48 protein-coding genes and 1 tRNA gene (2 of these 49 running past the window's edge) are annotated in these 57,671 nt (G+C 31.0%); 36 read left to right on the forward strand and 13 right to left on the reverse strand.

The features are described 5' to 3' along the window. The 3 genes from yccS to ACFQ5N_RS00500 all read left to right on the forward strand — a co-directional run. Window positions 1–116: the final stretch of a YccS family putative transporter gene (gene yccS, locus ACFQ5N_RS00490; RefSeq protein WP_386806822.1), read on the forward strand. The gene continues 2,023 nt to the left of window position 1, outside the view; the window shows 116 of its 2,139 coding nt (coding positions 2,024–2,139); the start codon falls outside the window, past its left edge; the stop codon is at window positions 114–116. A 198-nt stretch (window positions 117–314) separates the two neighbouring features. Then, window positions 315–1,214 carry a DnaJ C-terminal domain-containing protein gene (locus tag ACFQ5N_RS00495; protein WP_386806824.1) on the forward strand — a complete coding sequence of 300 codons (900 nt, stop codon included), beginning with the start codon at window positions 315–317 and terminating at the stop codon, window positions 1,212–1,214. A 2-nt stretch (window positions 1,215–1,216) separates the two neighbouring features. Then, entirely contained in the window at window positions 1,217–1,516 is a 300-nt protein-coding gene (locus ACFQ5N_RS00500) for a chaperone modulator CbpM (protein ID WP_386806825.1), read from the forward strand. Between the two features lie 29 nt (window positions 1,517–1,545). Here the strand turns inward: ACFQ5N_RS00500 and ACFQ5N_RS00505 are convergent, their stop codons facing one another. The 4 genes from ACFQ5N_RS00505 to ACFQ5N_RS00520 all read right to left on the reverse strand — a co-directional run bounded on the left by ACFQ5N_RS00505 (window position 1,546) and on the right by ACFQ5N_RS00520 (window position 5,923). Next, window positions 1,546–2,649 (reverse strand): acyltransferase family protein, encoded by a 1,104-nt coding sequence (locus ACFQ5N_RS00505; protein WP_386806827.1) that lies wholly within the window; start codon window positions 2,647–2,649, stop codon window positions 1,546–1,548. A gap of 20 nt (window positions 2,650–2,669) precedes the next feature. Continuing rightward, a complete protein-coding gene (locus ACFQ5N_RS00510) occupies window positions 2,670–3,980 on the reverse strand; it encodes a sugar MFS transporter (RefSeq protein WP_386806829.1) in 1,311 nt (436 codons plus the stop codon). Window positions 3,981–4,148: 168 nt separating this feature from the next. After that, window positions 4,149–4,868: a LytR/AlgR family response regulator transcription factor gene (locus ACFQ5N_RS00515; protein WP_386806831.1), complete on the reverse strand. Its 720-nt coding sequence runs from the start codon at window positions 4,866–4,868 to the stop codon at window positions 4,149–4,151. Then, a complete protein-coding gene (locus ACFQ5N_RS00520) occupies window positions 4,865–5,923 on the reverse strand; it encodes a sensor histidine kinase (RefSeq protein ID WP_386806832.1) in 1,059 nt (352 codons plus the stop codon). Before ACFQ5N_RS00520 ends, ACFQ5N_RS00515 begins: the two co-directional genes overlap by 4 nt. A 233-nt stretch (window positions 5,924–6,156) precedes the next feature. Here ACFQ5N_RS00520 and ACFQ5N_RS00525 point away from each other — a divergent pair, with 233 nt between their 5' ends. From ACFQ5N_RS00525 to ACFQ5N_RS00550, 6 genes are all read left to right on the forward strand, one after another. Beyond that, a complete protein-coding gene (locus tag ACFQ5N_RS00525; RefSeq protein ID WP_386806833.1) occupies window positions 6,157–9,249 on the forward strand; it encodes a SusC/RagA family TonB-linked outer membrane protein in 3,093 nt (1,030 codons plus the stop codon). 4 nt (window positions 9,250–9,253) lie between these two features. After that, window positions 9,254–10,831, forward strand: coding sequence for a RagB/SusD family nutrient uptake outer membrane protein (locus tag ACFQ5N_RS00530; RefSeq protein ID WP_386806834.1), 1,578 nt, complete (start codon window positions 9,254–9,256; stop codon window positions 10,829–10,831). 172 nt (window positions 10,832–11,003) lie between these two features. Further along, entirely contained in the window at window positions 11,004–12,917 is a 1,914-nt protein-coding gene (nagB, locus tag ACFQ5N_RS00535) for a glucosamine-6-phosphate deaminase (RefSeq protein ID WP_386806835.1), read from the forward strand. Window positions 12,918–12,926: 9 nt separating this feature from the next. Next, window positions 12,927–15,002 carry a beta-N-acetylhexosaminidase gene (locus ACFQ5N_RS00540; protein ID WP_386806837.1) on the forward strand — a complete coding sequence of 692 codons (2,076 nt, stop codon included), beginning with the start codon at window positions 12,927–12,929 and terminating at the stop codon, window positions 15,000–15,002. Window positions 15,003–15,023: 21 nt separating this feature from the next. Continuing rightward, the gene (locus ACFQ5N_RS00545; protein ID WP_386806839.1) at window positions 15,024–15,881 is read left to right on the forward strand and encodes a BadF/BadG/BcrA/BcrD ATPase family protein; all 858 of its coding nucleotides are present in this window, start codon (window positions 15,024–15,026) and stop codon (window positions 15,879–15,881) included. 22 nt (window positions 15,882–15,903) lie between these two features. Beyond that, on the forward strand, window positions 15,904–19,197 hold the full coding sequence (locus ACFQ5N_RS00550; RefSeq protein WP_386806840.1) for a VCBS repeat-containing protein: 3,294 nt from the start codon (window positions 15,904–15,906) through the stop codon (window positions 19,195–19,197). 39 nt (window positions 19,198–19,236) lie between these two features. Here the strand turns inward: ACFQ5N_RS00550 and ACFQ5N_RS00555 are convergent, their stop codons facing one another. Further along, window positions 19,237–19,689, reverse strand: coding sequence for a hypothetical protein (locus tag ACFQ5N_RS00555; protein ID WP_386806842.1), 453 nt, complete (start codon window positions 19,687–19,689; stop codon window positions 19,237–19,239). A gap of 240 nt (window positions 19,690–19,929) precedes the next feature. Between ACFQ5N_RS00555 and ACFQ5N_RS00560 the strand changes: the two genes are divergently transcribed. From ACFQ5N_RS00560 to ACFQ5N_RS00590, 7 genes are all read left to right on the forward strand, one after another. After that, window positions 19,930–22,296: a TonB-dependent receptor gene (locus tag ACFQ5N_RS00560; RefSeq protein WP_386806843.1), complete on the forward strand. Its 2,367-nt coding sequence runs from the start codon at window positions 19,930–19,932 to the stop codon at window positions 22,294–22,296. 4 nt (window positions 22,297–22,300) lie between these two features. After that, window positions 22,301–23,122, forward strand: coding sequence for a DUF4249 domain-containing protein (locus ACFQ5N_RS00565; protein WP_386806845.1), 822 nt, complete (start codon window positions 22,301–22,303; stop codon window positions 23,120–23,122). Window positions 23,123–23,206: 84 nt separating this feature from the next. Then, window positions 23,207–24,145, forward strand: a complete 939-nt coding sequence (gene rsgA / locus ACFQ5N_RS00570; protein WP_386806846.1) for a ribosome small subunit-dependent GTPase A — start codon at window positions 23,207–23,209, stop codon at window positions 24,143–24,145. A gap of 3 nt (window positions 24,146–24,148) precedes the next feature. After that, a complete protein-coding gene (gene dtd / locus ACFQ5N_RS00575; protein WP_386806848.1) occupies window positions 24,149–24,601 on the forward strand; it encodes a D-aminoacyl-tRNA deacylase in 453 nt (150 codons plus the stop codon). 50 nt (window positions 24,602–24,651) lie between these two features. Continuing rightward, the gene (locus tag ACFQ5N_RS00580; protein ID WP_386806849.1) at window positions 24,652–26,565 is read left to right on the forward strand and encodes a DUF3857 domain-containing protein; all 1,914 of its coding nucleotides are present in this window, start codon (window positions 24,652–24,654) and stop codon (window positions 26,563–26,565) included. Window positions 26,566–26,570: 5 nt separating this feature from the next. Further along, window positions 26,571–28,586, forward strand: coding sequence for a transglutaminase (locus ACFQ5N_RS00585; protein WP_386806851.1), 2,016 nt, complete (start codon window positions 26,571–26,573; stop codon window positions 28,584–28,586). Window positions 28,587–28,684: 98 nt separating this feature from the next. Beyond that, window positions 28,685–29,323, forward strand: a complete 639-nt coding sequence (locus ACFQ5N_RS00590) for a YceI family protein (RefSeq protein ID WP_386806852.1) — start codon at window positions 28,685–28,687, stop codon at window positions 29,321–29,323. Between the two features lie 70 nt (window positions 29,324–29,393). Here ACFQ5N_RS00590 and ACFQ5N_RS00595 read toward each other — a convergent pair whose 3' ends face one another. Continuing rightward, a complete protein-coding gene (locus ACFQ5N_RS00595; RefSeq protein ID WP_386806854.1) occupies window positions 29,394–29,858 on the reverse strand; it encodes an Lrp/AsnC family transcriptional regulator in 465 nt (154 codons plus the stop codon). Window positions 29,859–30,012: 154 nt separating this feature from the next. On the opposite strand from ACFQ5N_RS00595, the gene ACFQ5N_RS00600 reads away from it, so the two are divergent. Beyond that, on the forward strand, window positions 30,013–31,212 hold the full coding sequence (locus ACFQ5N_RS00600; protein WP_386806856.1) for an aminotransferase class I/II-fold pyridoxal phosphate-dependent enzyme: 1,200 nt from the start codon (window positions 30,013–30,015) through the stop codon (window positions 31,210–31,212). 107 nt (window positions 31,213–31,319) lie between these two features. After that, window positions 31,320–32,786, forward strand: coding sequence for a Na+/H+ antiporter NhaC (gene nhaC / locus ACFQ5N_RS00605; RefSeq protein WP_386806857.1), 1,467 nt, complete (start codon window positions 31,320–31,322; stop codon window positions 32,784–32,786). An 11-nt stretch (window positions 32,787–32,797) separates the two neighbouring features. Here the strand turns inward: nhaC and ACFQ5N_RS00610 are convergent, their stop codons facing one another. After that, on the reverse strand, window positions 32,798–34,933 hold the full coding sequence (locus ACFQ5N_RS00610) for a putative porin (RefSeq protein ID WP_386806859.1): 2,136 nt from the start codon (window positions 34,931–34,933) through the stop codon (window positions 32,798–32,800). Window positions 34,934–35,086: 153 nt separating this feature from the next. Here ACFQ5N_RS00610 and ACFQ5N_RS00615 point away from each other — a divergent pair, with 153 nt between their 5' ends. Further along, window positions 35,087–35,689: a ribonuclease HII gene (locus ACFQ5N_RS00615; protein WP_386806861.1), complete on the forward strand. Its 603-nt coding sequence runs from the start codon at window positions 35,087–35,089 to the stop codon at window positions 35,687–35,689. A 52-nt stretch (window positions 35,690–35,741) separates the two neighbouring features. Further along, a complete protein-coding gene (locus tag ACFQ5N_RS00620; RefSeq protein ID WP_386806863.1) occupies window positions 35,742–36,794 on the forward strand; it encodes a nucleoid-associated protein in 1,053 nt (350 codons plus the stop codon). A gap of 113 nt (window positions 36,795–36,907) precedes the next feature. Here ACFQ5N_RS00620 and lipB read toward each other — a convergent pair whose 3' ends face one another. Then, the gene (gene lipB / locus ACFQ5N_RS00625) at window positions 36,908–37,606 is read right to left on the reverse strand and encodes a lipoyl(octanoyl) transferase LipB (RefSeq protein WP_386806865.1); all 699 of its coding nucleotides are present in this window, start codon (window positions 37,604–37,606) and stop codon (window positions 36,908–36,910) included. After that, window positions 37,606–37,764, reverse strand: a complete 159-nt coding sequence (locus tag ACFQ5N_RS00630) for a YqaE/Pmp3 family membrane protein (RefSeq protein WP_386806867.1) — start codon at window positions 37,762–37,764, stop codon at window positions 37,606–37,608. Before ACFQ5N_RS00630 ends, lipB begins: the two co-directional genes overlap by 1 nt. Window positions 37,765–37,852: 88 nt before the next feature. Here ACFQ5N_RS00630 and gldA point away from each other — a divergent pair, with 88 nt between their 5' ends. Further along, the gene (gene gldA, locus ACFQ5N_RS00635; protein WP_386806869.1) at window positions 37,853–38,746 is read left to right on the forward strand and encodes a gliding motility-associated ABC transporter ATP-binding subunit GldA; all 894 of its coding nucleotides are present in this window, start codon (window positions 37,853–37,855) and stop codon (window positions 38,744–38,746) included. On the opposite strand, the gene ACFQ5N_RS00640 is transcribed toward gldA, so the two are convergent. Genes ACFQ5N_RS00640 through dnaE form a run of 4 tightly spaced genes read right to left on the reverse strand, consistent with a single transcriptional unit; the run spans window position 38,739 to window position 46,060 of the window. Further along, on the reverse strand, window positions 38,739–39,488 hold the full coding sequence (locus ACFQ5N_RS00640; RefSeq protein ID WP_386806870.1) for a head GIN domain-containing protein: 750 nt from the start codon (window positions 39,486–39,488) through the stop codon (window positions 38,739–38,741). The genes gldA and ACFQ5N_RS00640 overlap by 8 nt on opposite strands. A gap of 9 nt (window positions 39,489–39,497) precedes the next feature. Further along, window positions 39,498–40,592: an acyloxyacyl hydrolase gene (locus ACFQ5N_RS00645; RefSeq protein ID WP_386806871.1), complete on the reverse strand. Its 1,095-nt coding sequence runs from the start codon at window positions 40,590–40,592 to the stop codon at window positions 39,498–39,500. Between the two features lie 4 nt (window positions 40,593–40,596). Then, on the reverse strand, window positions 40,597–41,697 hold the full coding sequence (locus ACFQ5N_RS00650) for an acyloxyacyl hydrolase (RefSeq protein ID WP_386806873.1): 1,101 nt from the start codon (window positions 41,695–41,697) through the stop codon (window positions 40,597–40,599). A gap of 7 nt (window positions 41,698–41,704) precedes the next feature. Next, window positions 41,705–46,060, reverse strand: a complete 4,356-nt coding sequence (gene dnaE / locus ACFQ5N_RS00655) for a DNA polymerase III subunit alpha (protein ID WP_386806875.1) — start codon at window positions 46,058–46,060, stop codon at window positions 41,705–41,707. A gap of 263 nt (window positions 46,061–46,323) precedes the next feature. Between dnaE and ACFQ5N_RS00660 the strand changes: the two genes are divergently transcribed. The 15 genes from ACFQ5N_RS00660 to ACFQ5N_RS00730 form a co-directional block, all read left to right on the forward strand. After that, a complete protein-coding gene (locus tag ACFQ5N_RS00660) occupies window positions 46,324–46,770 on the forward strand; it encodes a SoxR reducing system RseC family protein (RefSeq protein ID WP_386806877.1) in 447 nt (148 codons plus the stop codon). A gap of 6 nt (window positions 46,771–46,776) precedes the next feature. Then, window positions 46,777–47,772 carry a Fe-S cluster domain-containing protein gene (locus ACFQ5N_RS00665; protein ID WP_386806879.1) on the forward strand — a complete coding sequence of 332 codons (996 nt, stop codon included), beginning with the start codon at window positions 46,777–46,779 and terminating at the stop codon, window positions 47,770–47,772. Then, complete coding sequence (gene rsxC, locus ACFQ5N_RS00670) at window positions 47,765–49,093, forward strand: electron transport complex subunit RsxC (protein WP_386806881.1); 1,329 nt, start codon at window positions 47,765–47,767, stop codon at window positions 49,091–49,093. Before ACFQ5N_RS00665 ends, rsxC begins: the two co-directional genes overlap by 8 nt. Window position 49,094: 1 nt before the next feature. Beyond that, on the forward strand, window positions 49,095–50,102 hold the full coding sequence (locus tag ACFQ5N_RS00675; protein WP_386806883.1) for an RnfABCDGE type electron transport complex subunit D: 1,008 nt from the start codon (window positions 49,095–49,097) through the stop codon (window positions 50,100–50,102). Between the two features lie 2 nt (window positions 50,103–50,104). Next, on the forward strand, window positions 50,105–50,701 hold the full coding sequence (locus ACFQ5N_RS00680; RefSeq protein WP_386806885.1) for an RnfABCDGE type electron transport complex subunit G: 597 nt from the start codon (window positions 50,105–50,107) through the stop codon (window positions 50,699–50,701). 5 nt (window positions 50,702–50,706) lie between these two features. Next, entirely contained in the window at window positions 50,707–51,312 is a 606-nt protein-coding gene (locus ACFQ5N_RS00685) for an RnfABCDGE type electron transport complex subunit E (RefSeq protein WP_386806887.1), read from the forward strand. A 1-nt stretch (window position 51,313) separates the two neighbouring features. Beyond that, the gene (locus tag ACFQ5N_RS00690) at window positions 51,314–51,889 is read left to right on the forward strand and encodes an electron transport complex protein RnfA (protein WP_386806889.1); all 576 of its coding nucleotides are present in this window, start codon (window positions 51,314–51,316) and stop codon (window positions 51,887–51,889) included. Between the two features lie 190 nt (window positions 51,890–52,079). Continuing rightward, window positions 52,080–52,649: a 30S ribosomal protein S16 gene (locus ACFQ5N_RS00695; RefSeq protein ID WP_386806890.1), complete on the forward strand. Its 570-nt coding sequence runs from the start codon at window positions 52,080–52,082 to the stop codon at window positions 52,647–52,649. Between the two features lie 27 nt (window positions 52,650–52,676). After that, entirely contained in the window at window positions 52,677–53,210 is a 534-nt protein-coding gene (gene rimM, locus ACFQ5N_RS00700; protein WP_386806892.1) for a ribosome maturation factor RimM, read from the forward strand. Window positions 53,211–53,220: 10 nt separating this feature from the next. Next, a tRNA-Ser gene (locus tag ACFQ5N_RS00705) sits at window positions 53,221–53,305 on the forward strand. A gap of 249 nt (window positions 53,306–53,554) precedes the next feature. Then, complete coding sequence (locus ACFQ5N_RS00710; RefSeq protein ID WP_386806893.1) at window positions 53,555–54,808, forward strand: site-specific integrase; 1,254 nt, start codon at window positions 53,555–53,557, stop codon at window positions 54,806–54,808. Between the two features lie 201 nt (window positions 54,809–55,009). Next, window positions 55,010–55,852, forward strand: coding sequence for an RteC domain-containing protein (locus ACFQ5N_RS00715; RefSeq protein WP_386806895.1), 843 nt, complete (start codon window positions 55,010–55,012; stop codon window positions 55,850–55,852). A 231-nt stretch (window positions 55,853–56,083) separates the two neighbouring features. Continuing rightward, the gene (locus ACFQ5N_RS00720; protein WP_386806897.1) at window positions 56,084–56,362 is read left to right on the forward strand and encodes a helix-turn-helix domain-containing protein; all 279 of its coding nucleotides are present in this window, start codon (window positions 56,084–56,086) and stop codon (window positions 56,360–56,362) included. Between the two features lie 272 nt (window positions 56,363–56,634). Beyond that, window positions 56,635–57,165 (forward strand): hypothetical protein, encoded by a 531-nt coding sequence (locus tag ACFQ5N_RS00725; protein ID WP_386806898.1) that lies wholly within the window; start codon window positions 56,635–56,637, stop codon window positions 57,163–57,165. 239 nt (window positions 57,166–57,404) lie between these two features. Next, window positions 57,405–57,671 carry the 5' end (the start) of an ATPase gene (locus ACFQ5N_RS00730; protein WP_386806900.1) on the forward strand. 474 nt of this gene lie beyond the right edge of the window, so the window shows 267 of its 741 coding nt (coding positions 1–267); the start codon lies at window positions 57,405–57,407; its stop codon lies off the right edge, out of view.

Raw genomic sequence — 57,671 nt, forward strand, 5'->3', positions numbered from 1 at the left:
TGTCTAAAAAAGAAGAGGCTACTCAAATACAATATGTTTTACTGTACAATATTACTGAAGTGACCTTGCAAATTTTGGAGCAAGCAAAACTGTTTAAGCAAACAAAAAATAGTTAAAAATTTTATTAGTTTTGTGTTTTTGCATTTGTTTCAAATGTTTGTTTTTAAGAAGATTAACAGTTAATTTTTTTTTTAAGCTACTTTTCATTGAAAAAATGAGTATATTTATATAAATGAAGAATGAGCAGAAAATGCTTATGGTTTTCTGCTATTTTTTTATAAACTTATTTATACATTTCAAAAATTGTGATTAAAATGAAATATGTAGATTATTATAAAATATTAGGAATTGCCAAAACTGCTTCAGAGAGCGACATTAAAAAAGCCTATCGGAAATTAGCTCGTAAATACCACCCAGATTTAAACCCTAACGACAAGAAAGCTGAGGCTAAATTCAAAGAAATTAACGAAGCCAATGAAGTGCTAAGTAACCCTGAGAACCGAAAAAAGTATGATAAATACGGTGAAAATTGGGAACATGCTGAGGCTTATGAAAAAGCGAATCAACAACAAAAATCTAGAAGTTCACACCAAGGGCATTCTCAGCATTATTCTGAAGAAGATTTTTCAGATTTTTTTAGTTCAATGTTTGGTGGTGGAGGCTCACCTTTTGGAAGTTCAAGATCATCTGGTAGAAATGCAACATACAAGGGACAAGATTTTAATGCAGAATTACATTTGAATTTAGAAGATGTGTACAAAACACATAAACGAACTTTAACTGTTAATGGTAAAAATATTAGGTTAACCATTCCTGCAGGTGTTGAAAACGGACAAGTAATTAGAATTAAAGGGCACGGAGGTAAAGGTGTTAACAATGGCCCAAATGGAGATTTGTTAATTAAATTTACCATAGCCAATCATTCGCGTTTTAAAAGAGTAAAAAGTAAATTATACTGTACTGTTGACATTGATTTGTATACCGCTATTTTGGGAGGTGAAGTTGTTGTAAATACATTTGATAGTAAAGTAAAGCTTCTTATAAAACCTGGTACACAAAATGGCGCCAAAGCAAAGTTAAAAGGAAAAGGATTTCCGGTGTATAAAAAAGAAGGTGAATTTGGAGATTTATTAATTACATATCAAATTAAAATACCTACAAATTTGAGTCAAAAAGAGAAAGAATTATTTGAAGAATTAGCAAAATTAAAATAAGTATGGAAGGGCAAAATTTTATTTCAATACTGCAATTATGCGATCATTACAACGTTGAGGTTTCTTTTTTTAAACAATTAGAAGAAGAAGGATTGGTAGAAATAACTACCGTTAAACAAACACAATGTTTGCATCAAAATTCAATTAGTGATGTTGAGAAAATGATTAGAATTCATCAAGAATTAAAAGTAAATATAGAAGGAATTGACGTTGTTTTTAATCTATTACAAAAAATGAAAAGTCTTCAAAATGAAATGAATTCATTACAAAACAGGTTGCGCTTGTATGAAAATGACTTTTAAATATGTGTATGATGTTGTTTGTAAGGTGATTATATTTTAATAAATATTTTCTTTATATACAAAACATAGGTAATTAACCAGAAAAAAATGATATGTGTAATTGCAAATAAAAGAGATCCGTTCATATTTCCGGCAATAGGCACAAATACTTCTGAATATAAATAATTATATCCGCTAATAACTTCACCAGAAGCAGTTGTTATTTTAATTAAGTAGCTAATAGTTAGTACATAAATTCCTGAGAACATATAAATAGCCAAAGGGTTTGTTCCAAAATGAATAAAAGGTGTTGACCATTTTTTAAATCCTTTTACATCAATAAACCAAAGTAAGACTGCTAAAAATACCATAGCCAAACCACCGGTATATAAAACATAAGAACTCGTCCATAAAGCTTTGTTAATTGGGAAAACAAAGTTCCAAACCCAACCAATGGAAGTAGCAATTGCTCCAATTGAAAGCAGTTTTTTTATGGCTTTCATGGTGTTTGAAGAGCGTTCAATAAATCTCCCTGTAAAATATCCCATTAATAAAGTTCCTACCGATGGAATTGCAGAGAGTAAACCTTCAGGGTCAAAAGGTAATCCAAAACCGCTGTATATATGCTGTTCTCCCAAAAGCAACAAGTCTATTTTTCTAACCAAATTTGTAGCTAAATCATAAGGTCCTTCAGTAACTGAAAAATATAATAAACCCCAATAGCCAATTAATATAATTCCAAAAGCAACTAAAATTTGTTTGTAGTTAAATTGCATACATAGTAAAGCTCCAATTAAATATGCAATTGCAATACGTTGTAAAACGCCTAAATACCGTAAGTTTTCAAAATCAAATAGAGGAAATCCGTTTAAAAAAACACCTAGTAAAAACATAATTAAAGCTCGTTTTACAACTTTAAATAAGGCGTTTTTTGTAATTCCATTATTAAATTTCTTAAAAGAAAACCACATAGAAACACCAACAATAAATAAGAAAAATGGAAAAACCAAATCGGTTGGTGTACAACCATTCCATTTAGAATGTAATAATGGCGCGTACACATAACTCCAACTTCCGGGAGTGTTAACCATTATCATTAAAGCAATGGTTAGGCCTCTCATAACATCAAGAGCTAATAGTCGTTTGGCAGGCATATGTAATTGTTTTTAGGTGATTATTTTTTTAAACCCAATTTATGTCCGGCAATTGCGTAGTATAAAATAATAATATAGCAAGGTAATAAAATCCAATAGCCTCCAGTAGCGGCTTCAGCAGTAGCTGCAGCTTCACTCATTCCTTGTGCAATTAAATCCGCTTTATTTCCATCTACAAATTTGCCATATAACGGCGGTATAATTGCGCCACCTGAAATAGCCATAATTAATAAGGCTGAAGCTGTTTTTGTAAACTTACCTAGACCTTTAAGTGTTAATGGCCAAACTGCTGGCCAAACCAATGCGTTTGCTATTCCTAAGCCTGCAACAAATAAAATAGATGTAAAACCGGATGTAAATACAATACAAAAAGTGAAAATAATTCCTAATACTGCACTTGCTTTTAACGCTGTAGCTTGGCTAATAAATTTTGGAATTAGCAAAGCACCCAAAGCATATGTTGCAACCATAGCCATTAATGTGAAAGTGGTGAAAAATTTAGCATCATCTGCAGAAAATCCTAATGAAATACCATAAGCAATAATTGTGTCTCCAGCAATAACTTCTGCTCCTACATATACAAATAGTGTTAAAACGCCTAGCCATAAATGTGGAAATTGGAAAATACTTGTTTTTGTAGATGAACCATCTTCAGCTTCTTCAATAGGTGCAGCTTCTACGTGCGGTAGCGGTGCTTTTCTAATTAAAATACCTAACACAAATAAAACAGCCGCCATAACAATGTATGGTGTAACCACACTATCTGCCATAGTATCTAACAATTGATTTTTTTCTTCAACACTAACTGTCGAAAGTTGCTCTTTTATGGTGTCGATTCCAGAAAGTAAAAGTGCACCAAAAATTAACGAACCTAATGCACCTGCCACTTTATTTGCAATTCCCATAATTGCAATACGTTTTGCAGCACTTTCAATAGGGCCTAAAATGGTAATGTAAGGATTTGAAGCCGTTTGTAATAATGTCATTCCCATTCCTTGAATAAAAATACCAGCTAAAAATATCCAATAAGTTCTTGCTTCTGCAGCAGGGATAAATACCAGTGCACCAACAGCCATCACAATTAAACCTAAAGACATTCCTTTTCTGTAACCTATTTTATTGATGATTTTTGAAGCAGGAATTGCCATTACAACAAAAGAAATATAGGATGCGGAAGCTACTAAATATGACTGAGCATCAGTTAATTCATTAATGGTTTTCATAAATGGAATTAACGCTCCGTTAATCCAAGTTACAAAACCAAAAATAAAAAATAGTCCTGCAATTATAAGAATTGGAATAAGTGTGTTTTTTTGAGTTGAGGTTGGCATAGCTATGATTTGCTTTGTATTTGATTAATTTTATTTCTAGTTTTTAATATGTATTAAAAGTAAGTGAATAAAGAATGATTTCTAATTTTTTTCTCTATTCAGCATTAAATAATAGCTGAAAAAGCAAAATTAATAGACGAACATAAAAACCAATACTAAAAGAGGTGTTTATTCTTCTGAATTAATATTTAATATTTTTTGTTTTGCAAATTGCAGGTAATTTCTTCCAATAGGAATTCTTCTATTGGCAATTTCTACAGAGTTTCCTTCAACAGATGTTATTTTATTTATTGCTATTGTAAAGGAACGATGGATTCGTAAAAAATTTTCTTGTGGTAATTCTTCAGAAATACTTGTCATAGATTTATGAACTAAATAGTCGCCTAAAACAGTTATTACCTTTATATAATCTTTTAAACTTTCAATAAATAAAATATCGTTTAGTTTAATTTTCATTAACTTTTTGTCAACTTTTAAAAATATGTAAGGTTCTTCTTGAAATGAAACCTCATTGGTTTTTTCTTTTTCAAGTTCAATTCTGTTGGTAATTTTATTAATTGCTTTTAAAAAGCGTCCAAACGGAATTGGTTTTACTAAATAATCTAAAACATCTAAATCAAAACTTTCAACAGCATATTCTCTGTAAGCTGTAGTAATTACAATGTGTGGTTTTGAAGGTAATGAGCGCAAAAAATCAAGGCCACTCATTTTAGGCATGTTAATATCTAAAAAAATGACATCAATTTCATTTTTTTCAATTGTAGACAAAGCAGCAATTGCTGTGTTAAAAGTTGCTACTAATTCAAGGTTTTCAAAATCTTGTAAGTGATTTTCAATAACCTTTATTGCTAGTGGTTCATCATCAATTATGATACACTTAATTTTCATTGAATAGGTATTTTTAAAAAAACACAATACTTTTGATCAAGTACCGTAATTTTTAAATCAAAATTATTTGGAAATAACAGTTCCAATCTTCGTTTAACATTTTGAAGTCCAATGCCATGCTTTGTATTGGCTTCATTTAATTTATCTAATTTTTTATAGGTGTTTTCGACTTTAAATATAAGCCATTTATTTTCAATATTTTCAAAACTAATTGCAACTTCAATATTATCATTATTTTTTGCACCATGTTTAAAGCAATTTTCTATAAAGGGTAGAAATAAAATTGGTGGAACCTCTATTTCATCAATGTTTCCAATAATATCTGTTGATGCTTGTATGTTGTTGCCATAGCGTAATCGTTCTAAATCTAAATAATTTTGAATGTAATTTATGGCTGTAAATAACGAAATAGTATCACCTTTAGCATCGTATAATACATATTGCATTATTTCAGATAATTTTAAAACAACACTTGGAGCAATAGTTGATTTTTCAAGTGTAAGTGCGTATAAGTTATTTAATGTGTTAAAAAAGAAATGCGGCTGAATTTGAGATCTTAAAAAGTTTAATTCAGTTTGTAGTTGTATTTTTTTTAAATCTTGTACGCGTTTACGTTCATAAACCCAATCTACAGTTAGTTTTATGGCGGTTGCTAGGGCAATTACATAAATTTCACCTAATATAACCGCAATAATATGGTTAAATGTAAATGCTTGTTGCGTAGTTTCAGCTTCAGGCCATATATTTTTGGTGACCAATAAATAGTTTAATTCGGTTCTTAAAAAATAAGCAATAAATAGTACTAAAATTAGTACAATAATATATGTGTAGTATTTCTTTTTTAAAATATACTTTGGAATTAAAAAGTAGATATTAAAATAAACTAATAAAATATGAAGAGGGAATTCTACAAAATTAGACTTTAAGGAATACCAATAATCATCAAAATAGCTTCCCCATCTAATTACATTAAATGTAAAATAGCTAAACCAAAACAAAATATGGTATTTTGTTGGGATAGAGTAACTTGTGTTTTTTAACCACTTTAATTTCAATGTAATAGCTTTTTTATCTGGATAATTCGTTTAATTTCGGCAAAAAGTAGTAGTTTTTTTTATTTCAACAAAATATTTCATCTATTATAAATTTTTTAATGGAATTGAGATTTCGTTAATAATAAAATAATTGTTATTTGTTGTTTTTTTAATGTTGTTTATAGAATTTCTTTTGCGAAAGATAATGCTAATTATAAGTTTATCATATCAAAATTTAACTAATTTAATTATTTATGAAAAAATTAATACTATTATTACTAATGGTTTTTTCGCTTGCTTTTACAGATGATGTAACGGCACAAGTGAGAACAATCACAGGAGTAGTTTCAGCACAGTCTGATGGAATTGCTTTACCAGGAGTAAATGTTCTTATTAAAGGAACAGCAAAAGGAACTCAAACCGATTATGATGGAAATTATTCAATTGAAGCTGTAAAAGGCGATGTATTGGAGTTTTCATTTATGGGAATGAAAACGCAATTGATTACGGTACAAGATTCAAATACAGTGAATGCTGTTTTAGAAGATGATGCTTTAAGTTTAGACGAAGTAATTGTAACGGCTCTTGGAATTAAAAAAGAGAAAAAAGCGTTAACCTATTCTGCTCAAGAAGTAAAAGGTGATGCCTTAACAACGGTAAAACAAACAAATCCTATTAACAGTTTATCTGGTAAATCATCAGGTGTAACTATTACAAAAAGTTCATCAGGAGCTGGAGGATCTTCAAAAGTTGTATTAAGAGGTAACTCTTCAACAACAAATAATGATCCTTTATATGTTGTTGATGGTGTACCTATGTTAAACAGTGGTAATGGTCAAAATGGTGATGGAGGAAATGGAATTTTTGGTAGTGATGCTGGAAATGTTGATGGTGGTGATGCTTTATCATTAATTAATCCAGATGATATTGAAAGCTTAACGGTATTAAAAGGAGCTTCGGCATCTGCTTTATACGGTAGTCAAGGAGCTAATGGTGTAATTTTAATTACAACAAAGTCTGGTAAAGATGGGAAGCTTTCTGTAAACTTCAATTCAAGTTTAACTATTGATAATGTAACGTCATTACCTGAATTACAATCAGAATATCAATCAAATTCTGTAGGAGAAGCGGTTGCAATAAATGGAAACGTTACAGATCCTAAATCTTGGGGAGCTAAAACTAGTGGTTTAAGTAATGATTATGCGAAAGATTTCTTTGAAACTGGATTTACTTCAATCCAATCATTGTCTTTAATGGCTGGTAATGAAAAAGCACAAACGTATATGTCTTATGCAAATACAGCTGTAAACGGTGTTGTACCAAACAATAGGTTGATAAGAAATAATTTTAATGTAAAAGAAACTGCAAGCTTTTTTGATAATAAAATTAATGTAACTGCAAGTGTTAACTTGTCTGATCAACGTATTTGGAACAGACCAGTGAATGGATTGTACTCAAACCCATTAACAGGTTTGTATTTAAATCCTGTTGGTGTTGATTTAGATGCTTATAAAAATTATGAGTATTTAAATACAGATACAAATATGATGGATCAATATGCAACATCATTTGATGAAAATATTCAGCAAAATCCTTATTGGTTAACAGGTAAGAACCAAACAAAAGATATAGCTCAAAGAGTAGTAGCAAATGTTTCTGCCAAATATCAAATCACTGATAATTTTTCTGTGCAGTCAAGAGCTAGTTTAGATAAATCATTCTTTACGTATGATAACAGAGTGTATGGTGGAACAGATTTAACGTTGTCTCCTGCAACAGGAAGATATATGTTAAATAAAACAGAGAATACACAACAATACATTGATTTAATTGCTAATTATAGTACTGATATTACTGAAGATTTCACATTATCAGCAGTTTTAGGAACTAGTTTAACTAAATATAAAATTGGTGATCAAATAAGTTTAGATTCAGGAAATGGAAAAGGATTAACATATCCAAATGTATTTACTATTGCAAATTTTGCTGAAACAAATAACTTAAGCCAATCTGTTGTAAACCGTGAAGTACAGTCTATTTTTGCTTCTGCTAATTTGGGATATAAAAATTTATTATTCTTAGATGTTACGGGTAGAAACGACTGGTCTTCAACATTAGTAAATACAGATAGTCACTCGTTCTTTTATCCTTCTTTTGGATTGACAGGAATTTTAAGTGAAATGTTTGAATTGCCAGAGGCTGTTACATTTGCAAAATTAAGAGCATCTTACGCAATTGTTGGTAAAGATATTCCTGCATATGCAACAATTCCTTTAAATTCAATTCCTACAGGGCAAACTAACTTTGGAAAACCAACATTTGGTGTAATTGAAGGAGAAACTTTAGAGCCTGAAAAACAAAATTCTTTTGAAATAGGAACTGAGTGGAGATTTATAAATAACAGGTTGAGTTTTGATTTAACGTATTACAATACAAAAACAACCAATCAAATATTTTATATAACTGCAGAGCCAAACGTACACGGATATGTTCAAAACATTGTAAATGCAGGTGAAATTGAAAATAGCGGAGTTGAATTAACAGTAGCTGGAAAACCTATTGTGAATGATAACTTTACTTGGGAAAGTACTTTAAATTTTGCAACAAACAACAATAAAGTAATTGAAGTTCACCCTTCTTTACAAGATGGTGAAGCAATTATTACAGCGCCAGGAGTTAATGGGTATGGATATTCATTAATTGAAGGTGAAGATTTTGGTAGTATTCGTGGTCGTTCAGTAGTTAGAAATGAAGATGGTTTAGCTGTTGTTGCTGATGATGGTGCAGGAGGATTTAGCATTCAAGATACAGGTTTTGAAACAATCGCACACGCACAACCAGATTTTACTTTAGGTTGGAGTAACTCTTTTTACTTCGGAAATTTTCAAGTAAACTTCTTAATTGATGGTAAGTTTGGAGGAGACGTTGTAAGTGTTACTGAAGCTGTAAATGATTTTTATGGAGTTTCTCAAGCAACAGCTGATGCAAGAAACACCAATGGAGGAATGATTGATGTTGTTGATGTAAATGGAAACGCACAACAAATGACAGCTCAAGATTATTACTTAAAAACAGGTGGTAGAGCAGGTATGTTAGGTGAATATGTTTATGATGCTACCAATGTAAGTTTAAGAGAATTGTCTGTAGGGTACAATCTAATGTTAGAGAATACTGTAATAGATAACGTTCGTTTTTCACTAATAGCCAACAACTTATTCTTTATTTATAAAGACGCTCCATTTGACCCAAACATTGCTTCAAGTACAGGAATGGGCTTACAAGGTGTTGATATCTACGGTCAACCATCTACAAGAAGTATTGGATTAAATATTAACGTAAATTTCTAAGAAGATGAAAAAAATATTAAAATATACATTAGCATCTTTGATTGCTATAAGTTTAGCAAATTGTACCAGCGATTTTGAAGATATAAATACGGATCCAAATGGTATTTCAAATGAAAGTTTAACACAAATGAACAATCATATTGGAGGTTCTTTTACACCTATGTTTTTAAATGTGTTTAACGTAACTCCAGCTTGGAACTTTCAATTACAACAAAACCTTTTAGGTGATGTGTACTCAGGTTATATGACACCTCCAACACCTTTTGCAGGGAACGTAAATAATATGACCTATTCATTGGTTGATGGATGGAATGGTTTTCCTTGGTCTGATGCTTACGGAAGCGTAATGCCATTTGCTTTAGATATTAAAAATGCAGTTGCTTTAGGTGGTGATGCTTCAGGTGAAAAATTTGTTCATTTGGCAAATATAATTAGAGTAACAGCAATGCATAGAGTGTCTGATATTTATGGACCAATACGTTATACAAAGTTTGATGATTTTGAAACAACTGGAGAGTATGATTCTCAGAGTGAAGCGTACCAAGCATTTTTTACAGAATTAGGAACAGCAATTGACGAATTAAAAGCTTTTGAAGACGATGCACAATTTGCTCCTTTTGATATGTCTTCATTAGGCGGAGATATTGCAATGTGGCGTAAATTTGCAAATTCTTTACGTTTAAGATTGGCAATGCGTGTTGTAAAAGTTGATCCTGCTTTGGCAAGTGCTGAAGGAGAAAAATCATTGTCAAGTGATGCAGGTTTCTTAGAAGCAACCGATATGTATATCAATACAGGATTTGCACACCCTTTAACTGTAATTAGTGGTTCTTGGGGAGATGTTAGAATGGGTGCTGAAATGGAATCTATTTTAGAAGGTTTTGATGATGGTAGAAAAGAAGTGTATTTCAATCCTGCAGAAGATCCTGCATTAGCTGGTGCTTATAAAGGAATTCGTATGGGGATTGAGATTGAAGCAAAAGGACAATACGGAGCACATTCTTCAATAGGAAGTGTTGTAGATAGTGAAACTATGCAATGGATGTCTGCAGCTGAGGTTTATTTCTTAAGAGCTGAAGCAGCTTTAAGAGGATGGAGCAATGCAGGAACAGCTCAAGAACATTATGAAAATGGTGTACGTGCTTCTTTTGGTCAGCACGGAGTTTCTGGAGTAGATGCTTATTTAGCTGATAATGTAAGTACACCTAATGATTTTGTAGATGCTTTAAATGCAACTAATGATATTGCGTATCCAAGTGATGTTACAATTGCATACAACACTTCAGGAACAAATGAAGAGCAATTAGAGCAAATTATAACACAAAAATGGATTGCAATGTTCCCTGACGGTCAAGAAGCTTGGTCAGAGTTTAGACGTACTGGTTACCCAAGAATTTTCCCAGTAGTTGTTAATAATAGTGGTGGAACAATTGATACAGATGTTCAAATTAGAAGAATAAATTTTGTTGAAAATGAAGTAAATACCAATGGAGATAACGTTGCTATTGCAGTAGGTTATTTAAATGGTCCTGATAACGGAGGAACTAGACTTTGGTGGGATATAGATGGTAGTAACTTTTAAATTTGGTAAAATAAATTTAAAAATTGATTAATTAATGTTCGCAAGCGAGAATTAATCCTTCTCGCTTGTTTTATGTAGTTAATTAACTGCTTTTGGTCGAATAATTACAACTATTTGACTATTCCTTAGTAAATTTACTGTAATACAATTATTTATGATGAACACACAAACTATGATTAATACAACTATTGCACACAAACCAGCAGGACAATTTGAAGATACACGTTTTGAAAAAATACATAATGTAGTATTTTCAACTTCTAACGAGGCATCTATTTGTGTTGCGCAAGAAATTGCTTCGTTAATTAGAGAAAAACAAGCAAACAATGCACATTGTGTTTTAGGACTTGCAACCGGATCTTCACCAATTAAAGTTTATGAAGAACTTGTAAGAATGCACAATGAAGAAGGTTTAAGTTTTTCAAATGTAATAACCTTCAATTTAGATGAATATTATCCAATGGATAAAAATAGTATGCATAGTTATTTTTACTTTATGCATCAACATTTATTCAATCATATTGATATAAGCCCAGAGAATATTCATATTCCGTCAGGAACAGTTTCTCCAGAAGAATTACATCAATATTGTATTGATTACGATTTAAAAATTAAAGAATATGGAGGATTAGATTTTCAGTTACTAGGAATTGGTAGAACAGGGCACATTGGTTTTAATGAGCCAGGATCACACTACAATTCAGGAACTAGAAGCATTACCTTAGATCATATTACAAGAGAAGATGCTGCACCTTCATTTTTAGGAATTAACAATGTACCTAAAAAAGCCATAACTATGGGTATTGGTACAGTAAAAAAAGCCAAAAGAATTGTATTATTAGCTTGGGGGCACAATAAAGCATCTGTTGTAAAAGAAACTATTGAAGGAGAAATTACTTCTGAAGTTCCTGCAACGTATTTGCAAAATCACGCAAACACTACATTTATTTTAAATGAAGAAGCGTCACAAGATTTAACGCGTTTAAGTACACCTTGGTTAGTAGGACCTTGTATTTGGGATACGCAATTAGCTAGTAAAGCAATTGTTTGGTTGTGTAAACAAACCGGGAAATCTATATTAAAGTTGACAGACAAAGATTACAATGATCACGGAATGTCAAGTTTATTAGTACAAGAAGGATCTGCTTACGATCTTAATATTAAAATGTTTAATAAAATTCAGCACACCATTACAGGTTGGCCAGGAGGAAAGCCAAATGCTGATGATTCATCAAGGCCTGAAAGAGCTAATCCGGCAAAAAAACGTATTATTATTTTTAGCCCACATCCTGATGATGATGTAATTTCAATGGGTGGTACTTTTGATAGATTGGTAGAGCAAGGTCATGATGTGCACGTTGTGTATCAAACTTCAGGAAATATTGCAGTTTCAGATTCAGAAGCTTTAAAATATGCTGAGGTAATTAAAGATGTAAATCCAACTTTCCCAAAAGTAGATGATATTATTAGAAAAATAGCCAATAAGGTTAGTGATATTGAAGATGAAATTGAAGTTAGAAATTTAAAAGGAATTATAAGACGAAGAGAGTCATTAGCTGCCACTCGTTTTGTGGGAGTTCCAGATGAAAATGTACACTTTTTAAATCTTCCTTTTTATGAAACAGGTCGCGTTAAGAAAAATCCGTTAAGTATTGTTGATGTTGAAATTGTTGCAAATATTATTGCCTCAGTAAAACCACATCAAATTTATGCTGCAGGAGATTTAGCTGACCCGCACGGAACACATAAAGTTTGTTTAGATGCCATTTTTGAAGCGTTAAAAAAATTAAAACACAATGATTATATGGATGATTGTTGGGTTTGGTTATACCGTGGAGCTTGGCACGAATGGGATGTGCATCAAATTGAAATGGCGGTTCCTATGAGTCCAGATCAAGTGTTGAAAAAGAGAAAAGCAATTTTCTTTCACCAATCTCAAAAAGATGATGTAATGTTTCAAGGAAATGATACTCGTGAATTTTGGGTGCGTGCTGAAGAACGTAACAATGATACAGCAAGAAAATATCATAAATTAGGATTAGCAGACTATGCTGCTTTAGAGGCTTTTAAAAGATATCATTTTTAATTAAATAGTATGAAAAAATTTCTGTTAGTGTTTTTAGGTTTGTATGCAATTTCAACTATTGGTCAAACTGAAAAATTAAACTTAATGCCTTGGCCTCAAGAAGTTATTGTGGGTGAAGGTAAGTTTACAATAGCTTCAAACTTTACAATTTCGGTAAACAATAATAATTCTGAAAGAATATCAATTGCGGCTACTAAGTTTTTAAGAAGATTAAGTGGAAGAACGGGTGTATTTATAGAAAATGGATTTCCTGTTATAGCTTCAGAAGCTAAAAATACTGCGTTAGAAATTTCATATGATGGTATTGGCAAGTTAGGAATTAATCAAGATGAATCGTACCAATTAAATGTTTCAGCTACAAAAATAACATTGCACGCTGCTACAGATATTGGTGTGGTTTATGGATTAGAAACGTTGTTGCAGTTACTTAACAATAGCGCTACTTCTTTTTATTTTTCAGAAGCAAAAATTAACGATTTTCCTAGATTCACATGGCGTGGATTAATGATGGATGTTGCTCGTCATTTTCAACCAATTGGGGTTATTAAACGTAATTTAGATGCCATGGCATCAGTTAAAATGAATGTGTTTCACTGGCATTTAACTGATGATCAAGGTTTTAGAATTGAATCTAAAACATATCCAAAATTGCACGAACTTGGTTCAGACGGGTTGTATTATACACAAGAACAAATTAAAGATGTTGTAAAATATGCTTCAGACCGTGGAATTAGAGTTGTTCCTGAAGTAGATGTACCAGGACATGCAACTGCTATTTTAACGGCTTTTCCTGAAATTGCAAGTAAAGATACCGTGTATACAATTGAACGAAATTCTGGGATATTTCACCCAACATTAGATCCAACAAATGAAAAAACCTATGAAATTTTAGGTGCTTTATTTGGTGAAATGGCAACTTTATTTCCAGACAAATATGTACATATTGGCGGCGATGAAAATGAAGGTAAACATTGGGATGAGAATGCGCATATTCAACAATTTAAACAAAAGCATAATTTAAAAACCAATCACGACTTACAAACATTTTTCAATATTCGTTTAGAAGAAATTTTAGCCAAACACGGAAAGTTAGTAATGGGTTGGGAAGAAATTATGACTGATAAAATGCCTACTACTGCATTAATTCATTCTTGGAAAGGTGTTAATGAAGGTGTTGAATTAGGGCAATCTTTAATTACTGCTGCTAAAAGAGGTTACAACACGGTGCTTTCAAATGGTTTTTATATTGATTTAATGCAACCAGTTAGTGAACATTATTTGGTAGATCCACTTCCTAAAAACAACAACTTAACCGCTGAAGAAAGAGCGAGAATTTTAGGTGGAGAAGCCACAATGTGGAGTGAATTGGTAACGCCATTAAATATTGATTCAAGGTTGTGGCCAAGAACTGCTGCTATAGCTGAACGATTTTGGTCTGACGCGTCTGTTAATAACGTTGAAAATATGTACAAACGTTTGGATTATGTAAGCTTTAGATTGGAAGAATTAGGAGTAGATCATATTAGAAATAGAGATGTGATTTTAAGAAACATTACAAACAATCAACCAACAGAATCATTAGAGGTTTTAACAAAGTTATGTGAGCCTATAAAAATTTATTCAAGAAATGCAGGTGGAGTTGAGTATCAAACCTATTCACCGTTTACCTTATTTGCTGATGCTTGTACTGTAGATGCTGCTGATAGTTTTGCGTTTAAAAAGGTTGTTGATAATTATGTTGAAAATCAAAGTGCTCCAAATTTAAATGCTTTAACATCGTTTTTTGACTCTTGGATTTTGAATTATAAAATGTTTAACGCATTGCATAAAAATCCTATTTTAAGTTCAATTTCGCCTATTTACACAAATTTAAATGCAATTTCAGTGTCATTTAATGAAGCTTTAGAACAAGGCAAAGTAAACAAAGAGCAACTTCAAAAAATAGAGGGTTTATTAAAAACTCTTGAAACTCCGGTTGTTGATGTAGAGTTAGCGGTGTTAAATGATTTTCAAAAATTGTATGCATTTTTAGTTCAAAATAACAAGACAATAATTGCACCAAAAACGAACAGTTTGAAGCAATAATAAATTTTAAAAGAAACAATTATGTTATTAATTGCAGATAGTGGTTCAACAAAATGCGACTGGGTTTTATTTAAAGATAAAAAACAAGAACCTATTAAAATTAAAACAAAAGGTTTAAACCCTTCAATTTTAACAGAAAAAAATATTCAAGAGGTTTTAGTTACGTGTGAAGAATTACTGCAATATAAAAATGAAATAACTGCTATTTATTTTTTTGGTGCTGGTTGTAATAACCCTCAAAGTAATAATATGCTTGAAAATTTATTGATAGCCATTTTTCCAAATGCATTTGTAACTGTTAAAGAAGATACCATGGCAGCTGTTTGGGCAACTACAAATAGTGCAGCAGTTGTTTGTATTTTGGGTACTGGTTCAAATTGTTGTTATTATGATGGTGAAAATATTCATTTAAAAGTTCCTTCTATGGGTTATATGCTTATGGATGAAGGTAGTGGTAATTATTTTGGGAAAGAATTATTAAAATGTTACTATTACAATCAAATGCCTGCAGATTTAAAGCAGTTATTTGAAATTGAATTTTCTGTACATGAAAACGAAGTACTTGAAAACCTATATCAAAATACCACACCAAATAAATACTTAGCTGAGTTTGCTTTATTTCTATTTAAAAATAAAGAGCATCCTTTAATGGCATCTATTATTAAAGATGGTTTTAGAACATTTGTTAAAAATCACGTGCTACAATTTAAAGATGAGCTAAAAACAGTACCGTTATATTTTGTAGGTTCTGTTGCTTTTTACGGACAAGATTTTTTAATGGAAATTTTAAAAGAAAACGGAATTAAAGCTTCTAGGTTTGTGAAAAGACCTATTGAAAATGTAATTCACAAAATAAAAGAATCTAACTTTATAGATTAGTTTATTGTAAAAAAGTTCTAAAATGAAAACAACCTCAAGGTGTAATATTTTTTTTTTAGTATTGATGTTGGTTTTAGTTTCGGCTTGTAATTCAACCGAAAAAGATACTGCAATAGAAATTGAGCAACCGCTATTTTCACTTGTTGACAATTCTACAACAACCATTCAATTTACAAATACTGTAAAAGAAAACTTATACTTTAATTTTATCAACTATTCCTATATTTATAATGGTGGAGGTGTTGCTGTTGGAGATATTAATAATGATGGATTACAAGATTTATATTTTACATCAAATCAAGAATCAAATAAATTATACTTAAATAAGGGTAATTTTAAGTTTGAAGATATTACTAAAACTTCCGCAACCGAAGATGCCGAAGGTTGGACTACCGGAGTTACTATGATTGATATAAATAATGATGGTTTTTTAGATATATACGTTTGTAAATCCGGCTCATTAAAAAATCATGAATTACGAAAAAACAAGCTTTTTATCAATCAGCAAGACAACACATTTAAAGAGAGTGCTGCAGCTTATGGTTTAGATCATTTTGGGTTTTCAGTACAAGCTTACTTTTTTGATTTTGATCAGGATAATGATTTAGATATGTATTTGGTTAATCATCGTGAAGATTTTCAAAATAATACTATAATTGATACAAGAATTCAAAACAACTTACAACCATACAATTCAGATCAATTATTTAGAAATGATGGTGCAAAATTTACAAATATTACAAAACAGGCAGGAATAGAAAATAAAGCTTGGGGTTTAAGTGCTGCTATAGGCGATTTTAATAATGATAATTTGCCAGATATTTATGTGGCAAATGACTTTTTAGAACCCGATTTTTTATACCTAAATAAAGGTGATGGTACTTTTGAAAATGAAATTTTAAACTATTTTAATCATATTCCATACAACAGTATGGGATCTGATTTTGCTGATTTGAACAATGATTTACAACCAGATTTAATTGTGTTGGATATGATGGCTGAAGATCATATTAGAGGTAAAGAGAATATGGCTACAATGAGTACTGATAATTTTTGGAGTATTGTAAATGCCGGTTATCATCATCAATATATGTCTAATATGTTCCAGTTAAATAATGGTAATGGAACTTTTAGTGAAATTGGTCAATTGGCTGGTATTGCTAAAACAGATTGGAGTTGGGCGCCGTTAATTGCTGATTTTGATAATGATGGATTTCAAGATTTATTTGTAACCAATGGAATTGAGCATGATTTGTCTAATCAAGATTTTAGAAATCAGATGAAAAAAAATATTCGAAACAGAAAAAAGGTAACCTTAGATGAAGCCATAAATATGATGCCTTCTAATAAATTAAGTAATTACATTTTTCAAAATAATCATGATTTAACATTCTCAAACCAAACAAAAAATTGGGGCTTACAAGAGAAAATAAATTCAAATGGAGCCGTGTATGCCGATTTGGATAATGATGGAGATTTAGACTTAGTTGTGAATAATCAAGGAGCTAAAGCTAGTGTATATAAAAATAATGCCAAACACAATTTTATATCTTTTTCTGTTGAAGGTCCAAAAACAAATACAAACGGAATTGGAGTGAAGGTTACAGTTTTTGCCCAAGAATTACAGCAATCAAAAGAAGTATATGTAAGCAGAGGTTTTCAATCTTCGGTTTCAAATAAATTGATTTTTGGTTTGGGAAATCACGCCGATGTTGATAGTGTTTTAGTAGTTTGGCCAAATGGCAAAAATGAAAAAATAACCGCTGTAAAAGCAAATCAAGAATTATTGTTACATTATAAAAACGCAGCTAATGCTTTCAACATAAAAAGCGAAGACAAAGCATTGTTTGAAAATGTGGTTCCTGCAACTTTGGGGATTCATTATCATCAAAAAGAAAATGAATTTAATGATTTTGATTTGCAGTTGTTGTTACCTCAAAAGCAATCAGAAATAAGTTCGCCAATAGCGGTTGCTGATGTGAATAATGATGGATTAGATGATTTTTTTGTTGGTAACGCAAAAGGTTCAAAGGCATCATTATTTGTTCAAAATAAAAATGGAAATTTTACTAGGACAAATGAACGGTTATTTCAAAAAGAAAAGATTTATGAAGATACTGATGCTATTTTTTTAGATGTTGACAATGATAGCGATTTAGATTTGTATGTTACTTCCGGAGGTTATGAAATTACAAAAGGTAGTGCTTTGTTACAAGATAGATTGTATGTAAATAATGGAAAAGGAAATTATAGTAAATCAACCAATTTACCCAAGTTGTTTTCTAATTCAAAAGTAGTTGCAACTGCCGATTTTGATAATGATGGTGATCTAGATTTGTTTATAGGAAATAGGGTAGTTCATGGAAAATATCCATTGTCTGAACCTTCAACTTTATTAGAAAATAGAAACGGAAATTTTGTAAATGTAACAGCAAATAAAATAAAAGGATTAGAAGATGTAAAAATGGTGAATGATGCTATTTTTTCAGATATTGATAACGACGGCGATTTAGATTTACTTGTAGTAGGTGAATGGATGCCAATAATTGTTTTTGAAAATATCAATTCAGAATTTATTAAAAAAGAGCTACCTATTTTAAACAATACAAACGGATGGTATCAAAGTATTACAGAAACAGATATTGATAATGATGGTTTTAAAGATTATATAATTGGTAATTGGGGAACTAATAATAAGTTTCACCCAACAAGTAAAAAACCATTACATATTTATGCCGATTATTTAGATAGTAATACCACTTTTGATGTTGTGTTAAGTAAGGTTTCAAAAACAGGAGCACTTTTACCGTTAAGAGGTAAAGAGTGTTCATCACAACAAGTTCCTGTTTTAAATAAAAAAGTAAAATCGTTTAAAGAATTTGCATCACTAACATTGCCTGATATTTATGGAAAAGATAAATTAAATAATGCCACGCATTTTATGGCGCATAAAATGGAATCATTTGTATTAAGAAATAAGCAAAATGGAAATTTTGAAATTGAAAATTTACCAATTCAAGCGCAATTTAGTCCAACGTTAACTACAACCGTTTTTGATATAAATAATGATGGTATTGCAGATGTTTTTGGTGTAGGTAATATTCACGAAGCCGAAGTGGAAACAATAAGGTACGATGCTTCAAAAGGGTACGTGTTGTTAGGTAGTAAAACTGGAGGATTTAAGTATTTAAATGATACTAGTTATTTTAATAATGCAGAAGCGAAAGCAGTAAAACATATTGTTATAGGAAACCAAAAGCACGTGCTAATTTTGAATAAAAATAGTGCACTTACAATTTTAAAATTGAAACAATAAAAAAGAGGAAGCTTTAACTTCCTCTTTTTTATTAATCATTTATTTTAATTTTTTAAAAATAAAACGGGTAATAAAAATACCTTTTCCATCTCCTTTTCCGCCATCACTTTCAACTGCGCTGGTAACAAAAGCTAAATCCCAACCTTCACTAATCATGGTGTTTATTTTAGAAGAAATTAAAGCGTCATTTGAAGCCACATTTTGAAAATTAATACCAGCAGCACTGTAAAAGTTCACCAATTTAGTTTCTTCAAAATTGTCAACTTTAGCATCTCCACGTTTTGATTTGTTTTGTTTTTTGCTTTCTTCAGATCTTTCTGTGGTAAAATCTTGATAATTTTTATCTTCATCTTCTGAAATAATTCGAGACCTACCTAATCCCATTGGAACTACAGATTCAATACTTGTTACAATTTTATACTCATAAGTTTGAGCATTCATTTCAGCAACAGCTACAACAAACAATAAAGCAATTAATACTATTTTTTTCATTTTTATTTATTTTAAGTTCTTTCAAATATAATTAGATTTATAAAAAGGTTTTTACTTTTTTAAGAAATTGTGAAGTACGTAGAATTTATCTTTGCTAAAAATAGGAGTAATTTAACAGTTAACATGATTTATTTGAAACCAACTTCTATATTTTTGAAAGTTTAAGTGTAAATACTTGCAATAAATAGTAATTTTAGGTGTTTATAACGCAATTAATCAGGTAAATAAATAACGTTAAGTTTGAAAAAAATTACATTATTACTCATTGTGTTTTCGTCTTTTTTGTATGGGCAAGAACGTCATACAATTAACGGAACCATAAAAGATTTTAGCAACGGAGAAACCCTTTTTGGAGCTTCTATATATTTAAAAAACACAAATGTTGGGGTACTAAGTAATGAATATGGTTTCTATTCGTTATCTGCACCAAAAGGAACCTACACCTTAGTAATTTCGTATTTGGGTTACAAAGAAGTTTCACAAGAAATAGATCTTACTACAGATCAAAAATTAGATGTAGAATTAGAAGTGAATTCAACTCAACTAAACGAAGTTGTTATAAATTCTAGCGATTCTGAAAACGTGAATATAAAAAAGCCACAAATGAGTGTGCTTAAATTAAGCCAAGCAACTATAAAACAAGTGCCAGTTGTTTTAGGCGAAGTTGATATTTTAAAAACAATTATAATGCTTCCAGGAGTAACCAATAATGGCGAAGGCTCAAGTGGTTTTAATGTTCGTGGTGGTGCAGTAGATCAAAATTTGGTATTGTTAGATGAGGCCATAATTTACAATACTTCTCACGTATTTGGATTTTTCTCTGTTTTTAATGCCGATGCTATTAAAGATATAAAATTGTACAAAGGTGGTATTCCTGCAAAGTTTGGAGGTAGAGTTTCTTCGGTTTTAGATGTGCGTCAAAAAGATGGGAATAGTAAACAGTTTAAACTATCTGGTGGAGTTGGATTAATTTCAAGTAGGTTGGCTATTGAAGCTCCTCTTTTTAAAGAAAAAGGTTCATTTATTGTTGCTGGTAGAACATCGTATGCTAATTTATATTTGCCGTTAATGGAAGAAGATATTGGTGTTGGATTTTACGATTTAAACTTGAAAGGGAATTATAGTATCAATCAAAATAATAGGCTGTATGTGTCTGGTTATTTTGGAAGAGATGATATGCAGTTTTCAGATAGTTTTGATAATTCATACGGAAACCTTTCAGGAAATTTAAGGTGGAATCATATTTTTAGCGATAAGTTATTTTCAAATCTGTCATTTATTTATAGTAAATATGATTATGAATTTGCCCTAAAATTGTTTGAGTTCAACTGGAAATCTTCCATTAAAAATTACAATTTGAAGTACGATTTTAATTATTATGCAACTGATGCTTTAAAGTTAAATTTTGGAGCAAGTCTTATTTCGTATGATTTTAATCCGGGAGTTATTAGTCCAACAAGTGCAACATCTTCAATAAATTATTTTGAACTTGATCAAAAAAGAGCGTTTGAAGCCGGGTTTTATGCAAGTGCCGAGCATAAAGTTAGTGAGCGGTTTTCGTTAGAATATGGTTTACGATTTAGTATGTTTAATCGTTTAGGAGGGCAAACAATGGCATTGTATGAAAATGATTTACCTGTTGTTTATAATGAAGAACTAGGTATTTATGAAACAGGAACCATCATAGGTGAAACAGACTATTCAAAAAGTGATAAAATTGCAACATTCAATAATTTTGAACCACGTTTGGCAATGGCTTTTGAATTGAATAATAGATCATCTTTAAAAGCTGGTTTTTCAAGAACAGCACAATACATTCATTTATTGTCAAACACCACAAATGTAACTCCTGTAGATGTTTGGACACCAAGCGGACAATATGTTGATCCGCAATTGTCTAATCAATATTCAGTTGGTTATTATAAAAACTTTAAAGACGATGTATTTTCGGTTGAAGTAGAGACCTATTATAAAACGGTTGATAATAGAATTGATTATATTGATGGAGCCGATTTAATAGGAAATAATAATATTGAAGGTGAAATTTTAAATGGAGAATCTAGAGCTTATGGTTTAGAGTTTTTATTGCGAAAAACTACAGGGAAATTTACAGGTTGGTTTTCGTACACATTATCTAAAAGTGAGCAAAAAACAGTAGGTGGTGCAGCCGGAGGACCAGGAATTAATAACGGAAATTGGTACAACTCAGCGTATGACAGAACACATGATTTTTCAATTACAGCTTCATATAACTTAAATAATAAATGGTCTTTTGGGGCCAATTTTGTGTATCAAACCGGTCGTCCAGTAACCTATCCAAACGGACAATATATGTATGAAGGTTTATCTATTGCAAGTTATTCTAATAGAAATTCAGATAGATTACCTTCTTATAATAGGTTAGATGTTTCTGCAACCTATAAACCTAACAAAAAGCCAAATAGGAAATGGAAAGGAGAATGGGTTTTTGGCGTGTATAACGCTTATAACCGAAAAAATGCAGCAGCAATTTCGTTTGGGCAAAATGCTGAAACTGGCGCTAATGAGGCAACAAGAACAGCAATTTTTGGTATTGTTCCTTCGGCTAGTTATAATTTTAAATTTTAAAACAATGAATACTTTTATAAAACTAGGCTTATTATTTGTTGGAATACTGCTTACTTCGTGTACAGATGTTATTGAAGTTGAAGTGCCAGAAGCAGCCCCAAAATTGGTAATTGAAGCTTCAATTGATTGGGAAAAAGGCACAACTGGTAGTGTGCAAACAATTAATTTAAGTTTATCAACACCTTATTTTGATGAAGACCAACTAAACCCGGTAACCAATGCAACGGTAAAAGTTACAAATAATGCTACGGGTGCTGTTTTTAATTTCACCAATCAAAATAATGGAAGCTATAGAACCTATAATTTTAAACCTGTTGTAAACAATGAATATGATTTGGAAGTTGTGTATAACAATGAAACGTACACCGCAACAGAAACATTAATGCCTGTTGTTGCTATTGATGAGGTATACCAATCAATTGATGAAGGTTTTGATAAAGATGCGTTGGAAGTAAATGTGTTGTTTACGGATCCTGCCGGAATTGAAAACTTTTATTTAATGAAATTTCAGCGAAAAGGAGGTTATTTAGCTGAATTGTTTGATATCTCTGATGAGTTTACGGACGGTAATCAAATGTCAATTTTTTATGAAGATGAAGAGTTTGTTGTTGGGGATATGATTGATATTCAGTTGTTTGGAATATCTAAGCAATATTATAATTATATTCGTTTGTTAATAGAACAAGCATCTGATGGAGGTCCTTTTGCAACTATACCAGCACAATTAAAAGGAAACTGTATCAATACTTCAAATCCTGAAAATAATGCGTACGGATATTTTAGGTTAACACAAGTTGCTAAGGAATCTATTACATTTATAGAATAGTTTATAGGTATATTTTAAATTAAAAGGAAGTAGTTTGTATGAACTTGTTATCTTTGTGAGTATTAGTTCAAAATAAATAAAAATTTGAAAGGAATTGTAACAAAATCTACAGGAAGTTGGTATACTGTTTGTAAAGAAAATGGAGACCGATTAGATTGTAGGTTAAAAGGAAAATTTAGAATTAAGGGAATTAAAAGTACCAATCCGGTTGCTGTAGGCGATGCGGTTAATTTTGACTATGAAGATGGAAAAGATACTGGTGTAATTCACGAAATTTTAGAACGTAAAAATTACATTATTAGAAAATCTGTAAACCTTTCAAAACAAACACATATAATTGCAGCTAATATTGATATTGCATTTTTATTGGTAACTATTGATAATCCACCAACATTTACTGGTTTTATAGATCGGTTTTTAGCTACTGCTGAAGCTTACAACATTACAACAGTAATTTTATTTAATAAATTAGATATATATGCTGATGAAGAGTTAGATAAATTGGCAGAGTTAGATGCTGTTTATACTGATATTGGTTATAAATGCATTGCCATTTCAGCAACCAAAAATATTGGAATTGATGAGGTGAAAGAGTTAATGAAAAATAAAACTACAATGTTTTCTGGACATTCTGGAGTAGGAAAAACCACCTTAATTAATGCCATTGAACCTACATTAGATTTAAAAACCAAAGAGGTTTCAAAACAACACAAACAAGGTATGCATACCACTACTTTTGCAGAAATGTTTGAATTGAGTTTTGGTGGGTTTATAATTGATACACCAGGAATTAAAGGTTTTGGAGTGGTAGATTTTGAACCTGAGCAAATTACCGATTATTTCCCTGAGTTTTTTAAACTTAAATCTTCTTGTAAATTCAATAATTGTATGCATATAAACGAACCTAAATGCGCTATTAAAGACGCCTTAGAAACGGGTGAAATTGCAGCATCTCGCTACAATAGTTATTTGCAAATGGTTGAAGGTGATGAAGAACATTATAGAGTAGACATTTATAGTTAAACAATGAAAGCAGTAATTCAAAGAGTTTCAAAAGCTTCTGTAACAATTGAAGGCGAAAAGGTAAGTGAAATACAAAGTGGACTATTAATTTTGTTAGGTATTCATCCTGCAGATGATACAACAGATATTGAGTGGCTTTCAAAAAAAATTGCAAATCTTCGTATTTTTAATGATGAAAACGGAGTTATGAATAAATCATTAATTGACAATGATGGAAATGCCATTATAGTTAGTCAGTTTACATTACAAGCAAGTACAAAAAAAGGAAATAGACCTTCTTATTTAAATGCTGCAAAACCTGAAATTGCAATTCCGTTGTACCAGCAATTTATTTTAAATTTTGAAACTCAAATTGGTAAAAAAGTGGGTACAGGCAAGTTTGGAGCTGATATGAAAGTTGAACTTTTAAACGATGGTCCGGTTACTATTATAATCGATTCAAAAAACAGAAATTAAACAGGAGTAATTAATCTTTTTTTTATACATTTAGAGTGTAAAAAAATGAAATGAAGAGATTAATAAGTACCCCAATATTTCTTCTGTTATTTTCAACACTTTTATATTCACAAGACTATAATTTTAGTGTTTCAGAAATTCCAGAAAACCTTAAAGAAAATGCCAACGCTGTAATTCGATTTCAAGAACTTTCCGTTCAAATTCTTGCGCAAAACAAAATGACTGTTCGCGTAAAAAAGGCAGTTACCGTTTTAAATAAATTTGGAGATGGACATAAATATGTTTCGGTAAATTTTGATAAAAATCAAAAAATTAAAGAAATTAAAACATATGTCTATGATGCCAGTGGTAAAGAAATTGAAAAAATAAAAATTAAAGAATTTGAAGAGGTTAGTGCTGTTGATGGTAGTACTTTGTACGGAGACAGTAGAGTGTTGTATTATAGATATGTGCCAACTGCATACCCATATACAATTTATTCAGAATACGAAGTAGAAACAATAAATACAGGTTTTGTTCCGGGTTGGAACCCAATAAGTAGCTATGTTACTGCGGTGCAAAGCAGTTCGTACAAGTTAATTTCTAAAGAAGGATTGAACGTTCGTTTTAAGGAGTTTAATTTTGAAGATTTTACTGTTGAAAAGGAAACTTCAGCATATAATTTATCGTATAAAATTGAAAATATTCCGGCCATAAAAAAAGAAGCATACAGCCCAAGACTATCACAAATAACGCCAGTTTTAATTACAGGTTTAAATAAATTTAGTTTAGAAGGTATTAAAGGCGAAGCTTCAAATTGGAGCGAGTTTGGAAAATGGCAATACGATTATTTAAAAGCTGGTAACGATCAAATTTTAGAAACTACTAAAATGGAAGTTACTAATTTAGTGAGCGGTGTAGATGATCCTATTGAAAAAGCAAAAATTATTTATAAATATGTACAAGAGAGAACCCGTTATATTAGTGTGCAAGTTGGAATAGGTGGTTGGATGCCAATTCCTGCAAATACAGTACATAGATTGGGATATGGAGATTGTAAAGGGCTAACAAACTATACAAAAACCTTGTTAGATGCTGTTGATGTTGAATCTTATTATACGGTTATTTGGGCAGGTGATGATAATGAGAATATTGAGAGCGATTTTTTCTCAATGCAAGGAAATCATATTATTTTAAATTTACCAACAGACACTGGTGATATTTGGTTAGAGTGTACCAATCAAAAAGTGCCTTTTGGTTATTTGGGTGATTTTACTGATGATAGAGATGCACTTGTAATAACTCCACAAGGCGGTGTTATTAAGCATACCAAAGTTTATGCACCTGAAGAAAACCATCAACTAACCACTGGAACTTTTGAAATTGATGCTGCCGGAAGCATAAAAGCATCTGTGAAAATTGATTCAAAGGGAACGCAGTATATGGATAATTTAATGCGAAACGATGGTGCAAGTCAAAAAGAACTAGAAACTTTATTCAAAGATTATTTGTCGTATATAAACAATATTCAATTTTCTAAAATTGAAGTTTTTAATAATAGAGAAGCTATGGTTTTTGAAGAAGAAATAGCTTTTTCTGCCACAAATTATGCAACTATTAGCGGAGATGAGATGCTAATTCCAATAAATGCTTTTAATAGAAGTTTATCCATTCCAAATAGAATTAGAAACAGAAAATTACCCTTTGAGATTTCTCAAAGTTATACAGATGTAGATGAAATTAAAATTACACTTCCTTCAACTTTAGAAGTAGTATATGTTCCTGAAAGTAAAGTAATAGCATCTAAATATGGAGAATATTCAATTGAAATTTCAAAAATTGATGCACATAATTATGTGTACAAAAGAACCATTAGAATTGATGAAGGAAAGTACCCAAAAGAAGAATATGATTTGTACAGAACCTTTAGAAAAAGTATTAGAAAATATGATAACTCAAAAATTGTTTTAAAAAATAAAAATTAAAAAAGATGAAAAAGATTTTATACACACTTGCTATTATATGCCTAACAAATACTTTAATTGCCCAAGATTATAAGTTTGGAAAAGTTTCAAAGCAAGAATTGCAAGAACAATTTTATGAGAAGGATTCATCAGCAAATGCTGTTATTTTATTTAAAAAGCGGAGAACACATTTTAATTATGTGCAAGGAATGGGTTTTCAGGTTATTACTGAAATGCACGAGCGTATAAAAATATACAATAGTGAAGGTTACGATTGGGCTACTAAAGAAATCAATTTGTATCAATCAGGATCTAATAATGAAAAAGTTGCTAATTTAAAAGCAGTAACTTATAACTTAGAAGGCGGAAAGATTTCAAAAAGTAATTTAGAGAAAAAAGAGGTTTTTAATGAAGAAATTAACAAGTATTGGGTTGAACAAAAATTTACGATGCCAAACCTAAAGGAAGGTTGTGTTGTAGAATGGAAATACAAAATTAATTCACCTTTTAGAGGTATTGATGATCTACAATTTCAATATGGAATACCTGTGAAAAAGATGCAAATTAATATAGAAACTCCAGAGTATTTTAAATATAAAAAATTATCAAAAGGATATTTTACAATAGTTCCAAAAGTGAGCACAAAAAGTGGTGTAATTACTCTTAATAATACACATAGAATTGAAACTGTTAGTACAACTACAAGAGAGTATTCACAGTCTAAAATTGATTATATTGTAACCATTGAATCTTACGATGAAGAAAATATTCCTGCCATTATTGAAGAGCCATATGTAAACAATATTGATAATTACAGTGCTGCAATGGAATATGAGTTTTCTGAATTGCATTGGCCAAATGAACCAATTGAATATTTCTCAAATACTTGGGATGATGTTACCAAATCAATTTATAAAGACTCAGATTTTAGAAATCAAATTTATAAATCAAACCATTTTGAAGATGATGTTGAAGCTGTTTTAGCTGCAGCTAAAACAGATGCTGAAAAAATAACTGCCATTTTTGAATTGGTAAAACACAAAATAACTTGGAATGATTATGCTGGAATTTCAACTTCTAATGGAACCAAAAAAGCTTATAAAGAAGGTGTTGGAAATGCTGCCGATATCAATTTAAATTTGGTTTCAATGTTAAACTTTGCAGGTTTTAATGCAAACCCAGTAATTTTAAGCACTCGTGCTCACGGAATTCCGTTATACCCAACAATTAATGGTTTTAATTTTGTTATTGCTGCGGTAGAATTAGAAAGTGGTTTGGTGTTATTAGATGCAACAGATCCGTATAGTACACCTAATAATTTGCCTTTAAGAGATTTAAATTGGAATGGACGATTAATTAGAAAAGATGGAACTTCAAAATCAGTGAAGTTAGGAGCCTCAGCTCCTTCAGCTGAAAATACAAATTTGATGGTGTCATTTGATGAAGAAGGAGATGCTACAGGAATGTGCAGAGTATCGTACAATAATTTAAATGCACAAGATTATAGAAATTCAAAAGCAAAGTTAAAAGATGAAGAAATTATTGCTAGAATTGAGGCTAAGCTTAGTGGTATTGAAGTTGGTGATTTTAAAATTCAGCATAAAGAAAACAGCTATAAACCCGTAGTTGAAATGTATAAGTTTACTTCTGAAAGCTTGATAGATAAAATAGGGAATAAAATTTATTTAAACCCACTTTTTTTCAATGCAAAAACTGTAAATCCGTTTAAGTTAGAAAACAGAGAATACCCAATTGATTTTGGAACGCCAATTTTTGAAAAAGATAATGTGGTTATTACAATCCCTGAAGGATATTCAATAGTTTCTGTTCCTGAGAAATTGGCAATTGCATTGCCAAATAATTATGGCGTATATCTGTATAAAATAATTGCAAGTGGAAATAAAATAAACGTACAAACACAATTGAAAATTAATGCCGCAATTTATCCTGCACAAAATTATAAAGAGATTAAAGATTTTTACAATTTAATTGTAAATAAAAATTCAGAAAAAATAGTATTAGAGAAAACAACAGCTCCGTAATTATTCGTTAAAATATTATTAAATCTGCGTATAAAATTGTAGGTTTCTTTTGTAAATATGTACTATTGCATGATTTACTAATTAAAATAATACGAAAAATGAAAAAATTTATTCTAATATTGGTTTTAGGAGTTGGTTTAATTGCTTGTAAAAATGATAAAAAAGCAGAAACAGTTACTGATAAAGTAGTTGAAACAGCACCAGAAACTTCAAAAGTTGAAAACGGTACTTATGTTGCTAACACGGAAACTTCAACATTAAAATGGAAAGGTTATAAACCTACTGGTTCTCATGATGGCGCTGTTGCTATTAAAGAAGGTAGTCTTATTGTTTCTGAAGGAGCTTTAACTGGTGGTAGTTTTACATTTGATATGACAGCTATTACAGTTTTAGATATTCCTGCGGAAGAAGAATCTAATGCTAAATTAGTTGGTCATTTAAAAAATAAAGATTTTTTCGATGTTGAAAATAATCCTACGGCTTCATTCGCAATTACAAGTGTTGAAGGAGCAACTGTAAAAGGAAATTTAACTATTAAAGAAATTACAAAACCTATTGAGTTTGCGGCGGTGTTAGCTGAAACTGAATCAGGAATTGAATTTATTGGTGATACTTTTAAAATTGATAGAACAAAATTTGGAATTGAGTACAAATCAAAATCTATTTTTGATGATTTAAAAGATAAATTTATTGATGATGAATTTGAAATTTCATTCAAAGTTCAAGCATCTAAATAATTAAATAGAAGTTTTAAGAAAAGCTATCTAAAAAGAGTTGAAATTGTTAGACTCTTTTTAGATAGTTTTTTTATGCAATATAAAGTGCTGAATTCTCTTTTACAGTACTCATAACAAAATTACTTTGCACATTTGCAACAGATTCTAAAACAGATAACTTGTTCTTTAGAAAGTATTGGTAGGTTTGTATTGTAGGAGTAACTATTTTTAATAGGTAATCAAAATTACCAGCAATATGATAACAACCAAGTACTTCTGGCATTTTTTCAACAGCAGTTTCAAATTGTGTAATTAGTTTTTTGGAATGTACGTGTAAAGTTACTTGGCAAAAAACCACCAAGTTTAAACCTACTTTTTCTCTATTAATTTCAGCAATATATTTGGTTATAATTCCTGATTTTTCCAAACGTTTTATTCTGTCGTATGTTGGTGATGCGGTTAGTCCAACTTTTAAGGCAATTTCCTTAATATTCATTTTTGAGTTTTGTTGAAGCAGCATTAAAATTTGCTGATCTACAGTATCTAAGTTGTTCATAAAGTAAATTTTTCTAAAATTAAGAAAAAACGAAGTGTAAATCAGTTTTTTATTTTGTTATTTCACTTAATATTGGTTGTTATTGCTGTTTAAAGTTATTTTTACAGCATTGTAGTTTGGTGTTAGTTAATTTTATAAGATAAATTTTATTCTTATGAGCAACAAACCAGCAAATAATATTCAAGATTTACAATATTTTGGAGAATTTGGAGGTGTAAATCCTTCAATATCAGATTCGGCAACTTATACTTTTTTACACGCAAAAACAATGCTCGATACTTTTGAAGGGCACGCTGAAGGTTGTTATTTGTATTCTCGTCATACCAGTCCAAGTAACTTGTTTTTAAGTGAAGCTTTGGCAGCTATGGAATTTACAGAGACAGCAAATGTTACAGCTTCAGGTATGGGAGCAATTACTTCGGTGTTTTTGCAAGTATGTGGTGCTGGTGATCATATTGTATCAAGCAGAACTATTTATGGTGGATCTTATGCCTTTTTAAAAAACTTTGCACCTAAATTAAACATTACAACTTCCTTTGTAGATATTACATCTTTGGAAGCCATTGAAGCAGCTATAAAACCTTCTACAAAAATGATTTATTGCGAAGCAATTAGCAATCCGCTTTTAGAGATTGCAAACATTGCCGAAATGTCAAAAATTGCAAAAAAGCACAATGTATTGCTAGTAGTTGATAATACTTTTTCACCATTGTTAATTTCACCTCAAAAATTAGGTGCAGATGTTACCATTCATAGTTTAACAAAATTTATTAATGGAACCAATGATACCGTTGGTGGAGTTGTTTGTGGTTCTCAAAAATTTATTGATAGTTTACGAAATGTAAATGACGGAGCAGCAATGTTATTGGGCCCGGTAATGGATAGTTTGCGTGCAGCAAGTGTGCTTAAAAATTTAAGAACATTGCATATTCGTATGAAAAAACATAGTGAAAATGCGTTGTATTTGGCACAAAATTTTGAAAATGACGGATTGAAAGTTGTGTATCCAGGATTGAAAAGTCATCCAAATCACCATCTGTTTAAATCTATGTATAATAAAGAATATGGCTTTGGAGGAATTTTAACTATTGATGTTGGGAATTTAGAAAAAGCCAATGAATTAATGGAATTAATGCAAAACCAAAATTTAGGATATTTAGCAGTGAGTTTAGGTTTTTATAAAACGTTATTTAGTGCGCCGGGTACAAGTACATCTTCTGAAATTCCTGCGGAAGAACAACTTAAAATGGGTCTTTCCAACGGAATTATTCGTTTTTCAATAGGATTGGATAATGATATAGAACGAACCTATAGAGCTATGAGAAAATGTATGGCTCAAGTAGGTGTTTTGTAAATAAATGTTACTTTTTTAATATTATGCCCCATTTTTGTAAGGAATGGGGTATTTTTTTGCAATAAGATTGATTTTTCCGTATCATTACATTTCTTAAAAAATTTAGAATGCCAGAAAATAAAAACCTCACAGAAATTGAAATTGAAGAACAAAAAATTATTGAAAATAGTAACCTAAGTATTGGAGAAGCCCTAATTCCTGTAATTATTTTAATGTGCTTATTAGCATATAACATTTTTTTTGCTGATGGAGAGTGGTTTGGAGCCTATTCTAATCAATATATTTTATTAATTGGTGGTGTTATAGCTTCAGTTGTTGGTTTTATGAAGAAAGTGAATGTTAGCACAATGCTGTTTGAGATTTGGGAGAATTTAAAAAGTGTTTTTGTGCCTATTATGATTTTGTTTTTAGTGGGAGCTTTAGCAGGAACTTGGTTGGTGAGTGGAGTAATTCCGGCAATGGTTTATTACGGGTTGCAAGTATTAAGTCCAGCAATATTTTTGCCCGCATCTGTTATTATTTCAGCAATTATTTCTATTGCTACAGGAAGTTCTTGGACAACTTCTGCAACTGTTGGTATTGCATTGGTTGGTATTGGTACAGCATTGGGAATTGCACCTGGTATGATTGCCGGAGCAGTAATTTCAGGAGCTTATTTTGGTGATAAAATGTCACCTTTAAGTGATACTACAAACTTAGCACCAGCAATGGCCGGAACAGATTTGTTTACGCATATACGTTATATGACTTTTACTACAGTACCTACAATTGTAATTACGTTAATTGTATTTTCAATTATTAGTGCCAATATTGATACTACAGGAAGTGCAGACATAAGTGGTTTGTTAACAACCATTGAAACTACATTTTATATTTCACCTTATTTGTTTTTGGTGCCTGCAGCAGTTATTGGGTTAATTTTAGCAAAAACAAAACCACTAATTGCACTAGGAGCAGGAGTGGTGTTAGCCGCAATTTTTGCCCTTATTTTTCAAGGGGAAATATTAGACGGGTTGTCTGATTCAAGAACAAGTGCTATTATAAATGCAATTTTCACAGACACTTCAATTGTAACAGAAAATGTGCAATTGAATGATTTATTTAGTGCAGGAGGAATGCAAGGTATGTTGTGGACAATTGCCTTAATAATTTGCGCAATGTTTTTTGGTGGAATTATGGATGGGATTGGTGCCTTATCTAGAATAACCAATGCGTTGTTAAAAATTGCAACTTCAGTAGTAGGGTTGTTTGCTAGTACAGTAATTAGTTGTTTAGGTTTAAATATTATTGCATCTGATCAATATTTAGCAATTGTGATTCCGGGGAAAATGTTTAAAAAAGCTTATGAAGATAGAAACTTAGCACCAGAGAATTTAAGTAGATCTTTAGAAGATTCAGGAACAGTTACTTCGGTGTTAATTCCTTGGAATACTTGTGGAGCTTACCAATCAAGTGTGTTAGGAGTAGGAGTAGGAGAATATTTTATCTTCGCAATTTTTAACTGGTTAAGTCCTATTATGACTTTACTTTTTGCAGCTTTTAATGTGAAAATTAGACAATTGGTTCAAAAATAAAAACCAATTTTTTAGATAAAGAAATTCCAAACCACACCCAATCTAAACGTTAAATCTCTATACGGATAGGTTGGTGCTGAATAGTAATTTCGGCCGGTAAAACTAGCGCTAAAATTTTCTAATTTAAAAAACATGCGTAATCTGCTCACTTGTAAATTTACAAAGAAATCAAACACCGGATAATCTCCAACATCATAAGTGTTTTGAAGGGTAAATTCACCAATTAAAGGATTGTAAGCATTCATTTTAAATTTACTAAAGTACCTAAATGTTACACCAGTTTGCATATATAATGGTTTTCCTTTAAACATATAAGTTGAATAGTATAAAGTGTTTCTTGTAACCCATTTTGGAACTCTAAAAAAGGAATCACCATCAGTAACATCTTGGTAGGTTACTGTATTGTCTAAAGTAAACTTTCTAAAATTAATGGCTTTTATTAATTTGATTTTAAAATAAGTTAATGTTTCAGTAGTTTGCGCTGGTGTACCGTCTTCATTAAAGTACGTGTAATTATCAATAATGTTATAATCACCTTGTAATGTTACCCATTTTTCAGAATTAAATGCGCCACCAATACTTGTAATAACTTCATTTTTAAAATTATTTTCCCAATTATAATTTTCATAACCACTTTGGAAAAGTTGCTTGTTAAAGTCTGGTGTTTTTGAAGTAAATTCTACATAGCCTTTAACATTAAAAAGAGTATCATTTTTATACATTACTGAACTTTTAATAGTGTTACCTGTAATGTTACCTAAAACAATTGTTGAAGCGTCTGCGTTTAAATGAATATTTCCAAATTTTTTGTACCAATCAGCACCAAAGGAAACAGCATTTCCCTTAATTTTATCACTTACCGTATAATCGTCGTAATATAAAATTCCGTTGTAGTGGTAGTTGTAGTTAAAGTAATTTGCTTTCACTTTAAGGCTTCCAATATATGCTGAATTTAATTGTGCATACAGTTGGCCATTAAATTGTTGAAATGATGAATGGTCACTTATTTCATCTACAAAAGCATCACCAAAATAACTATTATCGTCATCTTGAAAAAAACGATGATGTTTTGTTTCATACATTAAAGTATTTCCTAATTTAAAATCTAAATAGGGTTTTAATTCTTTTGCAATTACTGCTGAATCTTTTTTTATAGCTTGAATGGCTAAAGAATCAACTACGGCAGTGGTAACTGCAGTAATTGAGGTTGAGTCTTTTTGAATGTTTTTTGCAATGTTTATTTGTGAGGCTCTTTGCAAGCTATCCATTTGTATTGAATCTAGCTTTATAGGTTTCACAAGAGGTAATTTGCTTTTTTGTTTTTTAGGAATCCTATTAGAAAAAAGCGCATAATTTTGATCTAAATAATAGCGTTTCCCTTCAAAAACACTTTCTGCATCAGTAAAATTTACTTCAAGTCTAGAACGTTGTATGTAGTTAGAATCATTGGTTTCAAAATATTCAATAGACTCATCAGTTAAACCGCCATTTTCTTGGTTTGAAAAGTAAAAATTATACAAATGTCCTCTAACAAAATAGCGTTTATTTTTAGTGCTATAATTAAAAGTTGTTCTAAAATTACGTTGACTAGAAAGCGCATTTCTATATTCACCAGTAGAGCGTAAACCTTTGTACGAAGTTGAAATATTAAATCGTCTTGAAGTGTTAGCAGTTAAAAGAGCATCAACCACTTGTCCTTGTTCAATTCCTTTGCGGTACATTAACTCAGTAGTTGGTGTAGGAACGTGGTAATATTTTACATCATTTAAAGTGAAATAATTTCGCTGTTTGGCATTAAAACCCATTGCAGGAAATATAGAATTGTCAGTAAAATCATAAACAATTCGGTTAAATGTTTGCCCTTGATTGTGAAAAGCAACATAATCATAATTGTCTTTTCTAATAAAATTGTGTTTATACTCTTTTTTTATACTTAATGTAGTATCAATATAAGTAGTGTCATTTTTTAATGAAATAACTTTATAATCAGTATAAGTTGTTTTTCCTTCAATTTTAACATTAACACTTCTTGTAGTATTTGTACTGTCTAATTGATAAAGTCCGTTGGAGTTACCAGTTCTTGATATTTGAGCATTTAAATTTATAAACACTAGCCCAAACAATACGATAAACAATACTTTTCTCATAAAATAATTTAAGTGGCAAAGGTAAAATATTTGAACGAAATGCACCATAATATATTTTGGAGGTTGTGTTAAAAGTAAAATTAAATTTTTAGAAGTATTGTTTTCAGTTATTTTGTGTGAAATTAACACTATTTTTGTGGGTAAAATTATAAAATGGGACTTCAAAAATATTTTTTAGATAACACAATTGAAGCTGGAACCGATGAGGCAGGAAGAGGTTGTTTGGCGGGGCCTGTTGTTGCAGCTGCGGTAATTTTACCTGCAAATTTTGAACACCCATTATTGAATGATTCCAAGCAATTAAGTGAAAAACAGCGCGAAATTTTACGCCCAGTTATTGAAGAAAAAGCCATAGCTTTTGGAGTTGCTTTTATTACTGAAGAAACTATTGATGAGATAAATATTTTACAAGCATCAATTTTAGGAATGCATCAATCAATAGATAAACTTACTGTTACACCTGAACATATTATTGTTGATGGAAATAAATTTAAAGACTACAAAAATATTCCACATACAACCATTATTAAAGGAGATTCAAAATACATGAGTATAGCTGCCGCATCAGTTTTAGCAAAAACGTATAGAGATGAGTTTATGCAAAAAATTGATGCTGAGTTTCCTAATTACTTTTGGAAGAAAAATAAAGGTTATCCAACAAAACAACACAGAGATGCTATTCGTGAATTTGGCAGTACAAAGTACCATAGAAAATCATTTAAATTGTTACCAGAACAATTAAAATTAAATTTGTAATTGTAAAATGTAGCTTTAAAATGATACATTTGCCAACGTTAAAAATGTAATTATGATTAAAAGAACCCGAGCTGCAATTTCAAAATTTATTATTCATAAAGTTGGAAACAAATTCAACAGTGCTACCAATATTTTTTCTGAAGATGTAATCACATTTGATGAAGAAAGTTATGAGTTAATGAAACCTTTTTTATTAAAATCATTTGGAAATGTTTCTGAAAGTTTCCGATTTAATCATCACGCTAATATTGAGTTGAATGAATTAAATAATTATTCATCGGAGATTTTTACAGACAATAGTAGTTTTGTTGAAATTTCAAAACACATTGTAAATCATTTATTTGAACAATCAAATTCTGCTCAAATTAAAACGGGAGATGTTATTATTGCGTTGTTTGAAGATATTGAATATAAAGATGTGGTTACTCAAGCAATTGGTATTTTTAAAATTGAAAATAAGATCAACTTTTTTCAAACTTTTATGGAGAAAGACAGTTTAGATGTTTTTGTTCAACAAGGAATTAGTACTAAAAAATTAGACAAAGGTTGTTTAATTATTAACTCTTCAGATGCAGAAGGACGCGTAGTTTTAAGTGTTGATAATAATAATTATGATGCACAGTATTGGCTAAATAATTTTTTAAATGTGAAATATGCTGATGATAACAATCAACATACACAAAATTACATTGAAATGTGTAAAGATTTTTCAGAGGAAGTTATAAAAGAAGATTATGGCGTTCAAGAAAAATCAAAGTTTTTAGCAAAAACAGTCGACTTTTTTAAAGAAAATGAAGATGTAAATATTGAAGATTTTAAAGAAGAAGTTTTTGAAGAGAATGAAGACTTTAAACCATTGTTTGATGATTACAAAAAACAGTTTGAAGATTTGAATGATGTTTTGGTGCGCAATCAATTTGCTATTTCAGATATTGTATTAAAAAAACAAAAACAAAAAATTAAAACTGAAATTAAGTTAGATACCAACATTCAAATTAAACTAGATATTGATGCGCCTGATGCTTCAGGTGAATATTTAGAAAAAGGCTATGACGAGGATAAAAAAATGAAGTATTATAAAGTTTATTTTAACGAAGAAAATTAGTTTTTCCCTTCTTGCTTTATCAAGGAATCTTATTGAATTTTTGTAGAAAAAATAAAAGCCTGTTAAATAATAATTTAACAGGCTTTTTTATAATTTAAATAGTTGTTTTAAGCTTATTCTTTTACAAATGTAGCTTCAAAAATTTCTGAAAAATGTTTCAGTATTTTTTCTTTAACTTCTTCCATGGGAATTTTTTTACCTAATTCAGCTTCCATAGAAGTGACGGCTTTTCCTTTAATTCCGCAGGGAATAATATTATCAAAATATCCTAAGTTGGCATTTACATTTAATGCAAATCCGTGCATAGTAACCCAACGACTTGTACGAACTCCCAAAGCACAAATTTTACGAGCAAATGGTGTTCCAACACCTAACCAAACACCAGTTTCACCTTCGCTTCTTTCCGATTCTATACCGTATTCAGCCAATGTTTTAATAATTACTTCTTCTAAAAAACGTAAGTATTTATGAATATCTGTAAAAAAATTGTCTAAATCTATAATAGGATATCCTACTAATTGTCCAGGGCCGTGATACGTAATATCTCCACCACGATTAATTTTGTAAAAAGTTGCACCTTTCTCTTTTAGCTGCGCTTCACTTAATAATAAATTGCTAAGGTCTCCACTTTTTCCAAGTGTATAAACGTGCGGATGCTCAACATAAATAAAATAGTTAGGTGTTTTATGTGTTGTATTGTTTCTTCTATTGTCAATTTTAAGGTCAACAATTCCTTGAAAAAGTTCTTCTTGATAGTTCCAGGTTTCTTTGTAATCTTTTAAACCTAAGTCAATTAACTGTAAATCTCTCATTAGCTATTCGGATTGTTGTTAATAATTAAAGCAGCTATTACGCCTGGTATCCAACCCAAGCAAGTTAAAATAAAAACAATAATAATAGATCCGCATCCTTTATCTATAACAGCTAAAGGAGGGAAAATAATGCAAAATATAACTCTTAAACAGCCCATTCTATAATTTTTCAAAGTTCTAATAATTATATGTAGTATGCAACGTTAAAATGTTACAATTATTTAAATTAAAATGTATTTTTGTTCTATGTCTGTTGAAGTAAAGAATATTACAAAGTTGTATGGAACTCAAAAAGCAGTAGATGCTGTTAGTTTTACCATTCAAAAAGGTGAAATAGTTGGTTTTTTAGGTCCAAATGGTGCAGGAAAATCTACTATTATGAAAATTATTACAGGCTATTTAGATAGTTTTGAAGGAGAAGTTTTTGTAAGTGGAAATTCTATTATTTCAAATAAAATAAAAGCACAGCAAACAATAGGTTATTTGCCAGAACACAACCCGTTGTATGTAGAAATGTATGTAAAAGAGTATTTATATTTTCATGCAGGCATTCATAAAATTTCAAAAGCTGAAGTAGATTTAATGATTGAAAAGGTGGGTTTAACTCCTGAAGTTCATAAAAAAATAAATCAGCTTTCAAAAGGTTATCGTCAACGAATTGGTTTAGCTGCGGCTTTATTACATGAACCAGAAGTTTTAATTTTAGATGAACCAAATACAGGACTTGATCCTAACCAATTATTAGAAATTAGAAATTTAATAAAAAAGGTTGGAGTAAATAAAACAGTGCTGTTTTCAACACATATTATGCAAGAAGTTGAAGCTATTTGCGACCGTGTAATAATTATAAACAAAGGAAAAATAATTGCAGACAAAAGCTTGAAAGAGTTAAAAGAAAACCAAGATCAGGTAATAGAAGTAGAGTTTGATTTTAAAATTGAGCAACAATTTATTCAAAAAATGCCTCATATAAAATTAGCTAAAAATATACATGATACACTTTGGGAACTTACATTTTCAACAAGTAATGATATGCGCGCTGTAGTGTTTGATTTTGCCCATGAAAATGGATTGAAAATCTTAGCGTTGAACACAAAAAATAAAAATTTAGAGAGCTTATTTAGAGAGTTAACTACTTAAAAATAAGTTCAGCATAATCACTTAAATCATCAACATTCACAGTTGTTGGTTTGTTAAATGAAATTACATCGCCCGTTGCATAAATTGCACCACTCAAACTTTCAACAGGGTAAATTAGCATGTCATTTGAGCTAATTTGATTTATTTTTATGTGCTGTGCAATTAGATGTTCACCTTCAAATCTACTATCGCAAAAATCAAATAAGTTGATATTTAAATTAGTTGTTGTTCCTTCAAGATAAAAAATTGCATTCCCATTGCTTGATATTCTAATGTTTTCATTTTGAATATTTAGGTGCCAATCACCTATTGGTAAATAAACATCTTCATCTCCAATTGAAACAAGTTCTAATGAATTGTAGGTTAGTAACCCGTTTGAATAAATATTTTTTTCAGAAGCGTTTCGAATTTTGGTTAAATTAGGAACTGTAATATACACTTTGGTAAGATCATATGCTCGAACAAAGTTACAAGTGTTATTGTTTTTTAAAATAAGTTCATTATTAATAACTTCAGCAGTTATATCATTTAGTAAATTTTCACCTGTCTCAATCAGTACTTTTTGTTCATCTCCTTGCGTAATAATCAATTCAATTCTTGCGTGTACAACTACTTTTTCAAAAGTGGCAACTTCAACTTCTTGCTGAATAATATCACCGGCAGTTTGAAAACAATTATTAGCATTTTGGTCATTGCAACTAACCAATAGTATGGAGCAAACGATAAAAAATATTTTTTTCATAAAATTCTTTTAAAATGTGTAACCTAGGCCAAATTCTAAAGTTTCAGCTCTAAATAAATTTGCTTTTAAGGTAACATCTGCAATTAAATGTTTGCTTAATTTATACCTAAATCCAAAGCGTTCATAAATAGAACTCACATAAAAAACAGGTTGATAAACGTACAACCCAATTTGAGAAATAAATCCGAAATGGTTTTGTGTAAGTTCATGTCCAATAAAAATTCCAGCTCTGTGCGGATTGTTTTCTGGATACTCATGATGCTCTGTTTCATTTATATATTTACTGTAATCTTCAATAAACGGAGAGTTAAAATATTCAGCTCCTCCTGAAATTGTTGAATAATTGTTAAGTACTTTAGTTACGCTAAATGAAACCGTAAAAAACGGATATAAACCACTTCCTATTTCTTTAGATTCATTCACGCCACCTCTTAAAATAACATGGTATTTTAAAGATTTATCAATATCAAAAATAGTGTCTTTTTTAGTGATTTCTATTTCATTTAATTTGTAATTAAAACCAATGTTAAATGCAACTGTATTTAAGCCTAAATTTGGGTTTTTTAATGCAGAATTTGAATAGTGAATTATATTTAGTGATGAGTTTAAACTTAAGTTACGATCTTTAAAAAAGTGAATGTATTGAAGTTTAAAATAAGCCGAAACTAATAATTTAGAACCCAACGCAAAGTTTTGATTATTATCAATAGCATCGTAACTTTTTGTTGCATAAGCCAAACCAAATGCAGTTGTTAATTTTAAATGATTTTTGCTTGAAGGAGTTAAATTATAAGTGTAATGCCTGTAAGCAGCAACGGCTTCACCTAACACCGTTGAGTTGAAATTTTGATAGGAAAATGAATAGCCTCTTTCAGGGTAATTAAATAATTGATTAAATTTTGTGTTCTTATTTTCTATAGTGTTCCAACTAGCTAAAAAACCGTATGTATTTCCTTGAATGGCATTGTCTAAAGAAGTATCGTGTTCAATTAAAAACCCATAAAATAATTCAGCCTGTATATTTGAATAACGAATGCTACTATTTTGTGAGAACAAATAGCAACTAAAAAAAAGCGTTATAAATAAAAGTAAATGTTTTTTCATAAAATTAAAGTCTTATTCCAATACCAAATTCTACCGTTTCAGCATTTGCAGCGTGTACTTTCATACGAACAGAAGCAAACCACTTATCTTTGAAATACCTTTTTAAAGCTAAAGATTCATAAACTCTACCATCAAATTCAACAGGGTATTTTACGTAGTAACCTACTTGTCCTTCAATAGAAAGTTTACTTATAAATAATTCGTATCCAACAAAAGCGCCAATTCTAGAAAATGAATTGGGTTCTTCTAAATTAGAATTAGGAAGGTTTGCATTGAGGTCGTAGTAGTCTTTTAGCATTGGAGAAATATATAAATCTGCACCTAATTGAAATGCCGATTTTCTACTTATTCTTTTGTCAATGTATGCTGAAGCTACAAAAAATGGTTTTAAACCACTGCCAATTATTGGAGATTCATTTACACCACCTCTAACTACTAAATTTAATTTGATAGGCTCTGTAACTTTTAATGTATCTGTTGACGGAATAAAAACAAGAGGTGTGTCTTTTGGTGCTAAATTGTAATTTACCCCAGCACTTAAAGCCCAAATATTTACTCCTGAATTGGGAGATTTTACATTAGCGTTTGATGCATGTACAAATTTTATACCTGCAGTAACCCCAAAATTTCCAAGTAAATATTCCCTTTGATAATATAGTTTAAAATAGGTGCTAGAGTTTAATGCACTACCAAAAGCTGTATTTTTATTGTTTGTTACTTTGTCATACGGGTTGGTACTGTAGGCAAGACCAATTCCTGGTCTAAAAATTAATTGGTTTTTAGATTTTCTATTAAGAAGATAAAAGTTATAGTGAAAATAAACCGCATATAGTTTTCCTAAAATTTCCGAATTATAGTCTTGGTAGCCAAAAGAAACTCCTATGTCTGGATAATTAAATAAACCTTCCCAGCTATTTTCACCTAAAGTTTTTTTGTTGTAACTAGCATAAAATCCGGTGGGGTGTCCTTGTAAAAAAACAGTAGCATCAGGATTTGTTTTAATGGTATTTCCATAAAAATAATTAGCTTGAAAGTAAGTGTTTTTTGTTTGACTAAACCCTAAAAAACAACTAAAAACAAAAAAAATAAATACTCTTTTATTCATAAAAATTTTAACTATTAAGTTTAAAGTTAATTTGATTTTCTTTTAGAGCATCAATAAATTCATTTGAAATATCAACTTTATAACTTCTGCTGGGCAAATTTAGTTTTATTTTTTCTTCTAAATCATAGACTAAGAAATTTAGTGGTTTTTTTCCTTGAAATTGAGTTAAAAGCGTGTTTAATTTTTGAATTTGAGGTTCATTAATATCGTTTAAAGAAATATTTAATGTGATTTTTTTTGAAAACTCTTCTAATACATCTTGTAGCATTTGAATATTTCCAAAGGAAAGACGAACATCACCATCATTCCAACCTTTACGGCCAAAAATTTTCATATATAAAAATGAGTTTGGCACAAAAAAGTGTCTGAATTTTAAGTATTCTTCACCAAAAATTCTAAATTCATTTGACCCGCTATAATCTTCTAGTGTAAAAGTAGCCCACCCTTTTCCATTTTTAGAAACGCGATGTTCAATATTGGTAAGAATACCACCAACTGAAATGTCTTTATTAATTAATTCCGCTTGATTTTGAAAAGCAGTTAATGGTGTGTTGCAATAATATTTTATTTCGGTTTTAAAATCGTCTAATGGATGACCAGAAATATAAATTCCTACCAGTTCTTTTTCCTTAGAAAGTTCTTCCATCATTCCCCATTTTTCAGCGTAAGGTATTTCAGGTTCTGGGAATTGAACTTCAGAAGCTTCTCCAAATAAAGATACTTGAGCAGAGTTTTTGTTTTCTTGAAATTTATTTCCGTAGCGAATGGCTCTTTCAATAAAAGGAACTCCTTTCTCATCTAATTGATAATATTGTGCGCGGTGCACATCTTTAAACGAGTCCATTCCACCAGCCATAACCAATCCATCAAAAGCTCTTTTATTTGCTGCTCGTAAATCTACACGTTTGGTAACATCAAAAATAGAAGAGTAATTTCCGTTGTTTTTACGTTCCTCAACAATAGCATCAACAGCAGCAGCACCAACACCTTTAATGGCTCCCATACCAAAACGAATAGCACCTTCTTTATTTACGGCAAATTTGTAATAAGATTCATTTATATCTGGTCCTAAAACAGGAATTTCTGCACGTTTACATTCTTCCATAAAAAAGGTTACCTGCTTAATATCATTCATGTTGTTAGATAGTACAGACGCCATATATTCTGCAGGATAATGCGCTTTTAAATATGCTGTTTGATAGGCAATAAAAGCATAACAAGTTGAGTGTGATTTGTTAAAGGCATACGCGGCAAATGCTTCCCAGTCTTTCCAAATTTTCTCTAGTTTTGCTTCGTCATGATTTTTAGCTTTTCCACCTTCAATAAATTTAGGTTTTAATTCTTCTAGTAAAGCAAATATTTTTTTACCCATTGCTTTACGTAACATATCTGCTTCACCCTTTGTAAAACCAGCTAGTTTTTGTGAAAGCAACATCACTTGCTCTTGATAAACGGTAATACCATAAGTTTCCTTAAGGTATTCTTCCATATCATCTAAATCATACGTAATTTCTTCACGCCCGTGTTTACGATCAATAAAAGAAGGTATGTATTCCATTGGACCAGGACGGTACAAGGCATTCATGGCAATTAAATCGGCAAACTCAGTTGGTCTTAACGATTTCATATGCTTTTGCATACCAGGAGATTCATATTGAAAAACACCAATAGTTTCTCCTTTTTGAAAGAGTTCGTATGTTTTTTTATCATCTAAAGGAAAATCATCAGGAACCAAATCTACTCCGTGTTTGGCTTTTACAATTTTAACAGTATCCTTAATTAAGGTAAGTGTTTTTAAGCCCAAGAAATCCATTTTTAGTAAACCAGCAGTTTCAACAACATTATTGTCAAACTGAGTTACGTACATATCTGAATCTTTGGCTGTAGATACTGGTACTAAATTGGTAATTGGCTCAGGAGTAATAATAACTCCGCAGGCGTGTATTCCAGTATTTCTAACCGAACCTTCAAGCGCTCTTGCCTGATTAATGGTTTGAGCTTCTAGATTATTTCCATCAGCAAGTCTTCTAAGCTCTTCAACACATTCAAATTCTTCGGCTCTTAAACCTTTTACTTTTCCTTTACTTTTTTCGTCATCACCAAAAATGTTTTGAAGCTTTAAACCTGGAATTAGTTTGGCTATTTTATCTGCTTCATGCAACGGTAAATCTAATGCTCTTGCAGTATCACGGATTGATGACTTTGCGGCCATTGTTCCGTAGGTGATAATTTGTGCTACTTGACTAGCACCATATTTTTCAATTACAAACTCTATAACACGTTGTCTTCCTTCATCATCAAAATCAATATCAATATCGGGTAATGAAACACGATCTGGATTTAAGAAACGCTCAAAAAGTAAATCGTATTTAATTGGGTCAATATTTGTAATCCATAAACAGTATGCAACTGCAGAACCTGCTGCAGAACCACGTCCGGGTCCAACAGAAACGCCCATTTTTCTGGCTTCTAAAATAAAATCCCAAACAATTAAAAAATAACCAGGATATCCGGTTTTTTCAATAATAGACAACTCAAAATCTAAACGTTCTATTTTTTCGGCATCTAAATCATCTCCATATCTAATTTTTGCACCTTCAAATGTTAAGTGTTTTAAATACGCATTTTCACCTCGTACACCTCCGTCAATTTCATCTTCTGGATCAACAAATTGTTTAGGAATATCAAACTTAGGAAGTAAAACATCCCGAGCCAAAGTGTACACTTCAACTTTATCTACAATTTCTTGTGTATTGGCAATAGCTTCTGGAAGATCTTTGAACAAATTTTTCATTTGCTCTTGCGACTTGAAATAGTATTCGTTATTTGGTAATCCGTATCTAAATCCTCTTCCTCTTCCTTTAGGTGTGGCTAATTTTTCACCATCTTTTACACAAAGTAAAATGTCATGAGCTTCAGCTTCATTTTTAGTTGTATAAAATGTATTGTTGGTGGCAATTAGTTTTACGTTATGTTTTTTGGCGAAATTGATAATCACACTGTTTACGTGATCTTCATTTTCTTGATTGTGACGCATGACTTCTAAATAAAAGTCGTCTCCAAATTGTTCTTTCCACCACAATAAAGCTTCTTCAGCTTGATTTTCACCAATATTTAATATTTTACTTGGTATTTCACCATAAAGGTTTCCTGATAAAACAATTAAATCTTCTTTATATTTTGAAATTATATTTTTGTCAATTCTTGGCACATAGTAAAACCCATCTGTATTTGACAGCGATGCCATTTTTGCTAAATTATGATAGCCATTTTTGTTTTTGGCTAAAATTACAATTTGATAACCGTTGTCTTTATGAGTTCTATCTAAGTGATTTTCACAAACATTAAATTCACAACCTAAAATAGGTGTTATTAGTTGTTTTGGTTGTTCTCCTTCACCTAAATTTTTATTGTGTTTTTCAACAGATTTATTGTGATTAATGGCTTCTCTTACAAAATAAAAGGCACCCATCATATTTCCAGAATCGGTAATGGCAATTCCGGGCATATTATCTTTTATTGCCGCTTTAATTAAATTACTGTAGCTTGAAGTTGATTGTAGAATTGAAAATTGAGAATGACAATGTAAGTGCGAAAAGCTTGTGCCACTTAAATCTACAGAAGAATCTTCAGAAATGTTTGAGTCGCTAACTTTTTCTTTATTTTTTAACTTCTTACTTTCTTTTTTTAAGTTTAAATGTTTAAGCCCAATTACATTAATAGGAGAAGGGTTTTTTGCATCAAAACGTTGAAAATAATCAGCAGATACATCTAATTGTTCTTTGGTGTATATTCTTTTTCTAATTAATTCTAAAAAACATCGTGTGGTAGCTTCAACATCGGCAGTGGCATTGTGAGCTTCTCCAAAAGGAGCTTGAAACAAATGTTGGTGTAATTCGGTTAATGTTGGTAACTTAAATTTTCCACCTCTTCCTCCTGGTATTTGGCAAAGTGTTGCTGTTCTTTCAGTACAGGTATCTAAAACCGGAAGTTCATTTAACGGAGTGTTAAGTTGTTTTCTAACATACTCACAGCCCATAATATTAAGGTCAAACTTCACATTTTGTCCTACAACAAATTTAGATTTTGAAAGAGCTTCATTAAAAAGTACTAAAACATCTTCTAGTTTTTCACCTTTTTCTTGTGCTAATTGCGTTGAAATTCCATGAATTTGTTCAGCATCGTACGGAATGTTATACCCTTCAGGCTGAATTAAATAATCTTGTTGGTCAACTAATTCTCCCAATTCATCATGCAATTGCCAAGCAATTTGAATACACCTTGGCCAATTGTTGGTGTCCGTAATAGGAGCATTCCATTTTTTTGGTAAACCAGTGGTTTCGGTATCAAAAATTAAAAACATGTGCGATTTTTTTTTAGTGGAAAAACAAGATTTTAAAAGTATACATTTTAATATTTTTAGAATTCAATTTCGTATTTTTTTTATTAACAATTAACGTATCTAAAACGGTATAAGCTGGTTGACCAAACTGGTTAATCAGTTAAATTTATTTGTGTGACATATATTACAAAATAATTCTTTTTAAATAAAAGCTAACAATAATCATATTTTTTATATAAATGTTGATTTAATTTTACCCCGTTAAAGATAACGAAAGGGTAATTATGACCAAACTGGATTTAGACAGTTATAAAGCAAAAAAGGATACCATAAAGCACGAAGGAGTAGTTTCTAGAATTTCTGAACATGGGATTGTTGTCTCATTAAAAGGAAATGTTAATTGTGAAGGATGTAAAGCACAATCAGCTTGTGGTGTATCTGAATCAAACGACAAAGAAATTGAAATTGAAAATCCAACAGAATCTTATCAGTTGAATGAACCGGTTGATGTTGTGTTAAATAGAGAATTAGGCTTAAAAGCTGTGTTTTGGGCGTATGTTTTTCCTTTTATTTTAATGTTTTCAGTATTAGTTATTACTTCGTTGTTTTTAAAAGAATGGATTTCAGGGTTAATTTCATTGGCCATTTTAGTTCCTTATTATTTTATGCTTTTTGTATTGAAAGATACATTTAAAAAGGCGTTTCAAGTTTCAATATTAAAATTTAATTAAGAAAGAATGACAGATTCAGTTTTATATAGCGTTTTGTTATTAGCTTCTTTAGGGGTAATTGCAGCAGTAGTGTTGTATGTTGTTTCAAAGAAGTTTTATGTGTATGAGAACCCATTAATCGCTGAGGTTGATGATATTTTGCCAGGTGCAAATTGTGCTGGTTGTGGCTCTCCAGGTTGTAAATCTTTTGCCGAAAAATTAGTGAATACTGAAGATATTTCAGATTTGTTTTGTCCAGTTGGAGGAAATGATGTGATGAAACTAGTTGCAACTAAATTAGGAAAAGAAGTAGCTGAAAAAGCTCCAACAGTTGCGGTATTACGTTGTCAAGGAGGTTGTGATGTTCGTCCAAAAACTACAGAATATCAAGGCCCAAGAACTTGTGCAATTTCGGCAATGGTTTATGGAGGTGAAACAGATTGCCAATATGGTTGTTTAGGAGATGGTGATTGTGTTGCTGTTTGTGATTTTGATGCAATGTATATGGATGAAGCTACAGGTTTACCAGTAATTGATTCTGATAAATGTACTTCTTGTGGTGCTTGTGTAAAAGCATGTCCTAGAGATATTATTGAAATGCGTCCTAAAAATAAACGCGATTTAAAAGTATTTGTTGGTTGTTTAAATGAAGATAAAGGTGGTATTGCAAGAAAATCTTGTTCAGTAGCTTGTATTGGTTGCTCTAAATGTGAAGATGTTTGCCAAAAAGATGCTATTACAATGAATAACAACCTTGCTTACATTGACCCTGCTTTATGTACGCTTTGTAGAAAATGTGTAGATGTTTGTCCAACGCACTCTATTATAGAAACAAATTTCCCTCCAAGAAAACCTAAAAAAGTGGTTGAAAAAAAGCCAGTAGCTAAAAAGGTTGTAGAAAAGAAAGAGGTTGAAAAGGTTGCAGTTGTAAAAGAACCAGCAGCTAAAAAGGAAGTTGAAAAAGTTGCAGTTGTAAAAGAAGATACAACTGTAGAATCAAAAAATAAGAACACAGATGCTTAAAACATTTCCAAAAGGAGGTATTCATCCTCCAGAAAATAAAATAACATCTTCAAAGGAAATTAAAAGAATGACTGTGCCAAAGGTGGTAAATGTACCTATTGCACAACATATTGGAATTCCTGCGGAAATAGTTGTAGACAAAAAAGACAAGGTAACAGTTGGTCAGGTAATTGCAAAATCTGGTGGATTTGTTTCTTCTAATATTCATTCTCCTGTTGCAGGAACAGTGACTAAGTTAGATTTAATAATTGACAGTAGTGGTTATAAAAAACAATGTATTGTTATTAGAACCGACGCAAAAGATCCTACTAATTTTGAAGAACAAGAGTTTCCGTTAAAAACCGAAATTGAATTAGAACCAAAAGCAATTGTTCAAAAAATTAGTGACTGCGGAATTGTAGGTTTAGGTGGAGCAACGTTTCCTTCTCAAGTAAAATTAAATGTTCGCGAAGGTTCAAAATTAGATTACCTTATTATTAATGGTGTTGAATGTGAACCTTACCTAACAGCCGATCATAGATTGATGTTAGAAAAAGCGCAAGAAATTGTTGTTGGAATTAAAATTTTAATGAAAGCTTTACATTTAGAAAAAGCAGTTATTGGAATTGAAAATAACAAACAAGATGCTATCAGTCTTTTTAAAAGTATTATTAAAAAAGAAGATGGAATTCAAGTTGCAGCTTTGCAAGTTAAATACCCTCAAGGTGGTGAAAAACAACTGGTAAGAGCCATTTTAGGAAGAGAAGTTCCAAAGAATGGATTGCCTTTAGATGTAGGTGTAATTGTGCACAATGTTGGTACAATTTTCGCCATTTACCAAGCCATTCAATTTGATAAACCATTGGTTGAACGTGTGGTTACTGTAACAGGTAAAAAACTAGAAAATCCATCAAACTTTTGGGTGAAAATTGGAACACCAATAAAAGATTTAATTGCTGAAGTAGGTGGTTTGCCTGACGGTACTAGAAAATTGGTAAACGGTGGACCAATGATGGGGAAAGCTATTAAAAATACTGATGTACCCGTTACAAAAGGAACTTCAGGAATATTAGTAATTCATGAAGATGAGGCTAGTAGAGGAAAAGCTGAGAATTGTATTCGTTGTGGCGAATGTGTTTTTGTTTGCCCTATGGGATTAGAACCTCATTTGCTTATGAATTTGTCTGAAAAAGGAATGTACGAAAAAGCTTCAAATGAAGATATTATGACTTGTATTGAATGTGGTTCTTGTAGTTATGTATGTCCTTCACACCGTCCTTTATTAGATTATATCCGTTTTGGAAAAAATATTGTTAAAAAATTAGAAACATCTAAAAAATAAAATGAGTCAACCTATTATAGTATCGGCCTCACCGCACGTACATTCTGATAGAACATCAAAAAAATTGATGTACGATGTGGTTATCGCTTTAATTCCTGCGTTCTTAGTTTCGCTATATGTATTTGGAATAAGCGCATTTATTGTAACCGCTGTAGCGGTAATTTCTTGCTTACTGTTTGAATATTTAATTCAGAAATATTTAATGAAAGCCAATGTAACTATTGGTGACGGTTCAGCATTAATCACAGGAATATTATTAGCTTTTAACTTACCTGCAGGTTTGCCAATTTGGATGATTATTGTTGGTAGTTTAGTTGCTATTGGAGTTGCTAAATTATCATTTGGTGGATTAGGTTTTAACCTATTTAATCCGGCGTTGGTTGGGCGTGTATTTTTATTGGTTTCATTTCCAGTACAAATGACAATGTGGCCAACAGCGGTTGAAAATAATACAACTATTGCGGATGCAGTTACAGGAGCTACGCCATTAGGATTGATAAAAGAAGGATTAATGTTTGGTGATACTATGACCAATATTAGTGCTACTTTACCTTCAAACTTAGATATGTTTTTAGGTTTATCAGGTGGTTCAATTGGTGAAATGTCTGCAGTAGCATTACTTTTAGGTGGAATTTATTTATTGTATAAAAAAGTAATTACGTGGCATATTCCAGTTACAATGTTGGTGACAATGGCTGTTATGACCGGAATTTTTTGGATAATTGATCCAGAAAGTTATGCAAGTCCATTAATTCATATTTTATCGGGTGGTGCTTTGTTAGGAGCCTTTTTTATGGCAACTGATTTAGTTACAAGTCCTATGACCAAAAAAGGAATGATTGTATTTGCAATAGGTATTGCAGTTATAACTGTTGTAATAAGATTATTTGGAGCCTATCCTGAAGGAGTTTCATTTGGTATTATCATTATGAATGCTTTTGTACCACTTATTAATACCTATTTTAAACCAAGAAGATTTGGTTCAAAAATTAAAGCTAAAATTGTGTAATTATGAGCCAGAAGAAAGATACATTTATCAATATGTTAGTCGCATTATTTGTGATTACTATTATATCAGGTTTCTCTTTAGGATATGTAAATGACTTAACAGTTGGTCCTAAAGCGAAAGCCAAATTAGAAAAAAAAGTAAATGCTTTAAAGTTAGTATTGCCTGCTTTTGATAACAACCCGGTTGAAGATGTTGTGTCAATTAAAGTTGAAAATGTGAAAGACAGTGTTGAAGTTTTTCCTGCATTTGAAGGGAATAAATTTGTAGGAGCTGCTGTAATTGGATCAACTGAAAAAGGCTTTAGCGGATTGGTTAAAGTTATGGTTGGTTTTACACCAGATGGAACTATTGAAAATATTGTAGTTCTAGAACAAAAAGAAACACCAGGGTTAGGAACAAAAATGAAAGACGAAAAGTTTTTAGCGCAGTTTAGAGGTAAAAACCCTTCAACTTTTAATTTAAAAGTTACCAAAGATGGAGGTGAAGTTGATGCCTTAACAGGAGCAACTATTTCTACTCGTGCTTTTGGTGAAGCTGTTGAAATGGCATATAATGAGTTTATGAAAAAAAGCGGTTCATTAATAGAACTTAAAAATTAAGAATTATGGCAGAAACTATAAATCAAACCCAAAATTTCTTAAAAGGAATTGTTAAGGATAATCCTGTTTTTGTAATGCTATTGGGTATGTGCCCAACGCTAGGTGTTACCTCTTCAGCATTTAATGGCTTAGGAATGGGAGTTGCAACTATGTTTGTATTAATTATGAGTAACATAGTGGTATCATTAATTAAAACACAAATACCAAGTAAAGTACGTATTCCTGCTTTTATTATTGTAATAGCATCGTTTGTAACAATTGTTGAAATGATTTTAGAAGCATTTGTACCATTTTTATATGAACAATTAGGAATCTTTATTCCGTTAATTGTGGTAAACTGTTTAATATTAGGTAGAGCAGAAGCATTTGCATCAAAAAATAATGTATTGTCATCACTAATTGATGGTTTAGGAATGGGATTAGGTTTTACCATTGCGCTAACGGTTTTAGGTGCAGCTCGTGAAATTTTAGGTAGCGGAAGTTTATTCGGCTTTAAATTTGTACCTGAAGATGCAAACACATTTATCTTATTTATTTTACCTCCAGGAGCATTTATTGCTTTGGCATATTTAACTGTATTGTTTAACAAAATATCTACTAAAACAACATAAAATGGATTATATAATTATACTTATTGCTGCTGTTTTTGTAAACAACATTGTATTATCTCAATTTTTAGGAATTTGCCCTTTCTTAGGGGTTTCTAGTAAAGTATCAACATCGGTTGGTATGTCTGGTGCTGTATTGTTTGTAATGACGTTGGCTACAATGGTAACGTACCTATTACACGAATTTATATTGGTTCCAGCTGGTTTAGATTACTTAAGAACTATTACTTTTATTTTAGTAATTGCCGCTTTAGTACAAATGGTTGAAATTATTTTGAAAAAAGTAAGTCCGCCTTTATACCAAGCGTTAGGAGTTTTCTTACCTTTAATTACAACCAACTGTGCTGTATTGGGTGTAGCTATTTTAGCTTTAGGATTAGATGGAGGAAGTTTAATGAAAGCGGTATTCTTTGCTGTTTCAAATTCAATTGGTTTTGGACTGGCATTAATTGTTTTTGCTAGTATTCGTGAGCATTTAGAGTTAGCTAACATTCCTGAAGGAATGAAAGGTGTGCCAATTAATTTGTTAGTTGCTGGTTTATTGTCACTTGCGTTTTTAGGGTTTACAGGACTAGTTTAGTCACAAGTTTCTGTAAATTAGATTTTGATTGAAATCTGTTTTAATGTAAAGTTTTTGATTTTCAAACAATTACATTTTATATAACGGGTGTAAAATAATCTAAAATAGAATGCTTATATCAAAATATCTAAGTATATTTGCAAACTTAAAATTTATAACCAAGGTCGAGAACCTTAAAAATTAAAAAAGAATGCCAGTAAAAATTAGATTACAGAGACACGGAAAAAAAGGAAAACCATTTTATTGGATCGTTGCAGCTGATGCACGTTCAAAAAGAGATGGTAAATACTTAGAGAAATTGGGAACTTATAACCCAAATTCAAATCCAGCACAAATTGATTTAAATATTGATGGAGCTGTAACGTGGTTACAAAATGGTGCACAACCAACTGATACTGCAAAAGCAATTTTATCTTATAAAGGAGCAATGCTTAAAAATCATTTATTAGGTGGTGTAAGAAAAGGTGCTTTAACTGAAGAGCAAGCTGAAGAAAAGTTTCAAGCTTGGGTTGATGAAAAAGCAGGAAAAATCACTGCAAAAGTTGACGGTTTAGCAAAAGTTAAAGCTGAAGCTAAAGCTAAAGCTTTTGAAGCTGAAGTAAAAATTAATGAAGAGCGTGCTGCTGCTGCTAAAGAAGTAGAAGAAGCTGCAATTAAAGCTGAAGCAGATGCGAAAGCTGCTGCACAAGCTGCAACTGAAGTTGTTGAAGAAGCAGGACCTGAATCTATTGATGACGCACAAGCTGCATCACAAGAATAAGGAACAAAATAAACTAGTATTACGATAATGCGTAAAAAAGATTGTTTTTATTTAGGCAAAATTGTAAGAAAACATAGTTTTAAAGGGGAAGTTGTTGCTAAGTTAGACACAGACGAACCTGAAATTTATCAAAATTTGGAATCAGTATTTGTTGCTTTGGGTAACAATCTGGTTCCATTTTTTATTGAAACAAGTTTACTACAAAAAGGAAATCAACTTCGAATTCAGTTTGAAGATATTTTAAACGAAGCTGATGCTGATGCTATTTTAGGATCAGAATTATTTTTACCTATTGAATTTTTACCAAAGTTAACTGGAAATAAGTTTTATTTTCATGAAATAATTGGATTTGATATTGAAGATGTTCAACACGGATATGTGGGTGAAATAATTGGAGTAAATGATTCATCTGCGCAGCCGTTATTTGAAATTAATTCAAATGGGACAGAAGTTTTTATTCCAATGATTGACGACTTTATTAAGAAAGTTGATAGAGACAACAAAAAAATTATTGTTGCAGCACCAGAAGGTTTAATAGACCTTTACTTAAACGGCGAATAACAACACTTTTAGAGAGGTGGCCGAGTGGTCGAAGGCGCACGCCTGGAAAGTGTGTATGCGGCAACGTATCGTGGGTTCGAATCCCTTCCTCTCTGCGAAAACAAAGTTAAAAGAGACCAAAAAACAACAAAACCCCACAAACACTACGTTTGTGGGGTTTTCCTTTTCTAGGAAATACCATAAAACACCATATAAAATCAATTAAAAAGGGGCTAATTCGGTGTCAGTTTGTTGGAGGGGTTAACTGACACCGAATACCTCTGTAGGTGTTGTTAAATATAGGGGTTCAGAATATTTTTTGATTTATTTTTTGTATATTTATACTGTTAAAATTGTTAGAAGCTATGAAAAATTCTCTTTCTCAATTATTTTATATTAAAAAGACCAAGATTGACAGTAATCAAAAAACCAATATTTATTTAAGAATAACTGTAAATAGTAGGCGTGCAGAATTGAGTATTCAAAGAAAAGTTCATATTGATAAATGGAATTCCAGTGCGAATAGGGTAAAAGGGTATTCTAGAGAAGCACAAGAAATTAATCAATACATTGATTTGATTTCAAATAAAATCAATAAAATTCACCAGCAGTTTATTGAAGATAATAAACCTTTTACTGCAATTCAAATTCGTGACAAATATCTTGGTAAAGATGAAAATCAAAAAATGCTATTAAAAATTTTCCAGGATCACAATGAACAAGTCGAGAAATTGGTAGGGAAAGATTTTGCTGCAGGAACAGTTTTAAGATATAAAACAGCAAAATCTCATATTGAGGAATTTATTAAATTTGAACATAGATTGAATGATATTCCTGTTGTAGATGTTGACCATAAATTCATTACAGGTTTCGAATATTATTTAAAAACAGAAAGAAACTGCGCACATAATACAGCTGTTAAATACATTACTAATTTTAAAAAAATAATTAGAATTGCGTATGCCAATGATTGGATTACAAAAGACCCATTTTTCAATTGGAAAGCAAGATTAAAATCAGTAGATAGAGAATTCTTAAGTGAAGAAGAAATTCAAGAGTTAGTAAAAAAAGAATTTAAATTACCACGATTGGACCTTGTGAAGGATATTTTTTTATTCAGTTGTTTTACAGGACTCGCGTATGCTGATGTAAAAAAGTTAACTAACAATTGTATTGTAATAGGAATTGATGGGAATAAATGGATCAATACAAAAAGAACAAAAACCAATACGGTAAGCAACATTCCTTTATTACCATTGTCAAATACGATTATTGAGAAATACGCAAACCATAAAGAGGTGTTAGACTGCGATAAACTACTTCCGGTATTAAGCAACCAAAAAATGAACGCTTATCTAAAAGAAATAGCAGATCTATGTGGCATTACAAAAAATCTAACCTTTCATTTAGCGCGTCACACATTTGCAACTACGGTAACACTAACCAATGGAGTACCTATTGAATCAGTTAGTAAAATGCTAGGGCATAAATCGCTAAAAACTACACAACACTACGCGAAAATTTTAGACCGAAAAGTGAGCGATGATATGAGTATTTTAAAAGTGAAGCTGAATGCTTTAGAAAATAAAAACGCTTCAGAAGAGAAAAAATCTGTCTAAAGAAGAGGTTTACTTCAATTACACATTCTACAATAAAACTCAACTTTTAAGTAGTTTCATTTCATATTTAATGATTTTTATACTAATTTGTTGCTAAATAAGTCGCGAAACTTGATAATCGATAGATATTTCACTTAAAAGTGTACTTTTTTTACAAGTTTTAGTTATTTATTTAAAAAATAAACCCCAAAATAAATTACTGTGAAAAAAGGATATGCTAAAATTATCAATCATTTAGAAAATGATTTAGAAAAAATCGAATTAGAAAATAGCAACAACATAGATACTTTTGAAAGCTGTACAAAATTGACTCAAAGCTACCTGAATCAATTAAGAAATATTGTAATTTCTGAAGAGTTTGCTTGTAGCCAAGATGAAATAACATTTTTCAAAAAAGTAAAACCCTACGCACTTTCAAAATTCATTTATTACGCCAAGCTATTTCAAATTGAAAGTAAAAGACCCAAAGGAGGTATAGATATCCAGAGGAAGTATTTTGACGAGGAAATTCAAGAAATACAAGAATTCTTTAACAAGAATCATAATTTCTATCAATACTTTAGAGGAGAAGAATCGTATTTTGACGCTCAATATTTTCTTCGAGAAAATAAAAGCATTCGAATTCAATTTGATTGGTCAGGATCATTTATTGATGATGAATTCTCTACAAGTCTAGACTCTACTTTTGCTAAATTCATAGGCTATGAATCAGTAATCAACTATTGCCAAAATGAAATTGAAGTCCTTTTGTTGAAAAACAACCTAGAACCTGGATTAACAATTGTGAATTCAAAATTAAAATGGACGGCAACTAAAATTGCTTTAATAGAACTTATTTATGCATTAGACAGTTTAAAGGTTTTTAATAACGGTGATGCAGATATCAAACAAATTGCCGCTACTTTTGAAACCGTTTTTAATATTGACTTAGGTGATTTCTACAGAGCCTTCTTAGAAATAAAAGAGAGAAGAAAAAATAATACAAAGTTTTTAGACAGTTTAAAGAGCGCTTTACTAAAACGTATACTAAAATTTAATCAATAAAACACCCAAGTTGGGTAAAAAAAGTTTCAAATTTATTTTGAGGTGTTTTGTTATTTCAACATCATTTTCACATTGTTCAAAATATGAAATTAAACCAAACAACATCAAGAAAAATGTTCTAAAAAAAACACCCCAACTTGTGATTTTTAGTGAGTTATACTTCACATATTTGTAAAATGAAAAAGAAACAAAACAATGCTTTCTTAATTATTAATTCAAAAATTGCAAGATATGGCTGCAAAAATTATTACACCAGAAGACTTAGATGAATTCAAAGACGATTTACTAAGCAACATTAAAAACTTGATTGGAGACAAACGCCAAACATCAACCAAAAAGTGGTTAAAATCACCAGAGGTACGAAAACTACTTGGCTTGTCAACTGGAACACTTCAAAACCTCAGAATCAACGGAACCCTACCTTACACCAAGATGGGTGGAATTATCTATTACGATTATGAGAAAATAATGCAAGTTTTGGAAGAAAATACCGTAAACAACAACGACTAACAGCTTCGGCCCTTGAAAATTATTCAAGGGCTTTTAAATTCTACATAACGTTAAAAAATACACAGTATTTAAGTTTTTAAATACGCTGTGCAGAAAACAACACGCTAATTTTTAAACCTATGAACTACATCAAACACCTCAACGGAGTCTATATTCAATTCCGTAAAGATAATCGCTTAAATCCATCCCATATCAGTTTGTACTTGGCGTTATTTCAACTATGGAATCAAAACCGATTTCCTTCAGAATTTCATATAAGCAGAGAAGAAATTATGAAACTTTCAAAAATTGGATCTACAGCAACGTATCACAAATGCATTAAAGAGTTAAGTCATTGGAAATATATACGTTACAGTCTATCTCACAACCCATTCAAGGGCAGTAAAGTAAAGCTGTTCAATTTTGAATCAAGCTATAAAGAAGATATGAACTTAGACTGTTCGTTAAATGAACAAGCACTGATACCTAATATAAACATAAATAAACATACTATAAACTTTATTAAACTAGAGGCAATCGCAAAAGAAAAATTGATTTTAGATTTTTTTAAAAAAGAAAAATATCCTGAATTGGAAGCCAAAAAATTCTTCAACCATTACCAGGGAATTGGATGGAAAGTTGGAGGGAAATCAAAAATTACCGATTGGCAAGCCACCGCCAAAAGTTGGATGCTAAAAGCCAACGAAATGAAATTAGCACCTCGAAAAAAATCAAAAGCAAACGATCCAAACGCTTTACCACTTGATCATTTTTACGACAACCTCCACGTCAACCAAAACAAAAACTACGATGAACCACTTTAACAAATTAAACGACCTAGGATTTGGCAGGCGAGTGTCAAATGTTTGAAGAATCCGTAAAAAGAAATGCTGTTTGAGCAATGCGAGTTCATTTCTTTTAGGATTCAAGGACTAATTTGACCGCTGAAAATCCAAGTCTTGATTTTTTGTTTCGTTTTGCATCAAGGCAAAATGAAAAGAACACTAGAGACACCAATAAATTCGCTTTTATACTACAAAGAAATTCAAAAAAATAAAACACTATGAACCCAACACCACACATTAAAACCGAAGGAACCTCCAAATTCCAAATAGGAGAAATACACAACAACACCATTCACTACGATTTCGAAAAAATAAAAACCTACCTCAACATCAAAGGCCATATGCTATTCGGAAAAAACTTCAAAATCTACAAAGAAGACGAAATCTTGCTTTTTAAACTATGCTGTTACTTCATTCAAGACCATTACAGCTGCGCACAAATGGGAATCGACACCAACAAAGGCATATTACTATCAGGACCCGTA

Source organism: Lutibacter holmesii (genome assembly GCF_042679665.1).
In the GTDB taxonomy this organism is placed as follows: domain Bacteria; phylum Bacteroidota; class Bacteroidia; order Flavobacteriales; family Flavobacteriaceae; genus Lutibacter; species Lutibacter holmesii.

Bases quoted from the DNA above. Each gene is read 5' to 3' on its own strand.
- ACFQ5N_RS00540 (WP_386806837.1), top strand. From the start codon at position 12,927: ATGAAAAAATTTCTGTTAGTGTTTTTAGGTTTGTATGCAATTTCAACT.
- ACFQ5N_RS00515 (WP_386806831.1), bottom strand. From the start codon at position 4,868: ATGAAAATTAAGTGTATCATAATTGATGATGAACCACTAGCAATAAAG.
- ACFQ5N_RS00615 (WP_386806861.1), top strand. From the start codon at position 35,087: ATGGGACTTCAAAAATATTTTTTAGATAACACAATTGAAGCTGGAACC.
- ACFQ5N_RS00600 (WP_386806856.1), top strand. From the start codon at position 30,013: ATGAGCAACAAACCAGCAAATAATATTCAAGATTTACAATATTTTGGA.
- ACFQ5N_RS00690 (WP_386806889.1), top strand. From the start codon at position 51,314: ATGGATTATATAATTATACTTATTGCTGCTGTTTTTGTAAACAACATT.
- ACFQ5N_RS00680 (WP_386806885.1), top strand. From the start codon at position 50,105: ATGAGCCAGAAGAAAGATACATTTATCAATATGTTAGTCGCATTATTT.
- ACFQ5N_RS00645 (WP_386806871.1), bottom strand. From the start codon at position 40,592: ATGAAAAAACATTTACTTTTATTTATAACGCTTTTTTTTAGTTGCTAT.
- ACFQ5N_RS00685 (WP_386806887.1), top strand. From the start codon at position 50,707: ATGGCAGAAACTATAAATCAAACCCAAAATTTCTTAAAAGGAATTGTT.
- ACFQ5N_RS00725 (WP_386806898.1), top strand. From the start codon at position 56,635: ATGAAACTTTCAAAAATTGGATCTACAGCAACGTATCACAAATGCATT.
- ACFQ5N_RS00695 (WP_386806890.1), top strand. From the start codon at position 52,080: ATGCCAGTAAAAATTAGATTACAGAGACACGGAAAAAAAGGAAAACCA.
- ACFQ5N_RS00585 (WP_386806851.1), top strand. From the start codon at position 26,571: ATGAAAAAGATTTTATACACACTTGCTATTATATGCCTAACAAATACT.
- dtd (WP_386806848.1), top strand. From the start codon at position 24,149: ATGAAAGCAGTAATTCAAAGAGTTTCAAAAGCTTCTGTAACAATTGAA.
- gldA (WP_386806869.1), top strand. From the start codon at position 37,853: ATGTCTGTTGAAGTAAAGAATATTACAAAGTTGTATGGAACTCAAAAA.
- ACFQ5N_RS00650 (WP_386806873.1), bottom strand. From the start codon at position 41,697: ATGAATAAAAGAGTATTTATTTTTTTTGTTTTTAGTTGTTTTTTAGGG.
- rimM (WP_386806892.1), top strand. From the start codon at position 52,677: ATGCGTAAAAAAGATTGTTTTTATTTAGGCAAAATTGTAAGAAAACAT.
- ACFQ5N_RS00510 (WP_386806829.1), bottom strand. From the start codon at position 3,980: ATGCCAACCTCAACTCAAAAAAACACACTTATTCCAATTCTTATAATT.
- ACFQ5N_RS00545 (WP_386806839.1), top strand. From the start codon at position 15,024: ATGTTATTAATTGCAGATAGTGGTTCAACAAAATGCGACTGGGTTTTA.
- ACFQ5N_RS00665 (WP_386806879.1), top strand. From the start codon at position 46,777: ATGACAGATTCAGTTTTATATAGCGTTTTGTTATTAGCTTCTTTAGGG.
- ACFQ5N_RS00580 (WP_386806849.1), top strand. From the start codon at position 24,652: ATGAAGAGATTAATAAGTACCCCAATATTTCTTCTGTTATTTTCAACA.
- ACFQ5N_RS00660 (WP_386806877.1), top strand. From the start codon at position 46,324: ATGACCAAACTGGATTTAGACAGTTATAAAGCAAAAAAGGATACCATA.
- ACFQ5N_RS00710 (WP_386806893.1), top strand. From the start codon at position 53,555: ATGAAAAATTCTCTTTCTCAATTATTTTATATTAAAAAGACCAAGATT.
- ACFQ5N_RS00590 (WP_386806852.1), top strand. From the start codon at position 28,685: ATGAAAAAATTTATTCTAATATTGGTTTTAGGAGTTGGTTTAATTGCT.
- ACFQ5N_RS00675 (WP_386806883.1), top strand. From the start codon at position 49,095: ATGAGTCAACCTATTATAGTATCGGCCTCACCGCACGTACATTCTGAT.
- ACFQ5N_RS00565 (WP_386806845.1), top strand. From the start codon at position 22,301: ATGAATACTTTTATAAAACTAGGCTTATTATTTGTTGGAATACTGCTT.
- ACFQ5N_RS00500 (WP_386806825.1), top strand. From the start codon at position 1,217: ATGGAAGGGCAAAATTTTATTTCAATACTGCAATTATGCGATCATTAC.
- dnaE (WP_386806875.1), bottom strand. From the start codon at position 46,060: ATGTTTTTAATTTTTGATACCGAAACCACTGGTTTACCAAAAAAATGG.
- rsxC (WP_386806881.1), top strand. From the start codon at position 47,765: ATGCTTAAAACATTTCCAAAAGGAGGTATTCATCCTCCAGAAAATAAA.
- ACFQ5N_RS00495 (WP_386806824.1), top strand. From the start codon at position 315: ATGAAATATGTAGATTATTATAAAATATTAGGAATTGCCAAAACTGCT.
- ACFQ5N_RS00525 (WP_386806833.1), top strand. From the start codon at position 6,157: ATGAAAAAATTAATACTATTATTACTAATGGTTTTTTCGCTTGCTTTT.
- ACFQ5N_RS00720 (WP_386806897.1), top strand. From the start codon at position 56,084: ATGGCTGCAAAAATTATTACACCAGAAGACTTAGATGAATTCAAAGAC.
- nagB (WP_386806835.1), top strand. From the start codon at position 11,004: ATGATTAATACAACTATTGCACACAAACCAGCAGGACAATTTGAAGAT.
- ACFQ5N_RS00610 (WP_386806859.1), bottom strand. From the start codon at position 34,933: ATGAGAAAAGTATTGTTTATCGTATTGTTTGGGCTAGTGTTTATAAAT.
- ACFQ5N_RS00505 (WP_386806827.1), bottom strand. From the start codon at position 2,649: ATGCCTGCCAAACGACTATTAGCTCTTGATGTTATGAGAGGCCTAACC.
- ACFQ5N_RS00595 (WP_386806854.1), bottom strand. From the start codon at position 29,858: ATGAACAACTTAGATACTGTAGATCAGCAAATTTTAATGCTGCTTCAA.
- ACFQ5N_RS00530 (WP_386806834.1), top strand. From the start codon at position 9,254: ATGAAAAAAATATTAAAATATACATTAGCATCTTTGATTGCTATAAGT.
- lipB (WP_386806865.1), bottom strand. From the start codon at position 37,606: ATGAGAGATTTACAGTTAATTGACTTAGGTTTAAAAGATTACAAAGAA.
- ACFQ5N_RS00555 (WP_386806842.1), bottom strand. From the start codon at position 19,689: ATGAAAAAAATAGTATTAATTGCTTTATTGTTTGTTGTAGCTGTTGCT.
- ACFQ5N_RS00630 (WP_386806867.1), bottom strand. From the start codon at position 37,764: ATGGGCTGTTTAAGAGTTATATTTTGCATTATTTTCCCTCCTTTAGCT.
- ACFQ5N_RS00640 (WP_386806870.1), bottom strand. From the start codon at position 39,488: ATGAAAAAAATATTTTTTATCGTTTGCTCCATACTATTGGTTAGTTGC.
- ACFQ5N_RS00620 (WP_386806863.1), top strand. From the start codon at position 35,742: ATGATTAAAAGAACCCGAGCTGCAATTTCAAAATTTATTATTCATAAA.
- ACFQ5N_RS00550 (WP_386806840.1), top strand. From the start codon at position 15,904: ATGAAAACAACCTCAAGGTGTAATATTTTTTTTTTAGTATTGATGTTG.
- nhaC (WP_386806857.1), top strand. From the start codon at position 31,320: ATGCCAGAAAATAAAAACCTCACAGAAATTGAAATTGAAGAACAAAAA.